The organism is Salmonella sp. A29-2, from assembly GCF_020150755.1.
Lineage (GTDB): Bacteria > Pseudomonadota > Gammaproteobacteria > Enterobacterales > Enterobacteriaceae > Salmonella > Salmonella enterica.
Genome location: NZ_CP083731.1, coordinates 3,514,556 through 3,572,226, shown reverse-complemented (window position 1 = coordinate 3,572,226; position 57,671 = coordinate 3,514,556). Strand labels below are relative to the sequence as shown.

At 50.7% G+C, this 57,671-nt stretch carries 50 protein-coding genes, 1 tRNA gene and 5 pseudogenes (2 of these 56 running past the window's edge); 42 read left to right on the top strand and 14 right to left on the bottom strand.

All coding sequences use genetic code 11. The features are described from left to right. Positions 1-425, bottom strand: the 5' portion of a protein-coding gene (gene dpaA, locus K8W53_RS17440; protein ID WP_001225658.1) for a peptidoglycan meso-diaminopimelic acid protein amidase. The gene continues 316 nt to the left of window position 1, outside the view; only the first 425 of its 741 coding nucleotides appear in the window; its start codon is at positions 423-425; its stop codon lies off the left edge, out of view. 249 nt (positions 426-674) lie between these two features. Between dpaA and dinB the strand changes: the two genes are divergently transcribed. The 3 genes from dinB to prfH all read left to right on the top strand — a co-directional run bounded on the left by dinB (position 675) and on the right by prfH (position 3,698). Further along, positions 675-1,730 (top strand): DNA polymerase IV, encoded by a 1,056-nt coding sequence (dinB, locus tag K8W53_RS17435; protein ID WP_023223990.1) that lies wholly within the window; start codon positions 675-677, stop codon positions 1,728-1,730. A 217-nt stretch (positions 1,731-1,947) separates the two neighbouring features. Beyond that, positions 1,948-3,087, top strand: coding sequence for an RNA ligase RtcB family protein (locus tag K8W53_RS17430; RefSeq protein ID WP_023223991.1), 1,140 nt, complete (start codon positions 1,948-1,950; stop codon positions 3,085-3,087). After that, positions 3,084-3,698 carry a peptide chain release factor H gene (prfH, locus tag K8W53_RS17425; protein ID WP_023205551.1) on the top strand — a complete coding sequence of 205 codons (615 nt, stop codon included), beginning with the start codon at positions 3,084-3,086 and terminating at the stop codon, positions 3,696-3,698. The genes K8W53_RS17430 and prfH overlap by 4 nt, the downstream gene beginning before the upstream one ends. A 154-nt stretch (positions 3,699-3,852) precedes the next feature. Here the strand turns inward: prfH and pepD are convergent, their stop codons facing one another. After that, complete coding sequence (gene pepD, locus K8W53_RS17420) at positions 3,853-5,310, bottom strand: cytosol nonspecific dipeptidase (RefSeq protein ID WP_001292977.1); 1,458 nt, start codon at positions 5,308-5,310, stop codon at positions 3,853-3,855. Between the two features lie 248 nt (positions 5,311-5,558). Here pepD and gpt point away from each other — a divergent pair, with 248 nt between their 5' ends. The 3 genes from gpt (at position 5,559) to crl (ending at position 7,809) form a co-directional block, all read left to right on the top strand. Beyond that, complete coding sequence (gene gpt / locus K8W53_RS17415) at positions 5,559-6,017, top strand: xanthine phosphoribosyltransferase (RefSeq protein ID WP_001292018.1); 459 nt, start codon at positions 5,559-5,561, stop codon at positions 6,015-6,017. A gap of 88 nt (positions 6,018-6,105) precedes the next feature. Further along, a complete protein-coding gene (gene frsA, locus K8W53_RS17410; RefSeq protein WP_000189586.1) occupies positions 6,106-7,350 on the top strand; it encodes an esterase FrsA in 1,245 nt (414 codons plus the stop codon). 57 nt (positions 7,351-7,407) lie between these two features. After that, positions 7,408-7,809, top strand: a complete 402-nt coding sequence (gene crl, locus K8W53_RS17405) for a sigma factor-binding protein Crl (protein ID WP_000174693.1) — start codon at positions 7,408-7,410, stop codon at positions 7,807-7,809. Positions 7,810-7,859: 50 nt separating this feature from the next. Here crl and phoE read toward each other — a convergent pair whose 3' ends face one another. Next, a complete protein-coding gene (phoE, locus tag K8W53_RS17400; RefSeq protein WP_001043667.1) occupies positions 7,860-8,912 on the bottom strand; it encodes a phosphoporin PhoE in 1,053 nt (350 codons plus the stop codon). 282 nt (positions 8,913-9,194) lie between these two features. Here phoE and proB point away from each other — a divergent pair, with 282 nt between their 5' ends. The 4 genes and pseudogenes from proB to K8W53_RS17380 all read left to right on the top strand — a co-directional run. Beyond that, positions 9,195-10,298: a glutamate 5-kinase gene (gene proB / locus K8W53_RS17395; RefSeq protein WP_001285275.1), complete on the top strand. Its 1,104-nt coding sequence runs from the start codon at positions 9,195-9,197 to the stop codon at positions 10,296-10,298. 11 nt (positions 10,299-10,309) lie between these two features. Further along, positions 10,310-11,560, top strand: coding sequence for a glutamate-5-semialdehyde dehydrogenase (proA, locus tag K8W53_RS17390; RefSeq protein ID WP_023195644.1), 1,251 nt, complete (start codon positions 10,310-10,312; stop codon positions 11,558-11,560). Positions 11,561-11,675: 115 nt separating this feature from the next. Beyond that, positions 11,676-11,751, top strand: a tRNA-Thr gene (locus K8W53_RS17385). Positions 11,752-11,914: 163 nt separating this feature from the next. Continuing rightward, positions 11,915-12,169, top strand: a pseudogene (locus K8W53_RS17380) (Arm DNA-binding domain-containing protein); the annotation flags it as partial. A gap of 17 nt (positions 12,170-12,186) precedes the next feature. Here the strand turns inward: K8W53_RS17380 and K8W53_RS17375 are convergent. Next, a pseudogene (locus tag K8W53_RS17375) lies at positions 12,187-12,873 on the bottom strand (IS3 family transposase); the annotation flags it as partial. Between the two features lie 91 nt (positions 12,874-12,964). Between K8W53_RS17375 and K8W53_RS17370 the strand changes: the two are divergent. From K8W53_RS17370 to K8W53_RS17330, 9 genes and pseudogenes are all read left to right on the top strand, one after another. Next, positions 12,965-13,330, top strand: a pseudogene (locus K8W53_RS17370) (diol dehydratase reactivase ATPase-like domain-containing protein); the annotation flags it as partial. After that, the gene (locus K8W53_RS24020; RefSeq protein ID WP_077221214.1) at positions 13,278-13,406 is read left to right on the top strand and encodes a diol dehydratase reactivase ATPase-like domain-containing protein; all 129 of its coding nucleotides are present in this window, start codon (positions 13,278-13,280) and stop codon (positions 13,404-13,406) included. The pseudogene K8W53_RS17370 and the gene K8W53_RS24020, both read left to right, overlap by 53 nt. Before the next feature lie 109 nt (positions 13,407-13,515). After that, on the top strand, positions 13,516-13,839 hold the full coding sequence (locus K8W53_RS17360) for a DUF1889 family protein (protein ID WP_001573898.1): 324 nt from the start codon (positions 13,516-13,518) through the stop codon (positions 13,837-13,839). 341 nt (positions 13,840-14,180) lie between these two features. After that, positions 14,181-15,419: an MFS transporter gene (locus tag K8W53_RS17355; RefSeq protein WP_077905585.1), complete on the top strand. Its 1,239-nt coding sequence runs from the start codon at positions 14,181-14,183 to the stop codon at positions 15,417-15,419. A 131-nt stretch (positions 15,420-15,550) separates the two neighbouring features. Beyond that, positions 15,551-16,972, top strand: a complete 1,422-nt coding sequence (gene leuC / locus K8W53_RS17350) for a 3-isopropylmalate dehydratase large subunit (protein WP_023223994.1) — start codon at positions 15,551-15,553, stop codon at positions 16,970-16,972. Between the two features lies 1 nt (position 16,973). Then, positions 16,974-17,600: a 3-isopropylmalate dehydratase small subunit gene (gene leuD / locus K8W53_RS17345; RefSeq protein WP_000379343.1), complete on the top strand. Its 627-nt coding sequence runs from the start codon at positions 16,974-16,976 to the stop codon at positions 17,598-17,600. A 14-nt stretch (positions 17,601-17,614) separates the two neighbouring features. Further along, on the top strand, positions 17,615-18,493 hold the full coding sequence (locus tag K8W53_RS17340) for a fumarylacetoacetate hydrolase family protein (protein WP_042948200.1): 879 nt from the start codon (positions 17,615-17,617) through the stop codon (positions 18,491-18,493). Beyond that, positions 18,493-19,407, top strand: a complete 915-nt coding sequence (locus K8W53_RS17335) for an alpha/beta fold hydrolase (RefSeq protein WP_000105592.1) — start codon at positions 18,493-18,495, stop codon at positions 19,405-19,407. Before K8W53_RS17340 ends, K8W53_RS17335 begins: the two co-directional genes overlap by 1 nt. A gap of 33 nt (positions 19,408-19,440) precedes the next feature. Beyond that, complete coding sequence (locus tag K8W53_RS17330; protein ID WP_000859023.1) at positions 19,441-20,406, top strand: LysR family transcriptional regulator; 966 nt, start codon at positions 19,441-19,443, stop codon at positions 20,404-20,406. Here K8W53_RS17330 and K8W53_RS17325 read toward each other — a convergent pair. Next, positions 20,351-20,623: a hypothetical protein gene (locus K8W53_RS17325; RefSeq protein ID WP_001675688.1), complete on the bottom strand. Its 273-nt coding sequence runs from the start codon at positions 20,621-20,623 to the stop codon at positions 20,351-20,353. The two genes, K8W53_RS17330 and K8W53_RS17325, sit on opposite strands and share 56 nt — an antisense overlap. Before the next feature lie 690 nt (positions 20,624-21,313). Here K8W53_RS17325 and K8W53_RS17320 point away from each other — a divergent pair. After that, a complete protein-coding gene (locus K8W53_RS17320; RefSeq protein WP_001647977.1) occupies positions 21,314-21,712 on the top strand; it encodes a hypothetical protein in 399 nt (132 codons plus the stop codon). Positions 21,713-21,759: 47 nt separating this feature from the next. Here K8W53_RS17320 and stbE read toward each other — a convergent pair whose 3' ends face one another. The 5 genes from stbE to K8W53_RS17295 all read right to left on the bottom strand — a co-directional run bounded on the left by stbE (position 21,760) and on the right by K8W53_RS17295 (position 27,718). Then, positions 21,760-22,518: a fimbrial biogenesis chaperone StbE gene (gene stbE / locus K8W53_RS17315; protein WP_023224715.1), complete on the bottom strand. Its 759-nt coding sequence runs from the start codon at positions 22,516-22,518 to the stop codon at positions 21,760-21,762. After that, positions 22,484-23,809 (bottom strand): fimbrial usher protein StbD, encoded by a 1,326-nt coding sequence (gene stbD, locus K8W53_RS17310; RefSeq protein ID WP_000899094.1) that lies wholly within the window; start codon positions 23,807-23,809, stop codon positions 22,484-22,486. The genes stbE and stbD overlap by 35 nt, the downstream gene beginning before the upstream one ends. A gap of 4 nt (positions 23,810-23,813) precedes the next feature. Next, the gene (locus K8W53_RS17305; RefSeq protein ID WP_058654704.1) at positions 23,814-26,375 is read right to left on the bottom strand and encodes a fimbrial outer membrane usher protein; all 2,562 of its coding nucleotides are present in this window, start codon (positions 26,373-26,375) and stop codon (positions 23,814-23,816) included. Beyond that, entirely contained in the window at positions 26,359-27,120 is a 762-nt protein-coding gene (gene stbB, locus K8W53_RS17300; RefSeq protein ID WP_000781495.1) for a fimbrial biogenesis chaperone StbB, read from the bottom strand. The genes K8W53_RS17305 and stbB overlap by 17 nt, the downstream gene beginning before the upstream one ends. Positions 27,121-27,181: 61 nt before the next feature. Next, positions 27,182-27,718 carry a fimbrial protein gene (locus K8W53_RS17295; protein WP_000062033.1) on the bottom strand — a complete coding sequence of 179 codons (537 nt, stop codon included), beginning with the start codon at positions 27,716-27,718 and terminating at the stop codon, positions 27,182-27,184. Positions 27,719-28,381: 663 nt separating this feature from the next. On the opposite strand from K8W53_RS17295, the gene K8W53_RS17290 reads away from it, so the two are divergent. The 9 genes and pseudogenes from K8W53_RS17290 to K8W53_RS17250 all read left to right on the top strand — a co-directional run bounded on the left by K8W53_RS17290 (position 28,382) and on the right by K8W53_RS17250 (position 35,132). Next, positions 28,382-29,116: a winged helix-turn-helix domain-containing protein gene (locus K8W53_RS17290; protein ID WP_001005866.1), complete on the top strand. Its 735-nt coding sequence runs from the start codon at positions 28,382-28,384 to the stop codon at positions 29,114-29,116. Continuing rightward, positions 29,089-29,389: pseudogene (locus K8W53_RS17285) on the top strand (hypothetical protein). The gene K8W53_RS17290 and the pseudogene K8W53_RS17285 overlap by 28 nt, the downstream one beginning before the upstream one ends. A gap of 501 nt (positions 29,390-29,890) precedes the next feature. Continuing rightward, on the top strand, positions 29,891-31,465 hold the full coding sequence (locus tag K8W53_RS17280) for an EAL domain-containing protein (RefSeq protein ID WP_072106082.1): 1,575 nt from the start codon (positions 29,891-29,893) through the stop codon (positions 31,463-31,465). 99 nt (positions 31,466-31,564) lie between these two features. Next, entirely contained in the window at positions 31,565-32,308 is a 744-nt protein-coding gene (locus tag K8W53_RS17275) for a transcriptional regulator (protein WP_000081365.1), read from the top strand. Then, on the top strand, positions 32,281-32,769 hold the full coding sequence (locus tag K8W53_RS17270) for a hypothetical protein (RefSeq protein ID WP_000545426.1): 489 nt from the start codon (positions 32,281-32,283) through the stop codon (positions 32,767-32,769). Before K8W53_RS17275 ends, K8W53_RS17270 begins: the two co-directional genes overlap by 28 nt. Before the next feature lie 401 nt (positions 32,770-33,170). Beyond that, positions 33,171-33,695 (top strand): Ail/Lom family outer membrane beta-barrel protein, encoded by a 525-nt coding sequence (locus tag K8W53_RS17265; RefSeq protein WP_000830237.1) that lies wholly within the window; start codon positions 33,171-33,173, stop codon positions 33,693-33,695. Between the two features lie 143 nt (positions 33,696-33,838). Further along, a complete protein-coding gene (locus K8W53_RS17260) occupies positions 33,839-34,480 on the top strand; it encodes a helix-turn-helix transcriptional regulator (RefSeq protein WP_052939569.1) in 642 nt (213 codons plus the stop codon). 10 nt (positions 34,481-34,490) lie between these two features. Continuing rightward, positions 34,491-34,715 carry a membrane protein gene (locus tag K8W53_RS17255; protein WP_000737124.1) on the top strand — a complete coding sequence of 75 codons (225 nt, stop codon included), beginning with the start codon at positions 34,491-34,493 and terminating at the stop codon, positions 34,713-34,715. A gap of 57 nt (positions 34,716-34,772) precedes the next feature. Beyond that, on the top strand, positions 34,773-35,132 hold the full coding sequence (locus K8W53_RS17250) for a DUF4156 domain-containing protein (protein WP_000722978.1): 360 nt from the start codon (positions 34,773-34,775) through the stop codon (positions 35,130-35,132). A gap of 69 nt (positions 35,133-35,201) precedes the next feature. Here K8W53_RS17250 and mdsC read toward each other — a convergent pair whose 3' ends face one another. From mdsC to mdsA, 3 genes are read right to left on the bottom strand one after another with little or no spacing between them, the layout of a single operon-like run. Then, positions 35,202-36,659, bottom strand: coding sequence for a multidrug efflux transporter outer membrane subunit MdsC (gene mdsC, locus K8W53_RS17245; protein WP_023224709.1), 1,458 nt, complete (start codon positions 36,657-36,659; stop codon positions 35,202-35,204). Positions 36,660-36,675: 16 nt separating this feature from the next. After that, positions 36,676-39,843: a multidrug efflux RND transporter permease subunit MdsB gene (gene mdsB / locus K8W53_RS17240; protein WP_023224708.1), complete on the bottom strand. Its 3,168-nt coding sequence runs from the start codon at positions 39,841-39,843 to the stop codon at positions 36,676-36,678. Further along, entirely contained in the window at positions 39,840-41,066 is a 1,227-nt protein-coding gene (gene mdsA / locus K8W53_RS17235) for a multidrug efflux RND transporter periplasmic adaptor subunit MdsA (protein ID WP_001254850.1), read from the bottom strand. The genes mdsB and mdsA overlap by 4 nt, the downstream gene beginning before the upstream one ends. Positions 41,067-41,342: 276 nt before the next feature. Here mdsA and golT point away from each other — a divergent pair, with 276 nt between their 5' ends. The 13 genes and pseudogenes from golT (at position 41,343) to foxA (ending at position 57,552) form a co-directional block, all read left to right on the top strand. After that, positions 41,343-43,631, top strand: coding sequence for a gold/copper-translocating P-type ATPase GolT (gene golT / locus K8W53_RS17230; protein ID WP_023224707.1), 2,289 nt, complete (start codon positions 41,343-41,345; stop codon positions 43,629-43,631). 11 nt (positions 43,632-43,642) lie between these two features. Further along, positions 43,643-44,107, top strand: a complete 465-nt coding sequence (gene golS, locus K8W53_RS17225) for an Au(I) sensor transcriptional regulator GolS (protein WP_001020584.1) — start codon at positions 43,643-43,645, stop codon at positions 44,105-44,107. A gap of 77 nt (positions 44,108-44,184) precedes the next feature. Further along, positions 44,185-44,379: a gold resistance metallochaperone GolB gene (gene golB, locus K8W53_RS17220; protein ID WP_001159470.1), complete on the top strand. Its 195-nt coding sequence runs from the start codon at positions 44,185-44,187 to the stop codon at positions 44,377-44,379. A 290-nt stretch (positions 44,380-44,669) separates the two neighbouring features. Further along, complete coding sequence (locus K8W53_RS17215) at positions 44,670-45,923, top strand: MFS transporter (RefSeq protein WP_000288503.1); 1,254 nt, start codon at positions 44,670-44,672, stop codon at positions 45,921-45,923. 188 nt (positions 45,924-46,111) lie between these two features. After that, on the top strand, positions 46,112-48,070 hold the full coding sequence (locus K8W53_RS17210) for a site-specific DNA-methyltransferase (RefSeq protein WP_058654705.1): 1,959 nt from the start codon (positions 46,112-46,114) through the stop codon (positions 48,068-48,070). Between the two features lie 9 nt (positions 48,071-48,079). Further along, positions 48,080-51,052 carry a type III restriction-modification system endonuclease gene (locus tag K8W53_RS17205; protein ID WP_077907258.1) on the top strand — a complete coding sequence of 991 codons (2,973 nt, stop codon included), beginning with the start codon at positions 48,080-48,082 and terminating at the stop codon, positions 51,050-51,052. Between the two features lie 276 nt (positions 51,053-51,328). Then, on the top strand, positions 51,329-51,430 hold the full coding sequence (gene ssaA, locus K8W53_RS17200) for a small effector SsaA (protein ID WP_000934834.1): 102 nt from the start codon (positions 51,329-51,331) through the stop codon (positions 51,428-51,430). 116 nt (positions 51,431-51,546) lie between these two features. Further along, a complete protein-coding gene (locus tag K8W53_RS17195) occupies positions 51,547-52,950 on the top strand; it encodes a cytochrome ubiquinol oxidase subunit I (protein WP_000393711.1) in 1,404 nt (467 codons plus the stop codon). After that, on the top strand, positions 52,947-53,957 hold the full coding sequence (cydB, locus tag K8W53_RS17190; protein WP_023224703.1) for a cytochrome d ubiquinol oxidase subunit II: 1,011 nt from the start codon (positions 52,947-52,949) through the stop codon (positions 53,955-53,957). Before K8W53_RS17195 ends, cydB begins: the two co-directional genes overlap by 4 nt. Further along, positions 53,957-54,028: pseudogene (locus K8W53_RS24015) on the top strand (DUF2474 family protein); the annotation flags it as partial. The gene cydB and the pseudogene K8W53_RS24015, both read left to right, overlap by 1 nt. Then, entirely contained in the window at positions 54,007-54,198 is a 192-nt protein-coding gene (locus K8W53_RS23880) for a hypothetical protein (RefSeq protein WP_229023495.1), read from the top strand. The pseudogene K8W53_RS24015 and the gene K8W53_RS23880, both read left to right, overlap by 22 nt. A 95-nt stretch (positions 54,199-54,293) precedes the next feature. After that, a complete protein-coding gene (gene foxR, locus K8W53_RS17180) occupies positions 54,294-55,298 on the top strand; it encodes a ferrioxamine uptake transcriptional regulator FoxR (RefSeq protein WP_023205546.1) in 1,005 nt (334 codons plus the stop codon). A gap of 145 nt (positions 55,299-55,443) precedes the next feature. Next, complete coding sequence (foxA, locus tag K8W53_RS17175) at positions 55,444-57,552, top strand: ferrioxamine B receptor FoxA (protein ID WP_102603964.1); 2,109 nt, start codon at positions 55,444-55,446, stop codon at positions 57,550-57,552. Positions 57,553-57,590: 38 nt separating this feature from the next. Here foxA and K8W53_RS17170 read toward each other — a convergent pair whose 3' ends face one another. Next, positions 57,591-57,671, bottom strand: the end of a protein-coding gene (locus K8W53_RS17170; RefSeq protein ID WP_000433131.1) for a LysE family transporter. 552 nt of this gene lie beyond the right edge of the window; 81 of the gene's 633 nt are visible here — the last part of the coding sequence; its start codon lies off the right edge, out of view; its stop codon occupies positions 57,591-57,593.

Genomic DNA, 57,671 nt, shown 5'->3' with positions numbered 1-57,671 from the left:
CCGACGGAAACACAGGCGCCGTGAATCATCAGATATTTACCATCATAGCCATGCGCGCGATCGTAGGCATTTGGAAAACCAATGTTGATGGCCTTATAAAAACGGCTGTCTGGCTTGAGTTGATTACGCTGAACGCTGTAAAACCCTTCCGGACTTTTAAAATCGCCCTGACGGCGTTTCGGGCCTAACCCGCCGGAATAGTTGCAAATTTTGTAGCTATCAAGCAACTGGTATTGCTCACCCATTTTGACGTAGAGATCAAGGGTGCGCTCTTCTTTAAAAATCTGAATATAGACCGGTGAGCCCATTAACTGCTGCTTATACTCTTTACTGACCGGCGTGACGGGGCTGCTGCTGCTCAGCAAACCGGCAAACGAGACGCACGGCATCAGAAGCATCGCAAGAAAAAATGCGATTTTACGCATACTGCTTGTTCCTTGATAAAACGGTTACACACGCCAGAACGGCAAAAGAGTCCCCAAATCGGAGTAATCTGGATTTGGAGCGCTCACATTAGCACCACGGCAGTTTTTCGCAAGTCCCCGTGTGTACGTTTACAATTTTCCCGCCGCTTTCGTCGTCATACCTTCGAATATGTCGCATTTTTAACGCGAATGTCTCTTTGCGCGCAATAAAACATACTGTACACTTAAACAGTATTGTGGGGGCGAGCGATGCGCAAAATCATACATGTTGATATGGACTGTTTTTTTGCCGCGGTAGAGATGCGTGATAATCCGGCGTTACGCGATATTCCCATTGCCATTGGCGGGAGTCGTGAGCGAAGAGGCGTTATCAGTACCGCCAACTATCCTGCGCGCCAGTTTGGCGTACGTAGCGCGATGCCGACCGCCATGGCGCTAAAGCTGTGCCCCCACCTCACCCTATTGCCTGGCCGCTTTGTCGCCTATAAAGAGGCTTCGCGGCATGTACGTGACATCTTTTCCCGCTACACTTCACTGATTGAACCGCTCTCGCTGGATGAAGCCTGGCTGGATGTGACTGACAGCCCGCACTGTTATGGATCGGCGACGCTGATCGCCAGGGAGATTCGTCAGACTATTTTCAATGAACTGCAACTCACCGCCTCCGCCGGCGTTGCGCCAGTGAAATTTCTGGCGAAGATCGCCTCCGATCTCAATAAACCGAACGGACAATATGTTATTACGCCAGCCGATGTACCCGGCTTTCTTAAAACGTTGCCGTTAGCCAAAATTCCAGGCGTGGGGAAAGTTTCCGCCGCCAAACTGGAAAATATGGGGTTAAGAACCTGCGGGGATATTCAACAGTGCGATCTGGCGATGCTTCTCAAACGCTTCGGTAAATTTGGCCGGGTATTATGGGAGCGTAGTCAGGGTATTGACGAGCGTGATGTTAACAGCGAAAGGCTGCGTAAATCGGTAGGCGTTGAGCGTACTCTGGCGGAGGATATTCATGAGTGGTCGGACTGCGAGGCCATTATTGAACATTTATATCCGGAACTGGAGCGTCGTCTGGCTATAGTGAAGCCCGATTTACTGATTGCCCGACAGGGCGTTAAATTAAAATTTAATGATTTTCAGCAAACCACTCAGGAACATGTCTGGCCGCAATTAAATAAAGAAGACTTAATTACCACCGCCCTTAAAACCTGGGACGAGCGTCGCGGCGAGCGCGGCGTACGGCTGGTGGGGTTACACGTAACGCTGCTCGACCCTCAGTTGGAACGACAGTTGGTGTTAGGGTTATAAGTCAGGCCATTAATTTTTATCACTATTACGATTGCGCCATCTAAATTTCAGTATTACTATACCCACGTTTTCTCATTCTCAATAACTGCAAAGGAGGTTCATCATGACACTTTATTCTCTGAACGCACTTTGCAGACCTTTCCAGGATTAATTTTCTTTTATTGCCCTGGATTAGTCTGCCATTTCCTGATTTTTTAATTCATATATGGAATGGTATATGGGCAATTATATTCGTCCTTTATCAGATGTGGTATTTTCTATCGCATCAGATAACCTGTGGATCGAAGATTCCGCGATCCAACAATTATATACGACGGCTAAGTTAACCGGTATGAAACGCGTTATCGGGATGCCAGATCTGCATCCGGGGCGCGGCTACCCTATTGGCGCAGCCTTTTTCTCGCGTGGACGCTTTTATCCGGCGCTGGTCGGCAACGATATCGGCTGCGGCATGGCGTTATGGCAAACGGATATTTTAGGGCGTAAATATAACGCCGATAAACTGGAGAAGCGGCTGGCGTCGCTGCCTGACGTGGCGGACGCGCAGTGGCTGGAGGAGAATGTCCCCGCCGCAATGCAGCATCATTCGTGGCGCTCTGCGCTGGGTTCCATTGGCGGCGGCAATCATTTTGCCGAGCTGCAGCAGGTCGATCGCATCGTCGATGCTGATTTGTTCGCTTTGTCAGGGTTGCAAAAAGCGCAGTTATTACTGCTGGTACACAGTGGTTCACGCGGTCTGGGGCAAGCTATCCTGCGTCGTCATGTGGAGGCGTTTTCGCATAACGGTTTGCCGGAAGATAGCGACGATGCGCGCCGCTACCTTGCAGAACATGACGATGCGCTGGCATTTGCCCGCAGTAATCGCGCGCTGATTGCCCGCCGGATACTGCAACAGCTCAAGGCTGAGGGCGAACCGCGGCTGGATGTGGCGCATAACTTCGTTGAACCCTGTACTGTCGCGGGTGAGGCGGGGTGGCTGCATCGTAAAGGCGCTACGCCAGATGGGCAGGGACTGGTGATTATCCCCGGCTCGCGCGGCGATTATAGCTGGCTGGTGAAACCCGTCGTCAGCGAGGAGAGCCTCTTCTCCCTGGCGCATGGCGCGGGACGCAAATGGATGCGTACTGAGTGTAAAGACCGGTTATCGGCAAAATTTACCCCGCGACAGCTCTGCCGTACCGGGATGGGTAGCCGGGTGATTTGCCGCGATCGCCAGCTCATTTATGAGGAAGCGCCGCAGGCGTATAAATCCATCGATAGCGTGGTGGATTGTCTGGCAGACGCCGGACTGATTACGCCGGTTGCCTGCCTGCGTCCGGTGCTGACGCTGAAAACCTCAGGGGAGAAAAGCGCATGATCTTACTGCAACTTTCTTCTGCGCAGGGACCGGACGAGTGTTGTCTGGCGGTAAAAAAAGCGCTGGATTGTCTGACGAAAGAAGCCGCCAGAGAAAAGGTATTGCTGACACGGCTTGAAACGGAGCCGGGACGATTACCAGACACGCTGCGTTCCGCGCTGGTCTCGCTGGACGGCGAAAAAGCTATGGCTTTCAGTGAACGTTGGTGTGGCACGTTACTGTGGATTTGTACCAGCCCGTATCGCCCGCACCATGGGCGAAAAAACTGGTACGTCGGCATTGGGCGCTTTTCCGCCGACGAACAGATGCAGTCTGATGAGATTCGTTTCGAGACTTTGCGCTCTTCCGGCCCGGGTGGGCAGCACGTTAATAAAACCGACTCGGCAGTGCGGGCCACGCACCTGGCGAGCGGGATTAGCGTGAAGGTTCAGTCGGAGCGCAGTCAACATGCGAATAAGCGTCTGGCCCGGCTGCTGATTGCCTGGCGGCTGGAACAGCAACGGCAAAATGAGTGTGCGGCGTTGAAGTCTGAAAGGCGTCTGTTCCATCATCAGATTGAGCGCGGCAATCCGCTACGGATATTTAAAGGAATGGCGTTTACGCCACAATAATTCGGTGCTACCAGCGCTGTTATAGGGCTGTCTGGCTATTCGCGTGTAGCCGCAGCGCTATTCAGCGCATCCAGGAGAGCTTATCTGGCAATGGATACCCGATATTCCATATTGATAGCCCGTCCAGAAATGGGACGGGCATTTTAGCGCTTTCTTACTTCGCAGGAATCGCTTTCAGCAATTCGGTCAGCAGAGTCCAGTAGTGGCCGACGCTTTCGATATGTACCTGCTCATCCGGAGAGTGAGGTCCGGTAATGGTAGGCCCAATAGAAACCATGTCCATATCCGGATAGGGTTTCTTAAACAGACCGCATTCCAGGCCGGCGTGGATAATCTGGATGTTCGGTGTCTTGTTGAACAGACGCTGATAGGTTTCCCGCACCAGGTGCATGACCGGCGAGTTCGCATCGGGCTGCCAGCCCGGATAGCTGCCTTTTGCTTCGGTTTTCGCGCCAGCCAGCTTGCCCAGCGAATCCAGCATACTCACCACATAATCTTTACCGCTGTCGATAAGAGAGCGAATCAGGCAGTGAATTTCGACATTCGCATCAGACATTGTGACCACGCCAACGTTCAGCGATGTTTCCACTACGCCTTTCGCCACGTCTGAATTGCGGATCACGCCGTTCGGCGTTGCGTTCAGCAGGCGCACAAAGGTATCGCGTGACGGCGCGGTCAATGCAGCTTTATCACTGGCAACCTCATTGAGTTGCAGCGTCAGGTTTTTCTCTTTTTCCGCCAGTTCGTTTTTCAGAATATCCTGGTAAGCGTTCACTAATGTTTTCAGAGCGCCTACGTTGTCTGCGGCAACGGCGAGGGTAGCGAACGCTTCGCGCGGAATCGCGTTACGCAGCGTGCCGCCGTTGAAATCGATCAGACGCAGATCCAGTTCTTCTGCGTGCCCGGCCAGAAAACGCGCCAGCAATTTGTTGGCATTGCCAAGGCCTAGGTGAATTTCACCACCGGAGTGGCCGCCTTTCAGGCCTTTCAGGGTTAGCTTAAAGCATGCAAATCCTGCGGGTACAGCTTCACGGGTCAACGGCAGATTAGAGGTAAAATCGATGCCGCCTGCGCAGCCCATATAGATCTCACCTTCTTCTTCAGAGTCGGTGTTGATCAGGATGTCGGCCTGCAACCAGCCGGACTGGAGGCCGAACGCGCCATCCATGCCCGCTTCTTCGGTCATGGTCAGCAGCACTTCCAGCGGGCCGTGGACGACATTATCGTCAGCCAGTACCGCTAACGCAGAAGCCATTCCAATACCATTGTCGGCGCCGAGCGTAGTACCGCGCGCTTTAACCCATTCGCCATCAATGTAAGGCTGGATAGGATCTGTAGTGAAGTCGTGAACGGTGTCGCTATTTTTTTGCGGCACCATATCCAGATGCGCCTGTAAAACGACCGGCTTGCGATTTTCCATACCTGCAGTGGCGGGCTTACGGATCAGAATATTACCGACCTGGTCGCGATCCACGTAAAGGCCTTTCTCCTTGGCCCAACTCACAATATGTTCCGCGAGTTGCTCTTCGTGATAGGACGGGTGAGGAATAGAACAGATTTTGGCAAAAATATCCCACAAAGGTTGTGGTGATAACTGAGACAGTTCAGACACGATAAGTCTCCTTGGCGGTGGTCTGAAAAACGTTCTTACAGGCCACAGGGTTAGCGGAATTGATAACTCTTACGAGATGCGACTGAGAATACCACTTTCTCCGCCTGCGGGTAGTATAAAGCATACAAAAAGAGGCGTGGATTCCGCTAAACACTGGTTTTTAGCGCGTCAGGTCTCTATAATCTCGCGCAACTATTTCCCCCTCGAACACTTTTTAAGCCGTAGATAAACAGGCTGGGACACTTCACATGAGCGAAAAATACGTCGTCACCTGGGACATGTTGCAGATTCACGCACGCAAACTGGCGAGCCGCCTCATGCCTTCAGAACAATGGAAAGGCATTATTGCCGTAAGTCGTGGCGGCCTTGTACCGGGCGCACTACTGGCGCGTGAATTGGGCATTCGTCATGTCGATACCGTATGCATCTCCAGCTACGATCACGATAACCAGCGCGAACTGAAAGTGCTGAAACGTGCAGAAGGCGACGGCGAAGGCTTTATCGTCATCGACGATCTGGTCGATACCGGCGGCACCGCCGTCGCGATTCGCGAAATGTACCCTAAAGCGCATTTCGTCACGATTTTCGCTAAACCGGCGGGCCGTCCGCTGGTTGATGATTATGTTATTGATATTCCTCAGAACACCTGGATTGAGCAGCCCTGGGATATGGGTGTGGTATTTGTACCGCCGATTTCAGGTCGTTAATCAGCAGTTTTTCAGAGCGCCCGGCAATGCCGGGCGCTGTTTTATTGGTTACAATAAGCCTCTATGAGTATCCAAGGAGGCTGCACGAATGACACAGGCTAACCTCAGCGAAACCCTGTTCAAACCCCGCTTTAAACATACTGAAACGTCTACCCTTGTCCGTCGGTTCAATCGTGGGTCGCAGCCGCCCATGCAATCCGCGCTGGACGGTAAGAACGTTCCGCACTGGTATCGCATGATAAACCGCCTGATGTGGATTTGGCGCGGCGTTGACCCACGAGAAATCCTTGATGTGCAGGCGCGCATTGTGATGAGCGACGCAGAGCGAACGGATGATGATTTATACGATACGGTCATCGGTTACCGCGGCGGCAACTGGATTTATGAGTGGGCAAAGCAGGCGATGGACTGGCAGCAGAAAGCCTGTCAGGAACAGGACGCCATGCGCAGCGGACGCTACTGGCTTCATGCCTCAACGCTCTATAACATTGCCGCCTACCCGCATTTGAAGGGCGATGAGCTGGCGGAGCAGGCGCAGGCGCTGGCGAATCGCGCCTATGAAGAGGCCGCGCAGCGGTTGCCCGGCTCGTTACGTGAAATGGAATTTGCCGTTCCTGGCGGTTCGCCTGTCACCGCGTTTTTACATATGCCGAAAGGGGATGGTCCGTTTCCGACGGTGCTCATGTGCGGCGGCCTGGACGCCATGCAAACCGACTATTACACCCTGTATGAACGCTATTTCGCGCCGCGCGGTATCGCGATGTTAACGCTTGATATGCCTTCGGTTGGATTTTCATCAAAGTGGAAATTAACCCAGGATTCCAGCTTGCTCCACCAGCATGTGTTAAAAGCGCTTCCTAATGTCCCCTGGGTGGATCATACCCGTGTTGCGGCGTTTGGTTTCCGTTTTGGCGCCAACGTTGCGGTGCGTCTGGCCTATCTGGAAGCGCCGCGTTTGAAAGCGGTGGCTTGCCTGGGGCCGGTGGTCCATGCGCTACTTAGCGATCCGCAACGACAGAGCACGGTGCCGGAGATGTATCTGGATGTTCTGGCCAGCCGTCTGGGTATGCATGATGCTTCGGATGAGGCGCTACGTGTGGAGCTCAATCGCTATTCGTTGAAAGTACAGGGGCTACTGGGCAGACGTTGTCCTACGCCAATGCTTTCCGGCTTCTGGAAAAACGATCCCTTCAGCCCGGAAGAAGAGTCTCGCTTAATTACAACATCATCTTCAGACGGTAAGCTGATAGAGATCCCTTTTAACCCGGTGTACCGCAATTTTGACCACGCGCTGCAAGAAATTACCGACTGGATTAATCATAGATTGTGTTAATAGATTGATAAATTCTATTGATTTGGTAAAACAGTTGCTTCATTAAAGGAGATCGCAATGACGTTACCGAGTGGACACCCGAAAAGTAGATTGATCAAGAAATTTACCGCGCTTGGCCCCTATATCCGGGAAGGGCAGTGTGAAGACAATCGTTTTTTTTTCGATTGCCTGGCAGTTTGCGTCAACGTGAAGCCCGCGCCAGAGAAGCGTGAATTTTGGGGCTGGTGGATGGAGCTGGAAGCACAAGAGAAACGCTTCACTTATCGTTATCAGTTTGGTTTGTTTGATAAAGAGGGCAACTGGACCGCAGTGCCGATTAACGAAACCGAAGTGGTGGAGCGACTGGAATACACGCTACGCGAGTTTCATGAAAAGCTACGCGACCTGCTGATTTCTATGGAGCTGGCGCTGGAGCCGTCTGACGATTTCAACGACGAGCCGGTAAAACTGTCGGCATAACCCTGCTGTCATGCCTGATGGCGTAGCGCCATCAGGCACAATGCGACTTATCAGAACTGGTAGGTCAACCCTATTGCCACAATATCATCGTCATTAATGCCTAACGTGTTATCGCTATCAAGCTGATTGATTTTGTAATCTACAAACGCGGACATATTTTTGTTGAAATAATAGGTTGCACCAACGTCAATGTAATTCACCAAATCCTCACTGCCGACGCCCTCAATATCTTTGCCTTTTGACAGCACATAGCCTAATGACGGACGCAGACCAAAATCAAACTGATACTGGATAACTGCCTCGAAGTTTTGGGTTTTATTGGCAAATCCGCCGGAAACTGGCGTCATGTTGCGGGTTTCTGAATAGAAGGTCGCAATATAAATATCATTCGCGTCATACTTTACACCCGTAGCCCATGCTTCGGCTTTATCGCCCGTACCGCGGCGCTGCAGATTTTGCTCCCTGGTGCGATCGGAGAGAGTATAAGCGCCGCTGACGGCAAAATCGCTGCCGCCGAAATCATAGCTCACGGATGTGCCGAAGCCGTCGCCGTTTTGCTTTTTCACATCGCGATCTTCGTTTTTCCCCTGATACTGTAAGGTAAGATCCAGTCCATCAACGATGCCGAAGAAATCGGTATTGCGGTAAGTCGCCAGCCCGCTGGCGCGTTTAGTCATAAAATTATCGGTCTGAGCGGAAGAGTCGCCGCCGAATTCGGGAAACATATCCGTCCAGGCTTCAACATCGTACAGCGCGCCCAGGTTACGTCCATAGTCAAAAGAACCGATATCTTTTAATTTCAGGCCAGCAAAGGCCAGGCGGGTTTTTTGCTGGGACGAATCACTTTCGGCTTTATTACCGGCAAACTCAGCTTCCCAGCGCCCGTAGCCGGTCAATTGATCGTTAATTTGCGTTTCGCCTTTAAAACCAAAACGAACGTAGCTTTGATCGCCATCTTTGCTGTCATAATCGCTCATATAGTGCATGGCTTTAACTTTTCCATACACATCAAGCTTATTACCGTTTTTATTGTAAACCTCGGCGGCGTGAACAGATGCTGATGCGATGATACTCACCACTATTGCCAGAGTGCTCTTATTCATTTCCATTCCTGTTTTAATTACGCGCTATGATTTGTCGGGAGACCCGGTAAAAAACAGGAAGGTTTTTAACGTTCGGTAATGAAAGATTTATGACAAAGTGAGAATTTTTTTAAAAAAATATGTTTAATTGTTGCGGTAATAAAATGGTCAAATTCCGCCGCTACGCTTGCTGATCCTGCGCAACAAAATTTCACGCTACGCGTACAGGTTGTTGGCAACCGGAGCCAGTCCTGCTAAAACGTTCATTTGGTCTTTATTTCTTATTTTGAACGGCAGAGAATCATGAGTGACAGCCAGACGCTGGTCGTAAAACTCGGCACCAGCGTGCTAACAGGCGGATCGCGCCGCCTGAACCGTGCCCATATCGTAGAACTTGTCCGCCAGTGCGCGCAGCTACACGCCGCGGGACATCGTATTGTTATTGTTACCTCTGGCGCGATTGCCGCCGGACGTGAACATCTCGGCTACCCGGAACTGCCGGCAACGATCGCCTCTAAACAGCTTCTGGCTGCGGTAGGGCAAAGCCGTCTGATTCAACTGTGGGAGCAGTTGTTTTCAATTTACGGTATCCATATCGGGCAGATGCTGTTGACGCGTGCGGATATGGAAGACAGAGAGCGCTTTCTGAACGCCCGCGATACGCTGCGTGCATTACTGGATAACCATATTGTGCCGGTTATCAATGAAAATGATGCCGTTGCGACAGCGGAAATTAAAGTGGGCGATAACGATAACCTCTCCGCGCTGGCGGCGATCCTGGCAGGCGCGGATAAACTGCTGCTGCTGACCGATCAGCAAGGATTATTTACCGCCGATCCGCGTAGCAATCCGCAGGCGGAGCTTATCAAAGATGTGTATGGCGTTGACGATGCGCTGCGCTCTATCGCGGGAGACAGCGTTTCCGGGCTGGGAACCGGTGGTATGAGCACTAAGCTTCAGGCGGCAGACGTAGCCTGTCGCGCGGGTATTGATACGATTATTGCCTCAGGCAGTAAACCGGGCGTGATCGGCGATGTGATGGAGGGGATTTCCGTCGGCACCCGTTTTCATGCGCAAGCCTCGCCGCTGGAGAACCGCAAACGTTGGATCTTCGGCGCGCCGCCGGCAGGTGAAATTACGGTTGATGAAGGCGCGACCGCGGCAATGCTGGAACGTGGCAGTTCACTTCTGCCAAAAGGCATCAAAAGCGTGACGGGTAATTTCTCGCGGGGGGAGGTCATCAGAATTTGTAACCTGCAAGGGCGTGATATCGCTCATGGCGTCAGCCGTTATAACAGTGATGCTCTGCGGCGGATAGCCGGTCACCACTCTCAACAAATCGATGCGATTCTGGGCTATGAATATGGCCCGGTCGCTGTTCATCGTGATGACATGATTACTCGATAAGGAACAGGCATATGCTGGAACAAATGGGCATTGCTGCTAAAGCGGCGTCGTATAAGCTGGCGCTGCTCTCCAGCGGCGAAAAAAATCGCGTGCTGGAAAAAATAGCCGATGAACTGGAAGCGCAAATGGAAAGTATCCTCAGCGCGAACGTACAAGATGTTGAGCAGGCGCGAGCCAATGGCCTGAGCGAAGCGATGCTGGACCGCCTGGCGCTGACCCCTGCGCGTCTGAAAGCGATTGCTGACGATGTGCGCCAGGTCTGTAATCTCGCCGACCCGGTCGGGCAGGTGATCGACGGCGGTCTGCTGGACAGCGGGCTACGTCTGGAGCGCCGCCGCGTGCCGTTGGGCGTGGTTGGCGTTATCTATGAGGCGCGTCCGAATGTTACCGTTGATGTGGCTTCTTTGTGTCTGAAAACCGGTAATGCGGTGATTCTACGCGGTGGGAAAGAGACGCATCGCACGAATGCCGCAACCGTTCGTGTCATTCAGAAGGCGCTGAAAGCTTGCGGTTTACCGGAGGCGGCGGTTCAGGCGATTGATAATCCGGACCGTTCGCTGGTCAATGAAATGCTGCGTATGGATAAGTACATCGATATGCTGATCCCGCGCGGCGGCGCAGGCTTGCATAAACTGTGCCGCGAGCAATCCACCATTCCGGTGATTACCGGCGGGATTGGCGTGTGCCATATTTTTGTTGATAGCAGCGCAGACATCGCCCCGGCGCTGAAGATTATTGTCAACGCCAAAACCCAGCGCCCGAGCACCTGTAACACGGTGGAAACCTTGCTGGTGCATCAGGACATCGCAGAACGCTTTTTGCCTGTGCTGAGCAAGCAGATGGCGGAGAGCGGCGTGACGTTGCATGGGGATGAAACCGTCATGCAGGTACTGCATGGCCCTGCCAAACTGGTGCCGCTGAAACCGGAAGAGCTGGATAACGAGTTTCTGTCTCTGGATCTGAACGTTGTGGTGGTCGAAAATATGGATGGCGCTATCGCCCACATTCGCGAACATGGTACTCAGCACTCCGATGCGATTTTGACGTGTGATATGCATAATGCTGCGCGTTTCGTGAACGAAGTGGATTCCGCTGCGGTTTATGTCAACGCCTCTACCCGTTTTACCGACGGCGGGCAGTTTGGGCTTGGCGCAGAAGTGGCGGTCAGCACGCAGAAATTACATGCCCGCGGTCCGATGGGGCTTGAAGCGCTTACCACCTATAAGTGGATCGGCTTTGGCGATGGTACGATTCGTGCGTAATTAATGACGAGCGGTGCAAAAATAGCCGGTTGAGTAGCAAGGCTATTGACGCACCGCCCGGTTAGTTTTAACCTTCTACCCCGTGATTCACCCGCGTGAACACACCCTTCTCAGGGCCGATATAGCTCAGTTGGTAGAGCAGCGCATTCGTAATGCGAAGGTCGTAGGTTCGACTCCTATTATCGGCACCATCTCAAGTTCCTCAAACGTCCGTATTCATCCATAAATACACTGATTTATAAAGATTTTATTGCTTTTTTGTCCATCACCGTCCGTAACCATCCAGTAGAATCCGACACTGAATGTGTATAGGATTGTGTATATGTTCCTGTTCGGTCTTGGATTCCTGTACACATGCCTTTAAACGATATGCAGATTCGCCGCGCTAAGCCTGAAACTAAAGCCTATACACTCGGAGATGGGCAAGGGTTGTCATTGCTAATTGAACCTAATGGAAGCAAGAGCTGGCGGTTCCGTTATCGTTTTGCCGGTAAGCCAAAAATGATCTCGCTGGGTGTGTATCCGACGATCACACTTGCAGATGCCAGTTCTCGTCGTGATGATGCCCGAAAACTTGTGGCAGAAGGAAAGAGCTGTGATCCTACCCGCGTAATATGGGCACAACCCTAAGCGAGGTTCTGGTTTTCAAATTGTTCCGGACTGAGACCGCCACAGGCACTGTGACGACGCCACCGATTGTAATCACACTCACTATAATTAAACACTGCTGTCCGCATTATTTCCCGGCTGACAAAGTCCTCTCCGTGGATACATTCCCCCCTCAGCGTATGGAAGAAGCTTTCCGCACAGGCATTGTCGTAACAACAACCTCTGGCGCTCATACTTCCCCGCAGATTATGGCGCTTCAGTAAGCTCTGGTAATCCGTTGAACAGTACTGACCGCCTCTGTCTGTATGCACGATGACATTTTCCGGACATTTACGCCGCCACAGCGCCATCTGTAACGCATCGCAGGCAAGCTGTGCTGTCATCCGCGAAGACATCGACCAGCCAATGACTGACCGCGACCACAGATCGATAACCACGGCCAGATAAAGCCAGCCTTCACCAGTGCGAAGATACGTGATGTCACCCACCCACTTCTGATTCGGGCCGCTGGCGTAAAAGTCCTGCTTCAGCAGATTCTCTGAGACTGGCAGACCATGTTTGCGGTAACTGACCGGACGGAACCGGCGTGAGGCTTTCGCCCGCAGCCCCTGCCGACGCAGGCTGGCCGCCACGGTTTTCACGTTGAACTGGTAACCCTGAGCACGAAGCTCATCCGTCAGGCGTGTGCTGCTTACGTGGCTTTTTAGTGGTTGATGCAGGTTTTGTCATGTGAGTCACCTCTTACTTGTGAGTTTACTCACTTAGTCGCGTGTCCACTATTGCTGGGTAAGATCAATGGCCTCGCTGACCAGTCATGACATGAACGCCGTGCATATCCAGGATCTTCTTGCGGTGGATACGTTTATTCCCCGCGCGGTACAGGGTGGCATTGCCGGGGAATGTTCAATGGAAAACGCCGTTGGCATTGCGGCGATGGTGAAATCCGATCGCTTACAGATGCAGGCTATCGCCAGCGAGCTAAGCGCCCGGTTAAATACCCCAGTTGAAGTCGGTGGTGTGGAAGCCAACATGGCTGTGGCTGGCGCGTTAACGACGCATGGATGCGCCGTGCCGCTGGCGATCCTCGATTTAGGCGCAGGATCCACCGATGCCGCCATTATCAATAACGATGGCGCAGTACGGCGTTGTCGCCGGGCAGGGTAATATCCGTGGTACTGAAGGCCCGCGCAATGCGGTAGCGACCGGGCTGGTTTTAGCCGGAGAAGCCAAAAAATAGCGCAGAAAACAGCCGCGCAAGCGTTTAGCTGCGGGGTAAGTCAAAGAAAGGCGATGTTCTCTTTGATATCCCGGCGGAGTTGGGTACATAGTATCAAGGTGTCTCTCACGTGGTTAATTTTAAGGATAAGAGCATGCCAACAGCAATTGAAAAAGCCTTGGATTTTATTGGTGGTATGAACACTTCGGCGTCAGTACCCCATTCAATGGATGAAAGTACCGCTAAGGGAATTTTAAAGTATTTGCATGACTTAGGTGTGCCAGCGAGTCCGGAAGTTGTGATGGCAAGGGGTGAGCAGGAGGGATGGAATCCTGAGTTCACGAAAAAAGTGGCCGGATGGGCAGAAAAAGTCGCCTCCGGTAACCGCATCCTTATCAAAAACCCAGAGTATTTTTCGACCTATATGCAGGAGCAGCTCAAAGAACTCGTGTGAGCTGACTATCGAATAAAACGCTAACGGACGTTTCCATCTAAGGATGGCGGCGTCCAGAAGGGGTTGCCAGTGACAGTTTTGGACTGCCGATTCATTTCTTTTCGTCAAATTAATGTCTATATATTTATTGAATAAATATATAGTTCATAACTTACTACGTTGCCATTACCGCGTCATTCTTAGATGATCTACATTTCATAAAACACTTGATTCCATTTTGTCTCTATTAAGAAAAATAAAATGTGAACGCTGTCAATTCTGTAAACGTAAAAGATAAATATTGTATACACGGATGTTTGTTGGCAAACAGGCAGATGGCAATCAGGATCTTTTACGGAACATTGTGTATGAAAAATAATATTGAAGAGACAATAGGTAAGTACTTGCCTATTTTAATGATATTACCTCTGGCGGGTTTGGCAGAGTTAGCTTCTTTATATTCAATCCAGGCTTTATTACCAAAGTTAAGTGAGGTTTATAATATCCCATTGAATCAGGTAGGGATGATTTTGTCTGCTGAGGTGGGGTTTCTGGCATTAGCCATGTTATTTAGCGGCACGTTATCTGACCGTTTTGGGCGAAAGCCAATCATTTTTTATTCGTTGCTGGCAGGAGGTATTTTAACTCTATTGTGCGCAACTGCATCATCATGGCCGATGCTGGTGGTATACCGCGCTTTGCTCGGCATTGCAGTAAGTGGTATTACGGCGGCCGTTACAGTCTATATCAGTGAAGAAGTCTCTCCTGCTTTGGCAGGGATTGTTACTGGATATTTTATTTTTGGCAATTCGCTAGGGAGTATGTCTGGTCGTGTGTTTGCAACTTTGATGATGGAGCATGTATCTATAGATACGATTTTCTTTATCTTCGGTGGTGTTCTGATTGCTATGGCACTCGCGGTGAAGTTGTTTCTCCCGACATCCCGACAGTTTGTTCCTACACCTTCACTACAGCTTGGTGCAGTGTTGAAAGGCGGGTTGGAACATTTTAAGAATATCCGAGTATCATTATGTTTTGTCATTGGATTTATTCTTTTCGGCTCTTTTACGTCCATCTTTAATTTTCTGGCGTTTTACCTGCATCGACCGCCTTATGAGCTGAGCTACACCTGGATAGGTTTGATTCCAGTTAGCTTCTCATTAACTTTTTTTCTTGCGCCATATGCTGCCCGTGTCGCGTTGAATATTGGGTCGATGAATGCGCTCAGTATGCTGATCATCTGTATGATGGTCGGTGCATTTCTCACGCTAATCGCCCCTTCTCTGTGGGTTTTCATTTCAGGTATCGTTTTACTGTCAGTCGCATTTTTCTCTGCTCATTCCACCGTATTAGCCTGGGTCAGTTCACGGAGTCCAAACGCAAAAGGACAGGCGACATCGTTTTATCTGCTTTGCTACTACTCTGGCGGTGCAGTAATGGGGTATTTAAACGGGTATCTTTTCTCCTGGCAGGGATGGAATGCTATTGCGGCATCATGTCTGATGATGCTGGGGATAGGATTATTTATCTGCCGGTTTATTTTCGCAAAATATGAGAAACAACCGCAAATCAAAACACAGTCAGTTCAGGAGAGTTTCTGATTATAGACACGAAGTGTGTTTTTATACTTTCCATAATGGAATCATCATTTTTTCATTAATGTGTCACTATAGCTAAAAGCTTAAATTGTGAATATTTGGCTACCCGGATATTCGTTGCTCCAGGAATATATATGTCTGCTAAAACGCTGTATGAAAAATTAGTTGAGTCACATACCATTCGTGAACTTGATAACGAAGGACATGTTTTACTTTATATTGATCGTTCAATACTGAATGAATATACCAGCCCGCAGGCATTTAGCGGGTTAAGAGAACGCGGTCGCACCGTTCGGCACCCCGACACGTTTTTATTGAATATTGACCATGTTAATCCCACGCGGTCGCAACGGGATATCTTAATGACCGATCCGGGAGGACAGCTACAGGTTGATTACTTTCGGGAAAATGCCGCTGACTTTGGCATCACATTATTTGATGTGCTGGATCCGCGTCAGGGGATTGAACACGTGGTTGCTCATGAACAAGGGCTAGTGATGCCTGGCATGGTGATCGCCGCCGGGGATAGTCACACGACAACCTACGGTGCATTTGGCGCGCTGGGCTTTGGTATCGGGACGTCGGAAATTGAACATCTGCTGGCCACGCAGACGCTGGTTTACCGCAAGCTCAAAACCATGCGCGTAAGTGTTCAGGGAGAGCTACCTTTCGCCTGTTCCGCAAAAGATATTGTTCTTGAATTGCTTGAACGTATTGGCGCTGATGGCGCGACGGGATATGCCATTGAATTTGTGGGTGAGGCCATCAGCGCGTTGAGCGTTGAAGGACGAATGACGCTCTGCAACATGGCGGTAGAAGCGGGGGCGCGTGGTGCCATTATTGCGCCGGATAAAAAGGTTTTTGACTATATCTACGGTAAACCGCAAATGCCTGTAGGTGAACTCTGGCAGCAGGCATTGCTGGAATGGTCACAGTTGAGCAGCGATGCTGATGCGGTATTTGATAAGACGGTGGCGATCAACTGCCATGATCTTGAGCCTAAAGTCACCTGGGGAATCAGTCCGGATCAAACAGGTTCCATCACCGGACGTGTCCCTTTCCCGGAACAGGAAACCAATCCGCTTAAACGCCTGGCGCTTGAGAAGGCCCTTCATTACATGGGATTAACGGCTGGCATGTTGCTGAAAGATATTCGTATCTCTCACGCTTTTATTGGTTCATGCACAAATGGTCGCATTGAGGATTTGCGTGCCGTTGCGAAGGTGCTTGAAGGGCGCAAAATCGCCAGCCATGTTCGCGGGATCATTGTGCCTGGTTCAACAATGGTAAGACGCCAGGCGGAAGAAGAAGGACTGGCGAAAATCTTTATTGCTGCCGGTTTTGAATGGCGGCAGTCGGGTTGCTCAATGTGCCTTGCGATGAATGAAGATGTGTTGTCGCCCGGCGATCGCTGTGCATCAGGTACGAACCGTAATTTCCCTGGACGACAGGGCGCTGGAGCAAGAACGCATTTGATGAGCCCGGCGATGGTTGCGGCGGCGGCGGTAGAGGGGCATCTGGTCGATGTTCGGCCATTACTTCAGGCAGGGGAATAAGATGGATACGTTTAAGCAAATCAGCGGGCGAATTGCGCCGATGCTGGAACCGAATATCGACACTGATGTGATTATGCCAAAACAGTTCCTGAAAGGGATCGATCGCCAGGGGCTGGATAAAGGGGTGTTTTTCGATCGTCGCTTTATGGCTGGCGGCCAACCAAATCCTGATTTTATTCTGAACATGCCGGGCTGGCAGAGCGCGACATTCCTGCTGGTTGGCCCCAATTTTGGCTGTGGATCGAGTCGTGAACACGCCGTATGGGGATTAAAACAACTGGGAGTACGGGGGCTGATAGGTAGCACATTTGCAGGTATTTTCGATGATAACTGCCAACGCAACGGGATCCTCACGGTCTCATTAGATGAACCTGCTTTGGCGCGCCTGGCGCAGCTTGCCGCGAGTGCTGATACCAATTCTATCACTGTTTCACTCGATCGCTGCGAAATTACGACGGCAGAGGAAACGATCTCCTTTGTGATCAGTGAACTCAAACGGGCGATGCTGGCCGCAGGCGAAGATGCGATAGCCTGGACATTGCAATACTTGCCGGAGATTGAAAATTTTGAGGTTGCGCATTATTCACGGCGGCCGTGGTTAAAACGCCCTGCATCCCCGCGCGGTTAAGGAAGAAGACAGCAATGAAACTGGTTCAATATCTTGTGAACGGTGGCAAACGCTACGGCATTATGCAGGAAACCGGAATAATTGATCTCTCGCAGCGGCTTGGCGACAAATATCCCACTTTGAAATCTCTACTGTGCGCTAATGCGCTGACGGATGCGGCGTTATGGTGTGATGAGCCGGCGGATTATTACTACCAGGAAGTCACTTTTCTGCCGGTGATTGACGATCCGCAGAAGATCATCTGTGTCGGAATGAATTACGCCGATAAGCGTATTGAGTTTAATGAAACCAACCCGGCCCCAACCCTTTTTGTCCGCTTTGCGGATTCTCAGACCGGGCATAATGGCCTGCTGCTGAAGCCTGAAAATACCAATGAGTTTGACTACGAAGGTGAATTAGCCGTAGTGATTGGGCGGCGATGCTCCCGGGTCAGCGCTGAGGATGCTTTAGATTATGTCGCCGGATACAGCTGCTATATGGATGGTTCAGTGAGGGACTGGCAGCATAGCTGGTTTACGGCTGGAAAAAACTGGCCTTCGACAGGATCATTCGGTCCGTGTCTGGTGACCACAGACGACATTCCCGATCCCCAGATGCTACGTTTACTGACACGACTAAACGGGCGGGAGGTGCAGAACGAATCTACGGCAAATATGATCCATCCTATCGCTTCACTCATTGCTTATATAAGCACCTTTACTCCGCTTTCCCCTGGCGACACGATCCTCACAGGGTCGCCTGGTGGAGTGGGCAAAAAACGCGTTCCACCGCTGTTTTTACACGATGGTGATGTTATTGAAGTTGAGATTGAACATATTGGAACCCTGCGCAATGTCGTCCGGGATAGCCGTTATTTAACATCATCTGTTAGCTGGCATGACGGGAGAAAGTGATGAGTACACTGATTGAATGCGGCGCCTCTCCGTTTATTCCGGGGTTTGCGCTCAAGGATGTTCGTCTGGAAAATGGTCTGACGGTAAGAGTGGCTATCGGAGGCAGCGGTTCACCTTTGGTACTGCTACATGGGCATCCGCAGAATCATACAACATGGCGGAAAGTCGCACCGACATTGGCGCAAAATCATACAGTCATTTTGCCGGATTTGCGTGGCTATGGCGACAGCGATAAACCAACGAGCGATCCGGCGCACCGTACCTATTCAAAGCGCACCATGGCGCAGGATATCGTCATGTTAATGGACGCGCTCGGCTTTTCCCGTTTTGCCTTTGTAGGGCATGATCGTGGCGGACGCGTAGGACACAGGCTCGCGCTGGATTATCCGGATCGTGTGACCTGTTGTACTTTTATCGACATTGCTCCAACCGCGACGATGTACGCCTTGACCGATAAATCCTTTGCTACGCGTTACTTTTGGTGGTTTTTCCTGATTCAACCTTTCCCGTTACCCGAAACGATGATTGCGCACGATCCGGCATTTTTTCTGCGTAAGCATATTTCTGGCCAGCTAAAAATAGAGGGCGCGACCTCGCAGGAAGCATTCAATGAATACCTGCGCTGTTACCAGAACCCTGAGATGATCCACGCGATCTGTGAGGACTACCGGGCTGCTGCGACGATTGATTTGGACGATGATGCCGCAGATACGTCGGCGCGTATCCGGTGTCCGTTACAGTTGCTGTGGGGAGGGCTGGGAACGGTAGGGCAACTATATGATGTGGTTGGTACCTGGAAAGAAAAGGCGCTAAACGTTCAAGGGGAAGCATTGCCTTGCGGACACTCTCCGCAGGAAGAGTGTCCTGAGTACTTTATCCAGAAACTTCAGTCCTTTTTACATTCAGTGTTATAACTCGGTCATCCTTTGCAACTTCGCACTGATGCTATGAAAACGACACCTGTAGGAAAAAAACATCGCCAGCCCCTTGAGGGCTGGCCTTCTGTTGAAGATCTTTTCGTTTTTGTCACCGTTGCTCGCAACGGTGGATTTGCCCGGGCAGCGCTGGAGCTGGGGTTATCTCCCTCCTATATCAGCAAACGTATCGCTATCCTTGAAAAATGTCTCAACGCCCGGCTTTTTTTTCGAAATAACAGAGTGATGCGTCTCACACCGGAAGGCGAAAATGCGCTGGGTGGGGCTATGCAGGTCGTCAGTGAAATGGATGGTTTTGTCAGTCGTTTGGATAATCAACGTGGTGTGTTGGCTGGTAATATCACCATCAACTGCTCATTTGGTTTTGGGCATAAATATGTCGCAGAGGCGCTGTCGTCATTTATGATCGCCTATCCTGATATTACGGTAAAACTCACGCTAACGGATCGTGAAGTGGATCTGGTGGAAGAGGGGATCGATATTGAAATTCGCGTTGGGGATGATATCAACGAATTGTATATCGCACGGCAGTTAGCCACTAATCGACGGATCCTGTGTGCTTCCCCTGAATACCTCGAACGCCACGGCAAGCCAGAGTCTGTTAGTGCGCTTGTGCAGCACGATTGCCTAATGATTCAGGAAAAAAACTCGGCATTTGGCAATTGGATATTAACGGACGGTAAGCAGCAGACACATTGCCGACTAAACGGTTTTCATTCTTCCAACAGCGGCAGTGTGGTGCTTATTTGGGCCTTGAAAGGCCATGGCATTACATTGCGGTCGGAATGGGATGTTGCGCAGTATATTGAACGAGGTGAGCTGGTTCGCGTGTTGCCTCAGTGGTATCAGGAAGCGAATATCTGGGCTGTATATACCCGGCGTTCATCAAGTTCTGATCGTATCAAAATCTGCATCGATTTCCTCACGGAGCATCTTGCACAATGCTTGCCAGGCGGTAAAGCACCGGGCGTACTGTGATCAGTCGGCGCCAACTGTCGTGGCGCCAGATGCTCTGACTTACGTTTACTGTTAGGTGTTCTTTTTGCCAGCACCCAGTAGCTTTTAGGGCGTTGCGTTGGTGGCGCGGTTTTGTTTCCGCTATCGTGGCAAAGTTATCTTTTATCCCACCACGAGGCCCAACCTCCACATAGATACCTCCATTATTACCGGATTTCTCACCTGGTTTTAACGTCATATTTTATCTCCTGATTTTTGGGTGACGATTATCGGAGGTTGAGAATTCTATTGGTATCGGCTGGATGGCATTGTAAGTATCACACACTCACTCCATAACAATCAGATTGATTGAGCGACTACTTTAGCTCAATAGATATGTGTTCATCTTAAGCGTATTATCGCAGGTTGGTAATTAAAATTCTTTAAAAAACAATACCATCTATCAATTCAATATGCTGATTTTTCGAGGTTTTCTCAAATTTAGTTATGCTTATGTAATGCTACCTAACTGACTAAAAGTAATGCTCTTTTCACACAAAAGCCTTAACAGAGGAAACGCAATATTACGTGACTTAATGCCTCTGCTCATTCTCATTAGTTATACCAATGTAATGTTTTCTCACAGCAAAAGAGAAGTAGCTACCTGTGCAGCATTATAGGCGGAAAATCCATTGGGGGTATCACCAAAGATGAAATAGAAAATTAATATTATTAATTAAATGAATATGAAACAGGTATTGTTCCTGTTATCGTTACAACCTTTTCTGTCATAACAATCTTCTCATTTTCTTTCTCGCGTACTTGTTTAGCATGGTATAGATGTCTATGAGGACGTCAGTCCGCAAAGCATTCGTTCTGCATGGTATGCCTTTCGCTATTCTCAGGGGTGTGAAATGAAAGTTTTCTTTGACGGAGTCTATATAAAAATATGAAATTGATAATAATTCTCCTTCTCGCGCTATTCCCGTTATGTTCATCTGCCAGCAATCATTATGCCCTTGTTTTTGAAAATAACACGATACTGCTTGTTTTAAATCTTAAATGTTCCCCCTGTGATTTAAACTGCGCAAATATTCAATATCAGCTTTTCAATAAAGAGACGGAGTCTGTTATTTCAGGGGTTGCTAAGCCTGTGACAACGGGCATCGAAAATAATTTTCGCGGTTATATGATGCGTAATAATAATACGTCCTACACATTAATTGAATCAGATAATGAAAACGTATGGGATATGTCTGTTGAGGAGAAGGGAACTCAACAGAACAAAGATGCCGTGCAAAAAGTAAAATATCAGCTTAATGCTATTTTTGACAATGGTACATGCTGAATTCTGGCCTGTCTCAGGGATACGATCGTATCCCTGAATATTTCCCATCAAAACTCAGCAATAAAATTACTCTCACTAATATATTTTTCCAGTATGGCGGTATATTGTCGCCAGTTCCCGGAGTCGTTGATTACTGCATAATTTATCGATGCTCCCGGCGTTGGCGAGCGTGTTAGCGGCACATCAAGTGCTGTTTTCGGCGCAACCATGATATCGCCGATACTTTTCTTGTTATCCATCGTTAACGTTAAACTCATATACCACGAGGTGGGGTTAACTATCCGTATAGTATTCTCTTTAGCAATAAAGCGTAATTTTTTCTCCTCCGCTTCCGTTGGCGCTTTTAATCCGGTCGGGCGAATTAAAATTTTTAGCCGCAAACGAAGCGGTAATACCAGTTTTCGCGGGTGGTTTTTAATGTCCTGGGTGACTGGCGGTATCTGATAAATGTTTAGCCAGAAGAGACTCTCCCGGTCCGTTGCAAGCTGCTGGCGGGAACTCAGGAGCAGGCGAAGCGTTCTCAGTTCCCCTGGCTGCATTTTAAATACCGGCGGCAGCGCCACCAGCGGCGTTTTGCTGTTATCCGGAGAGGCGTCAATGTTTCCTGCGTCGGTCCATACCTGTAACAGCATCGGCGTTGTATTATCGTTGGATAATGTCAACGATTGAGCGATATCATCTGAAGCAAAAATAATTCGGGTTCTGTCAATATTAACGGCGGCTTGTGCCGGGCCATACCATCCCGTCAACCCAAGTAGCGTTAATATGACTTTACTGAAAACTAACCACTGCCTGTAATTGCGCATTCACGCTTCCTGCCGTTACTGTTTGTCCGCCGATCGCCTCAAGCGAGGCAGTAAAATCACCGCTGTAGGTTTCTACTGAACCGGATGATACCCGTGTAGTTAAATCTTTATAGCCATACCAGCCTCGGGCGTTGCCAGTGCCTGTCTTGATCCGATCGGGTAACAGGTTAATCGGCGTACCGGCATCGTTATAGATGCGGATACCCACTCCGGAGGCTACGCCAGGTTCGCCATAATGGGTGTCCAGTAGCCACGACAGACCGCCTGCGGATGTGGTTAGCCCCAGGCGACGCGCCGCCGCCACGGCGGTGGGTTGATTAACGACAAACCCCATTGCGACATTAGCGGCGCTGGTGGACGGGAGGGCACTGGACACGGCACCGGACTCACATTCCAGGCTGACGTGGAAAGGCGCCTGGCTATTGCCTCCGGCGGCTAATATGCCGACGGCGACAGGGGGAATTTTCACGATCGCAGGATAATCTGTGATTTTACATAACGCGCCGCGAACATAGGTGACGCTATTATATGTACTCCATGCCCCGGGCCAATAGCCGGGCCAGCCATAATAATCGCTGGCATGATCCAGTCCCGCTTGGATCCGCTCGGTAATCAAGCCTGGGCCTTTAAAGGCGATATAACCCCGAGGCTGCGTCCAGGTATCTCGGTCCATTGGATTCTGGTAGGCAAAATATTTTCTTGAGTCAATTTTAAACATCTCATATAACACGTTGCTAAACGCGCTGGCAGGAATATAAATATATTTGTCATCCTGAAACCAACTATCTGCGGTAAGTTGGCGTTCTTTCCAGAAACGGCTGTAATATTCGCCGGTACTGAGGTTTGTCATACGGACAGCAACATTACGCTCCACATCATAATAGGCGCCTTCTACTTCGGGAGTAAAAAATGCCCCCGCAAAAGCGCTATCGCCATTTGTCGAATACATCTCATAGAGCTTCCCGGCATCGGCGGTATCGCAGCGGTAAAGTACCTGTTTACTGGAATAGGGCGTGCCGGTGGCGGCCGTCAGGAAGTTACCGATCCCACTGGCCAATAATGTGCCGGAGGGTTGAAATGTTTCACTATTACTGATGCTAATCACCGTTGGCAAACCGATATTACCGGTATTCGTGTCAGTTGCGCCGATCCAGTTTTGCGCCGTGTAGCCCGCTTTTATCGCCGCGTCAGAGAGCGCGCTCTTATCGGTGACTTTGATACATGACGACCATGTTCCGGCGCTGACGAACAGGCTGGTGATAAACAATAGCGTTCGGAAACTAAAAAGCATTGTGCTATTCCTTCTCGCAGATTTTGTTCAGATAGAGAAACGGTTCTTTGGTGTGAAGATCGAGTTGGTAGGCAACCCGGCAACGCTGGTTTGCTTCTTTTCCCCAGCGCACCAGTAGAGAACCCGACGGATGGGCGATACGGGCATAAATCTGCCCACTCTGGCCGACCATGCCGATGTTTGTGCCTTCACCGTTGAAAACATCAGCGCCCATTGGCGGTATGCCGCCATCCGGCATCTTCACGGAGATCAGCACTGCTTTGCCGCTGATAGTGGCGAAATTGACACGCGCGATGGCGCCGGCATAGGGCACAATCTGCTGACTTCCTCCCGTCAGTTCGGCATCGCTGCGCATCTTACGGGTATCGAGCGTAACGTTATTGACGCGGTAAGGAGATAACGAAGGCAGAATGGCGTAACCAAAGCGATCAACCACAGCGCCCTGGCCATTTTGTACGATCGCGCCCTGCGCGCCATCGGCATGAATAAGCGCAAAGGTATCGCTGGTATAGGGGCCAGCCGTCAGACCTCCAGAGTGAAGTACTAGGGTGCCGGACGCGCCCAGCCCTTCCTGACGATAGTTATCACCCTGGTCATAGTTGGCGCGAAGTGCGCCAAACCGGGTGTTCTGTTGTAGATTACCGCCAAACGTCGTTGGCGCGCTGCTATCGCTATTACTATTGCGATAACGCTCGTAGCCGCCATAAACCGACCATGACAGGTCGCTGTTTTCACCGCTACTGCCGGTCATGGATACGGTTGAGGAATGGCTTTGACTGGACTGGTTATAATTCATGGCGACAGACGTTCTGTTTTCGCCCCAATCCAGCGGTATAGAGACATTAAACGACATTGTGGTTTCGGTATATTTTTGTCGGCTACTCACGTCCAGTGGTTCGTTAACGCCGTGATAAAAGCGATCGTAATCCCAGGTGGTGCGCTGTCGTGCGATATTCACCCCGTAGCTTATATTCCGCCACTGGTTGCTATACCCCATTTGTAGCTGTGTTATACGCGATTGGTTATTGTAGTAGTCTGCGGTGCTGGCGCTGAGGTTAAGCGTACCAAGCCGTCCTAACGGCTGGCTTACCGTCGCGGACAGGCGATTGCGCTGATGCAGCGTGTCGGAGTAGTAATCAATCCCCGTTTTTGCTTCCCGGCGTACGCCGAGCACGTCCTGAAGATCGCGAAAGCCGTTGGTTGAATAACGATAAGCCGCCAGTACCAGGTTAGTGCCGGTGGTAAACGTTTTGCTGTAACTGAGTTCCGCGCGCCAGCCTTGCTGGCGATCGTTATGCTCTGCGCGCGCATTCGACCAGGTGGCGTTAAGGCCGAACGCGCCCATACCGGTGGCCCAGACGCCGCCCGCCAGCCATGCCTGGTAACGCTGCGCAATTCGTGAACCGAGGTTGAGGGTAATGGTGTTATTAACGCCGTGCTGGAACGTTCCCTCAAAGAAACGATTTTCAATATCGTAGTACTGACGAACCCTGCCGAAGGCCAGCGAATAGTGCCAGTTACCGGGACGTACCGAATCCGGCACGGAAGAATAAGGCACGGTGAAACGTGAGGTTTTACCGCTGACCTCGATAACCTCTACCTCCAGATCGCCTTGATAACGGGTGTTGTACAGATCGTCAATATAAAATGGGCCCGGCGGAACGTTGGTTTCATAAATCACTTTCCCCAGTTGTTTTACTACCACGTGCGCGCTACTGGCCGCTACGCCCCGAACTTCCGGCGCATAACCGCGTTTGCCCTGCGGGCGCATCCGCTCGTCGGTGACAAGTTTAGCACCGTTAAAAGACAGACTGCCGAATAAGCTGGAGTCCGTATAGCTATCGCCCAGCGACAGAATACTGTTAATAGACGCGACAGGTCTTTGCACCCAGGTTCGAACGCTATTATAGCGCCAGGCGCTTCCGCTCTGGTTGCTATTGGCATAGCGCAGATTACTTTGATGACGGACCTGCCAAAGTCCGAGGTTAACGCCCATGTTTAAACCGCTCCATAAGTATTGGTAGCGATAATGGCTGTCGGTATTTTCGGTGTGGGTCCAGTTTGTGTTATGGCGTAAAAACAGCGCCAGCGCGCCGCTATCCCACTCTGAAGGGGAGATATAACCGCGCGGTTTGTGCGTAAGTTCGGTCATTGGAATCGTCAGCAACAGGCGAAGCGTGGCGCTATCAAATTGCCAGCCGGCATGAGGCCCCCACTCCCTGAGCGGGCGACACTTGGTCGCAGCGTCGGTCGCGGGGAGTGATTTTATCTGTGCTGCTTTCATCACCGATAAGGGCAGGCAGGGTTCAGTCTGTTGACCCTCTTTTACAGCATTAAATCGAATATTAGTGCTCGAGGTTACCAGCGTGCCATTAACGTAAACGTCGGCAAGATAGTCTCCGGAAGGCGTTTGCTGTTCATTAAAACGGGCAATATTTTGTCCGTAAGTGGCCCCCTGAAGTAGCGCAGGATCAAAATAATACTCTTCACCCTGCGCGGAGCCTGAGCAAACTATGGCGATCAATAGCGCAAGGCTTTTGCGGTTCAAATTAATGGTGGGGGACATCGTAGCTCTCGCTTATCCTTGCGCCCAGGTCGTTAACCAAAGTAACGGTGACTGTACCGGAGAAGGATTTGAGTGACCGTTTGCCCGGCAGCCACCAGGTTTGACTGGAGAAAGGGGCAATCATGTCAGCATCCAGGTTATACGAAGCGCCGTTCACTTTTACATTCAGGTTACTTAAAGAGGCAAACCAGGGCTGCGGATTAACAATAACAATACCGCTTTTTCCGGAACCCTTATTTACCGTTTTAATCTGTAATTTTTTCGCCAGACTATCAGGTTTACCTAGCCCGTCAGGACGATAGAAAAGTTTTATTCTTGAGCGCAGCATCACCAACATTTTATTTTGCCCGCTGTCGCTGCCAATATTCGTTGGTGGTACCTGTAATACGTTAAACCAGAATACTGACTCACGATCCTGCGGCAATTTTTTCGTGTTGTTATAAATTACGCGTACCACCTGGCCTGCTTTGGGTTGAATACGAAATACCGGCGGCGTGGCAATGAACGGCATCGCGCTGCTATTTTCCGGGCTGGTATTCATATCGCCATCGTCAAACCAGGTTTGTACGATATAAGGTATTGCATCATTATTTTTTAACTGCACATCTACGGAGGAGGCTGTTGATGGGTAAATTATTCGGCTACCCAAAATAGTAACGCTCGCCCACGATGCTGTGGCGGGTAGGGCCAGCAATAGAAAAACTATTAAGTAATATAATGCGGAATGTCGGGTATCCATTTTCATCTCAACAACTCCCTGACGATTGAAAATGGTCTGGCGTTTCAACGCCAGACCGTAGCGACAATTATTTATACGAAACGGCGTATTGAAGGGTGGCAGCGACTGTCCCAGCCTCTGCTTTCCCGGTAGAGTAATACCGCGCGGTATAAGTCGCGCTCGCTTCAGAAGCATTTGGTTCCAGCTGTAGGTCGCCGTCGCCAGTAAAGCCGCCGGTCAGATTGATTGGCTCCCCTGAAGTGTCGAGTAATTGGACTTCAACATTTTTCGCGCTGCCAGTATTACCCAGGTTACCGTTACTGGTGACCTGATTACCGACAAAGACAGTGGAAATTTTTGTTGTTTTGTCCTTAGAGCCGGTACACCCGGACAGCCCAATATCAAACGTTATTGGCCCCGCAGTTTTCCCTTGTTCTGATAAATCTTTAGTACTTACTGTTGGCAATAACACGACGGGTTTAGCCTGATTACCATTAATCACGACAGAGCATGTTTCATCAGAGACTTCCCCTTGAAAGGTGATGGTGTTATCAGAAACAGCCATCGCGCTGCTGGAGACAAGAAGCGAGCCTGTGATCATTGCTAAATACTTTTTCATAGACATATGATAATGTTCCTGTATTAATCTTTACTTTTTCAGGACGAGTGCAATTCGCCCGAATGTTTCGTGCTTATGGAGGAGTGGTAAAAATAACGATCATTAACTCTATTTTTGGATGTGAGCTATACCCTCCTGACTATTGATAATGCGATATAAAACAAACAGACTTATTTCTCTTATCATGAAATAGAGCGATAAGCGCTTTCGTCCATGCATCTCATTAGTACAACTGATAGTGTTATCATTTAATTGAGTGTAATCCGATAACAATTCTCTCCGCGTCTGAATAGATAGACTATGTTGCAATACAAACCTGCACATTTTTGCTATGTAAAATCCGCATCAGTTAAACCTCCCGATGGATAATACGATGGTGAGATTAAGGTAAATTTTCTGAAATGTGCTTCTGAAACAGTATAATTAGTCTTACTTTTTTCTTACTTTTGGCCTTTCAGAAGTTTCCTGAGTTTGCGTTAAGGTAAAGAAAAGTGTTCAGATTTACCTATAACTGTTTGATTTGTAATGTGCAGGTAATACTTGTGTCAATTATTGTTTACTATAAGTGAGACTTATAAGTTAAACTCAGGTTAATTAGGGGGCTGAATTCTTTTTTGAGCATGATAATATGTCGTCTGAATGATGGATGCAGTTACCTTTAGGATTGTCATGAATGAAAGCATATTTTTACTTGATAAGCGTGTTGTATTTGATAGTACGAAGATGACCTTATCGCATGGTAATGAGATAATCAGAATATCAGAAGCTGAGACCCATCTGCTTCTTGCTTTTTGGCATGGTCTTTACAAAAAAGAAGATATTATTCATTTTGTTTGGGAAAATCGTGGAGGCTGCGTCTCAGAATCAAGTTACTATAAACTCATTAATCAAATGAGAAATGATTTTAGTAGCATCGGTCTACAGTCATCTGACATCGTAACTCGCCCTCGGGTGGGGGTGTCGCTGTCTGTTGCCATTGAACCTATAAAAAAAATCACCTCCCTAAAGGTGAGTGATGAAAACGTTAAAGGCACCCCGACTCGGGAGAATATATTTTACAAAATTAAACGTCACAGCGTATTTGTGGTATTAACAGGAGCCATTCTTCTGGCATTGCTCTATGGTGTATTTACTATCTATAAAGCGCCTGTTCGTAACAGCCCTGATAGTTTTTTTACATATCTTGGCGAATATAACGATTATGCAATCTATAAAACAAAAGAGGATAAGGTCACATTAAGTGAAGTAGTTTTTGCTTTTAACTCTCTAAAAATTAAAATTTACCGGCAAAATGGACGCCATCTTTATTATATCAGGGAGCCTAATATGAATATTTTTCTGCAATGCTTAAATCCTGTTGAAATGGCGGTGCCAAAATGTATTACAGTAAAAGAACGTTACTGATTATATTTGTAATATTTATCGCCATTGTCGCAATCGGATCGGTAATAGCGCTTGAGTGGGTAAATCGTGACTCTTATAGAACCAATAATCTTATATGCACGACAAAATCAGAAGCGTATATTGAACCACGAAAATTGTACATGGATGGTGGACTTGTGCTGGATCTTAAATCCGGCAGGATTACCCTACACTACGATGTTACTACCGATACGAAAGAGAAACGGCTTTTTTTTCGTGATATCTGCATCAGCAAACTGCGCAGAACGGGTATGAAAACATTTACTTTTAAAGTCAATTCAGTTAAGACTTTTGAGTCTGATACTGCTGGCGATTTGTTTTCCTGGTTGAGACTGTTACAGCCTGGTACGATTAATGAGTTAAAGATGGTCAAAATTGGGAAAAATACCTACATGTTTTCGCTTAATCGACATTTGTATAATGTGTGTACCACCAGTAGTAACGTTGAGTTGTAGCTAATAATCCCTGTATTGATGGGAATTCGTTCCGTGATGGTTATGCCTCATCAGGCAGCGAACCTGGTATCAGGCTAACATATTGAATTTAGATATCTGCTATCGCTTATTTTAACGATAGTATCCTGCCCCTGTTGGGTATTGATATTTTCTTGTCTATTTTCGGCACAGGGAGTGCCATCTTGCTATCATTAAGAACGTATAACCTATCTCTCAATATTGCTTTTCTATATTAATGTTACTTTAGTTAACTTATAAAAGCGTACCGTGGCAAAAGGAAGGCCGGTAAGAGGGCAATGATTTGAAAGTAAGAAAGTTATTTCTGATGTTGTTTATTGCCGTTCCACTGATCGTAATGATATTGGTGGGGTTACTCGCGGGTATCTTCCAGCTAAAACGAGATATCGCCGTCAGCGCCAATACGCTGCTGCGGTTTAGCGCGGATATATCTGCCGCCTCCTGGCAAGTCGCCGGAAAAGCCGCCAGACTGGCTGAGAGTTCCTGCACTGACACGCTGAAAGAACTGTCCAGAACGCGGGCCTTCACTCCTTATGTCCGTGACATTGGGTTTCTGGAAAATGGTGATATCACTTGCTCCTTTGTCACAGGAACCGAACGCTATCATTTTTCCCGGCTGGCAGGGCTTTCTTTACCTGCTTCTTATCCGGAACGGTGGTTGCGATCTATCGGTAGTATGGCCGAAGGACCCGATCGCCTTGTTGTGGTGTATGTGAAAAAAGTAGCAGCGAATAAAGCGGCTTTCGTCATCGTGGATTCGCAGTATGTCCAGGAGCTCATGGAGATATTGGCTGCAGAGAGAGCATCAGCCTTTAGCCTGACATTCGGCACAGGGGAGGCGATTACCAGCGCTGCGACGTTGCGCGGTAAGGCGTTTTTAACGCAGCGCTTCACCTCAACCGATCACACTATCCAGCTGATGGTGCGAACCCCCTTCTCAACGTTATCGGCATACTGGTTACAAAACCTTTTTATTTTTGTTCCGCTGTCATTGTGTCTTTCTGTAGGGATGATGTTGTTCTACAGGCGCTGGTATTTAAAACGTTTATCTCTGGCCCGGGAGATTGCCAGGGGGATAACGCATAATGAGTTTACGGTACATTATCAGCCTGTTTTTAATGTTAAACACGGTAGTTGCGGCGGCGTGGAGGCGCTAATGCGCTGGCCGCAACCGGATGGCCGTTTTATAACCCCGGATATTTTTATTACCGCCGCAGAAAATGAAGGCATGATTATTCCTCTCTCTCGTCATCTGTTCGAACTGATTGCTCATGACGCGATAAACTGGACTGTACCGGATGATTTCTATATCAGCGTAAATATATCGCCTGCGCATCTTATGGATGACGGTTTTATACAAGATATAGAGGCGCTCAGGACTCGTTTGGGAACGATAACGCTTATGTTGGAGCTCACCGAGCGTAGCCTGATTGTAGAACCTTCACAGGTCGCAGAAAAACTTTCAACGCTCCGTGAAAAAGGCGTGTTAATAGCGATTGATGATTTTGGGACCGGCTATTGCTCACTCTCCTATCTCCAGCAATTACCTGTAGACTCTCTTAAAATAGACAGAACGTTTATCGATACCATTGATACCAGCAGCGATGATGTTCCTGTCCTGGATACTATCATTACGCTGAGTCAGCGACTGGGGCTCAATGTGGTTGCCGAAGGGGTCAGTACCCAGCACCAATTGCGTTACATCTTAAGCCACGGGGTAGGATTCGTTCAGGGATTTCTTTATGCCAGGCCGATGGAGGCTAATGACTTTATGAGCTGGCTTGGCAAGTCAGCCCAGAGGCAAAATGGTCTGCTCAAGGGGGAAAACGAATCTGCGAGTGGCCTGGTGGCTGAATAATACAGGAGCTCGCTACGGAAAAAAATTCAATAGCGCGATATATCCTGGTAATATGTTTATGCCGTGAAGAAACGTGATAGCACTGGGGCGGATATTTTTATGAGTCAGAACAATTATCTGATTGACAAAAGAGTTATTCTTGATTGTGAACGAATGACGCTTTCCTGCGCCGGAGAGTCGATAACGATATCTGAATCGGAACGCAGTTTGCTTATCGCTTTTCATGAAGGCCTTTTTAAAAAAGATGATTTAATTAACTATGTCTGGGGTCGCAAAGGTGTCGTGGTCTCTGATGCCAGTTATTATAAACTGATTAACCAGCTACGAGGATCATTTGATAAAATTGGTCTTAAGGGGGCATCTGTTGTGACTCGCCCTCGCGTGGGTGTTTTACTCTCAGTTTCCATTGAACCGTTGAGTGATGAGGCGCAAAATACGCCGTTGCCTGCTGTTGCTGAAACAGAATTATCGACGGTTGAAGTGCGACGCGATGACACTATTATCCCCCCAATACCGGGCGCTGTGAATAAAAAAGATTGGCTCTACTTTTGCCTGGCCGCGCTTCTGATGTTTTTTATGATGTATAAAGTTAAGGGTGAAAATATTGATTACTTTACCCTCCAGGGTTCGTATGATGGATACACTTTTTATAGTGTCGGGCATGATAAAACCCATCTGACGGATATCGTTGAAGCGTACTCTGAGATGAGTAATGAAATACATAAACAAAACGGAAAAATCATTTATTACATTCGCGTTCCTAATACAAATATTTTTGTCCAGTGTCTTAACCAACTTGATATAGCGGAGCCGAAATGCATTTCCATAAAAGAACGTTATTAAGCGTGGCGACGCTTGGTATGTTGGCTGTTTCAGTCGTACTGATGGTAGTTTGGGTACGAAACAGTAGCCATAGTTCTATTAATACTAATGAATTTTTATGTACGACAAGAACAGTAACGACGATACAGCCTAAAGATATCCATGCCGATGGCAGTCTTGTTCTTGATTTTAAGATGAAGAGAATTACGCTTCAATATGAAATAAAAACAAAAGATAACGGTGTAAAAATATTATACCGGGACGTGTATATGAAAAATTTACATCGAACAGCGCCTGGTGTTTATACGTTCGAAGTATCCCAGGTAAAAGTCTTTGCCACGGACACGGCTGGCGATCTGTTATCATATTTACGGGTTCTGCATCCGGAAGCGGCTAATGAGATTCGAATATCTAAAGTGGGTGAGAAAACCTTTTTTTATTCTCTTAATCGGCAGCTTTATAACGTTTGTACCGCGCAGTAGATCTGAATGTTGTCTGAATGTGTCAGAAAGCGAGTTGCGAAATTGCCCTCCGCAAGGGTAAAGGTTAACTCGAACACCAGTTAAAGAGCATTAAAAACAATGAGTTATGAATTTTTTACTCTTCATGGAGGTAACTGATACTCGCTGATAACCTCTCGCAGTCCGCCTGACGGATGCGATGCCAGGATCGGGTCTGAAGCAACTATGAATCCGCCATTAATAAAAAAGTAAGAACTCTGTAAGACTGATTTCATATCCATTATCGAATATATCAGGTTATATTACCTCCGCAGCTGGCATGACTGGTAATAAGCGCATTAGGTGTTCTTAATCTAAATGCTATTTGTGTGCCATAAGTTCCGGTACCGCCTTAATTATATATCAAAAATGGAGTGGTTTTAATGAAAAGACGGTCTTCGTTCCTTGTTTTTTTAGGTTTATTATTAGCGTCACCTTTAGCTTTGGCTAACGATCAGCACACCGTATCGTTTGGTTATGCACAAACTCATCTCAGTTCATTGAAAAATAGCGATAGCAAAGATCTGCGAGGCTTTAATTTTAAATATCGTTACGAGTTCAATGAGACCTGGGGGATGTTAGGCTCATTCACCGCGACGCGCAATGAAATGGAGAACTACACCTGGAAAGAGGGGAAATTGCATAAAAATGGTTCCGATTCTGTAGACTACGGTTCTTTGATGTTTGGACCAACATATCGTTTTAATGACTATGTGAGCCTGTACGGCAATGCGGGTATAGCGACGATGAAATTTAATAAACACTCAAAAGAAGACTCCTTTGCCTACGGCGCTGGCGTAATATTTAATCCAGTTAAGAGTATATCTATCGATGCATCATGGGAAGCCAGTCGTTTCTTCGCTGTGGATACCAATACATTTGGTGTCAGCGTAGGTTATCGCTTCTGACATTAAAAGTATAAGCGTTACGTTTATGGCAAGGAATTAAAAATAATATGGCGCTGCTACAGAATAGGGATGGTTATGAGCGCTCAGGTAATCTTAAGAGGAAGATAAAACACTCACCGTAGCGTTATTCTATTGATGAAATTATGATAAATTCACTATCGGAACAACTTCCGTTAAAAACGATAGGTATAGTTTTAACGGATGATTATTATACTTATTTAGGCATCGCTTCACTCTTTGAGGATGGGAAGTGCTTTATGTTCCCACTCAATGGAGAATATAATTCGTGTCAGATATCAGCTAGCGAAGATATCATAATTATTATTGATGGACGAGTTTTGATTCAGGGGGTCTGGAAAGGTTTTAAGGCGCTCATGCAGCATTATCCACATGCTCGTCGAATCTGGCTCACGCGCAGAGATATTGGAAAACTTTATCCACATGGCTGCGATAGAGATCCTGATATCGATCCCGATTTGGCAAAGCCTGTTTTTATTGAGCATTTGATTAAATACGCTTGTGCAAACGAAGTAGCGGTCGGTGAACTTGCGCCGTTGACAAAAAAGGAGGAGGAGTTGTTATGGCACTTTTTATATAAAAAGTCGATGAGTCAGATCGCCAGTAGCTATGGCATGAGTCGTAAGACTTTGTACATTCATAGATTGCGTATCTGTCGTAAATATGGCTTCAAACGCTTTTTCCATTTGCTATTTATTTACCAAAGAAGTCGCCATATCTTCGCATCTAAAATTTGCCGTGTAGACAAAAACGCCGATCAGGCTTGAAGCAAACAAGATGAAAAAGTTAACGATGAGAGAGTGTGAAAGCATCAATCCTACTTTGCTGCTTGCCATTAAGATACTTATCTCGGCGCTTGACGAAAAAACAAAAATAAGACTCAGAGAGCATATTGAAAAAACTGAACAAGAAATAGCCTCAAGCATACATGATAGCATCATGACAGAGACTTTTCTTCAGCAAATGAAAGACATTCGTTACATCTTAAATATAGTTCCTTGACGGCGTTCAGAAGCAAGAACGCGTTATTATTTAATGATTAATAGACCAGGTATTAGTATGAAAAAGATCTTAGTATGTTTCGTCGGCTTGGCTTTAACCGCATGTAGCGCTAATTCGTTGAATTATGGCGCTGAACAGGTACGGGTGATGACCAGCGAGCCAGGTAAGGAATGCAGCTACTTAGGGGATATCACGGGCAGCCAGGGGAATTTCTTTACCGGTGGCTGGACTTCCAACAGTAACCTGGAAACGGGTGCCCGTAACGATCTGAAAAACAAAGCTTATAAAATGGGCGGAAATACGGTAGTCCTGTTAACCCAGCGTGCAGGCCAGACAGGAAGTTCATGGCACGGTTCGGGCTCAAGCAAACAAACGAATGTCACGTTAAGCGGGAACGTTTATCGTTGCCCTCGTTAACCTTATTTTGCAGGTAATATATGCCTGTTTAGCGCGCGCGCCGCACTGGCGACGCGCGCGCTATTTGGGCTAACCTTGCTTTTTCTCACTGTATTCCCGCCAACCGCCGCCTAATGCTTTATACAGGTTAATGATATTTAACTGTTGCATGAGACGTGTGCGTACCAGGCGCTGTTGCGCGCCATAAAGCATACGATGGGTATCAAGCAGCGTAAGGTAGTCATCGACGCCTTCCTGAAAACGGAGTCCGGCCAGCTCATAGGCGATTTGACTGGCTTCAACCGCGCGTTGTTCTGATTGCACCTGGTCACTCAGCGTACGCTGTCCCGCCAGACCATCCGCCACGTCGCGAAAGGCTTGCTGAATAACGTTTTCATACCTGGCGATTTCAATCTGTTTTTGGACATGCGCCCTATCCAGGTCAGCGCGTAATGCGCCGCCGTGAAAGAGAGGCAAGGTGATTTGCGGTAGAAAACGCCAGCTTCCCGATCCCGGTTCAAAGAGTCCGCTAAGAGACGCGCTGGCCGTTCCCGCCGTACCTGTCAGGCTGATTGTCGGGAAGAAGGCGGCGCGCGCTGCGCCTATTCGGGCGTTTGCGCCACGCAGCCTGTACTCGGCGGCGCGAATATCCGGGCGGCGTACCAGCAGATCTGACGGTAATCCGCCTGGCAATGTGGTCGGGATCGCGCCTTCCGTAAGCGTGACCGCCTCGTTTAGTCGACGCGACAGTTCAGGTGTTAGCGGCTGGCCCAACAGCAATTCCAGCGCGTTACGATCCCGCGCCAACTGTCGCGTATACGCCGCGCGATTGATTTCGGCAGAACGCAGCGCGATCTCCGCCATACGCAGATCGAGCTGTGTGGCGTTGCCTGTCCGGGCAAGCTGGGTTGTCAATGTGTATGAACTTTTTTGCGCGGCCATCGTATCTTCGGTTAAGCGCAGCAGCTCCCGGTCAGCCCGTAGCGTCAGCCAGGCGCTGGCGACTTCGGAAACCAGGCTCATTCGCGCCGCAATGTACGTCTCATCAAGCGCCATATAGGCGGCCAATGCCTGGTCGCTAAGGCTTCGCACTCGCCCCCAGAGATCCAGTTCCCAGGCCGTCGTCGCCCCAGCCATCTCGTAGCGTCGGTTAATCTCAGGCTCGTCCGTGACGCTGAGATCGGCGGGAGTGCGACCGGCGTCCATGGCGGTGGCGATGCCGAGCGTCGGCAGCATCTCCGCGCGCTGAATACGGTATAACGCCCGGGCGGCTTCAACATTGAGCCCTGCCTTGCGTAAATCCCGATTATTGCGTAACGCGATCGCGATCAGTTCCTGTAGAAGCGGATCGTGGAAGAAATCACGCCAGCCAATGTCAGCGGCATCCGGCGCGCCAGAAACGGTTGACGTTGCGTAGGGATAGACCATCGCAGTCGGCGATGCGGGGCGTTCGTGCTTCGGCGCCATCGTACAGCCAGCAAGCGTGGTGACGAAAGCAAGCGTCGCCAGCGTGGCGGTCTGCCGATAGCCTGTAAAAGTGATCTTCATTATGCCATTCCCATCATTATGCTTGCTGATCATGCGAATCAATGCGGTTCTCACGCTTTAATGCCATCCTGCGAACCACCACGTAAAATACAGGCGTCAATAACAGGCCGAAGAGCGTGACGCCCAACATGCCGGCAAACACGGCGATACCCATCGCATGTCGCATTTCCGCGCCGGCACCCGTCGCGAGTACCAGCGGTACTACACCTGCGATAAAGGCGAATGAGGTCATCAGGATAGGACGCAGACGCAGGCGGGACGCTTCCAGTACGGCGGTCAGCGGGTCTGCGCCGTCGTGTTCTTTGGCGCGGGCAAACTCGACAATCAAAATGGCGTTCTTGGCCGCCAGGCCGACCAGCACCACGAAACCAATCTGCGTAAAGATATTGTTATCTCCGCCAGATACCCACACGCCGACAATGGCTGAGAGTAATGACATAGGCGCAATAAGCAGGACGGCGAAGGGCAGCGACCAACTGTTGTACTGCGCCGCCAGGATCAGGAAGGCCAGCAGCACCGCCAGCGCAAAGATAGCAAGCGCAGCGTTGCCGGCCTGTTTTTCCTGATAAACCAGATCGGTCCATTCGAAGACCATCCCTTCCGGCAACGTTTCACGCACGATCTTTTCAATCGCGTCCGTCGCCTGTCCGGAGGAGAAACCCGGAGCCGGTCCACCGCTAATATCTACCGAGGGGAAGCCGTTGTAATGGATGATTCTGTCTGGCCCCGACTGGCGCATAATCGTGACGAAAGCGCTAAGCGGGATCATCTCGCCCTTCGCATTGCGGACTTTAAGCAGGCCGATATCCTCTTGTTGCATACGGAATGGCGCATCGGCCTGCGCCATCACCCGCCAGGTACGGCCAAATCGGTTGAAATCGTTGACGTAAAGCGAGCCGAGGTTAATTTGCAACGTTTCAAAGATGTCGGTGAGCGATACCCCCATTGATTTCGCCTTCACCCGGTCGATATCCACCTGTAATTGCGGGGCGTTCGTCTGGAAACTGGCCAGCATATTGGCCAGTTCGGGCGTCTGCATCGCCTTAGACATAATCTCGCTTTGCACCTTTGTCATCGCTTCAAATCCCAGTTCCGCACGATCTTCAATCTGCAATTTAAAGCCGCCCGTCGCGCCAAGCCCTGGAACCGGCGGCGGCGGGAAGATGCCAATAAACCCGTCGGGAATGTGGCTAAATTTGTGCATTAGCTTTCCGGCGATAGCGTTAGCGGAAAGCGAAGGATCTTCACGCTCGTCAAAGGGTTTCAGCATGGCGAACATCAGCGCCGAATTTGGCACATTTACCGGGCCGTTAACCGACAGACCGGGGAAGACGACGACGCTTTCAACGCCGGGTTCCGCCAGCGCGATAGCGGACATCTGTTTTACGACCGCCTCTGTGCGATCCAACGATGCGCCGCTTGGGAGCTGGGCGATGCCGACGAGATAGTATTTATCCTGCGCAGGCACAAACCCGTTCGGCACCTGATGGAAGCCAAGCCAGGTCAGCCCCACAAAGCCAGCATAGAGCACCATCACAATGACGCTGCCGCGCACGGCCCGACGGACGGCGCTAACATAGCGGTTCGACGCGCTGTCGAAGAAACGGTTAAAGCGATGGAAAAAACCGCCAGTGACCGTGCCCATCAACCGCGTTAGCCAGTCAGCCTTCGCAGTATCGTGGTGCGGTCTTAGCAAAATGGCGGCCAGCGCAGGGGAGAGCGTCAGCGAGTTAATGGCCGAAAGGATGGTCGAAATAGCGATGGTCAACGCGAACTGACGATAAAACTCACCCTGCAGGCCCGCCAGGAATGCGGAAGGGATAAAGACCGCCGTTAGCACCGAGGTAATAGAAAGAATGGGACCAGTGACTTCATCCATCGCCTTCTTTGCCGCTTCTCCGGGACTTTTGCCCTGCGAGATATGCCGTTCCACGTTTTCGACCACAACGATGGCGTCATCGACAACGATACCTATCGACAGGACCAAACCAAACAGCGAAAGCGTATTCAGCGAAAAGCCAAACAGGTGCATCAAGGCAAAGGTGCCGACCAGCGAAACGGGAACCGCCACCAGAGGAATAATGGACGCCCGCCAGGTTTGCAGGAACAGCACCACGACAAGGACGACCAGCACGAGGGCTTCCAGCAACGTAATCGCCACCGATTGTAGCGATGCGCGCACGAAGACCGTAGGATCATAGGCAATCCGGTATTCGATATCCTGCGGGAAGTTTTGCTGCAACTCATCCATTTTGCCGCGAATCGCGTTAGATACGTCAATTGCATTGGCGCCCGGACTTTGAATAATCTGTAACGCTGGCGCCGCTTCGCCATTCAGTAAACTGCGCAGCGTATAGGCATCTGCGCCCAGCGTGACGCGGGCGATATCACGCAGACGCGTCACCTCGCCGTCAGCGCCGATTTTTACCACAATCTCGCCGAACTGTTCTTCGCTGGTCAGGCGGCCCAGCGTGTTTACCGTCATCTGAAAAGCGGCGGAGGCCTCCGGCTGTTGCCCGACGGAACCGGCGGCGACCTGTACGTTTTGTTCCCGCAACGCCGTAACGATATCACTGGCGGTAAGACCGCGGTTGGCGATTTTCGCCGGGTCCAGCCAGACGCGCATGGCGTACTCGCCCGCGCCCCAGACGAGAACATCGCCGACGCCGGGTAAACGGGCCAGCTCGTCGCGAACCTGCCGGATGGCGAAGTTAGACAGGTAAAGCGAGTCATAGCGTTTTTGCGGCGAGACAAGATGGACCACCATCAACATATCGGGTGACGTTTTCTCCGTTACAACGCCAATTCGCTGGACTTCTTCGGGCAGGCGAGGCAGCGCGCGGGATACCCGGTTTTGCACCTGAATTTGCGCCATATCAGGATCGGTTCCCTGTTCGAAGGCGATAGAGATAACCATGCGACCATCAATGGCCATCTGGGTATTCATATACAACATGCCGTCAACGCCGTTGATCACCTGTTCCAGCGGCGCGGCTACCGTATCGGCAATCACTTGCGGGTTAGCGCCGGGGTAGCTGGCGCTAACCTGTACCGTGGGCGGCGTAACGGCCGGATATTCACTCAGCGGCAGTTTTAAAAAGGCGATAGCGCCAGCCAGCAGCATTAACAGCGACAGGACGATGGCGAAGATGGGCCGTGCGATGAAAAAGTGGGTGAATTTCATTGGCGCACCGCCTTCGACGCGCTGTCGCCGTCCGCTTTAGTCAATGTCGCGGTCTGTTTCTCGGGCATATTCTGCCGCATCGGCACCAGACGCGGCGCAACGGTCATGCCAGGACGCACCAGCCCCTTGAGGATGATTTTTTCTCCCGGCTGTACTCCCTGTGTAACGACGCGGAGTCCATCGACCATTTGTCCCAGCTCAACCGGACGATACTCCACCTGATTCTCCTTGCCGACGATCAGCACATAGTTTTTGCCCTGATCGGCGCTCACCGCCAGATCGTCAATCAGCACGGTTTCCCGCGGCTCGCCGATGGGCAAACTGATTCGGGCAAACAGGCCGGGAGAAAGCATTCCGTCGGGGTCAGGAATCACGGCGCGCGCCCGGATAGTGCCGGTGCTGCGGTTCATCTGATTGCCCATAAAGTCGAGTACGCCCTGGTAAGGCAGCCCGTTATCGGTGGTTAACCCCATGTTGACTACCGGTGGATTTTTGTCGGAGCGGGTATGTCGTAACGCCTTCAGCCAGGTGGCTTCGTCAATATCGAAATACACATACATGGGATTGTGAGACACGATAGTCGTCAGAAGCGTGGCGTTACCCGCTACGCCGCCGCTGACCAGATTGCCCCGGGTCACCAGTATGCGGTCAACGCGTCCGGCAATGGGCGCGGTAATACGGGTCCAGGAGAGTTCAAGGCGCGCTGCGGCGACGGCGGCTTTGGCCGATTGCATCTGCGCCTGTCGCGCATTACGCGTGGCGGTGACATCGTCAGCGTTTTTACGTGATACGGCGCCGCTGGCGACCAGTCGTTGAATGCGATCGAAATCCGCCTGCGCCTGGCGGGCCAGTACTTCAGCCTGACGTAATTGCGCGACGGCGGTGTCGAGGGCGACCTCGAACGGGCGCGGATCGATCTGGAACAGCAGTTGTCCGCGGCTTACCAGACGTCCTTCCGGAACGCTGACGGCGTCAAGGGTTCCTCCCACGCGCGAACGCAGCTCCACGGTCTCCGGCGCGGCCAGAAAACCGGTGAATTCCGCCGTAGGCGCGAGTGTGCGGCTAAGGGCTTTAGCAACCGGTACCGACGGTGGAGGCGGTGCGCTGGCCGGTGGTCCGACGGCGTTGTCTTTATCCCATAGTGCTTCGCCGGCCATGTAAATCACGCCCCCGATGGCGGCGATGACGCCGGCTATCAACATAATTTTGAATGTTCTACGCATGTCGTTTCCCTCTTTACCGCAGCGTGTCGGCCATTCCGCAACGCTGCCGCAGAATTTTTGGCAAAGGCTAGGCGTTACAACGAAGGAAAGGTCAAGCGTTCCTGGCGGGTTTTTTCGGGGCGTGGGTCGGCATCGTGGCGTAAATGTCTCGCATCATCCTCTTTTATGAGCCATCTCACATTCTCGCCGAACCGTGCAGCCTGAATACGCTTGACCTTCCCACAATGGCAAGCTTTAGGCTTTCTGATACCGAATAGTCAGGATGGGGAACTCGTCATGAGTCAGTCAGAAAATCGTCACGACACGATAAGCTTGCTTATTGAAGGTATGACCTGCGCGTCGTGCGTCGCTCGCGTTGAAAAAGGTATTAAGGCTGTGCCTGGCGTAACGGACGCTACGGTGAATCTGGCGACGGAGCGCGCCACCGTTCGCGGGACGGCGTCGGCGGAGGCGGTGATCGCGGCGATTGAAAAAACGGGGTATGAGGCGCGACCGGTAGAGACGGCGGGGCAGGGAGAAGACGACTCTGAAGAGAAAAAAGAGGCCGAGCGCGTCAGGCTGAAGCGCGATCTGATTCTCGCCAGCGTGCTGGCGCTCCCCGTTTTTGTGCTTGAAATGGGTTCGCACCTTATTCCTGGTATGCACGAGTGGGTGATAAAAACGATTGGCCTGCAACAAAGCTGGTACTGGCAATTTGCACTGACCCTGTTGGTGCTGACGCTCCCCGGTCGCCGTTTTTACCTTAAAGGGTTCCCGGCGCTGGCGCGTCTGGCGCCGGACATGAACTCGCTGGTCGCCGTAGGAACCGCAGCGGCGTTCGGCTACTCGCTGGTGGCGACCTTTACGCCCGACCTGTTGCCTGAAGGGACGGTAAACGTCTATTACGAGGCCGCCGCAGTGATTGTCGCGCTTATTCTGCTGGGGCGCTTTCTGGAGGCAAGGGCGAAGGGGCGGACTTCCGAAGCGATTAAACGTCTGGTGGGGCTACAGGCGCGGGTCGCGCATGTGTTACGCGAGGGCCGCATCGTGGATATCCCTGTCGACGAGGTTGTGCTGGGAGACTGTGTGGAGGTTCGGCCAGGCGAGCGGATACCGGTTGACGGCGAAGTGACCGAAGGCCGCAGCTTCGTTGACGAGTCGATGATTACCGGCGAACCGATACCGGTAGAGAAATCCGCAGGAAGCGCGGTGGTGGGCGGTACCGTAAACCAAAAAGGCGCGCTCACGCTGCGGGCGACCGCCGTCGGCGGACAGACCATGCTGGCGCAAATCATTCGTCTGGTGGAACAGGCGCAGGGTTCAAAACTGCCGATTCAGGCCGTCGTGGATAAAGTGACGCTGTGGTTTGTCCCGATGGTAATGCTTATTGCTGCGCTGACCTTTGTGGTATGGCTGGCGTTTGGGCCGTCGCCAGCGCTGACTTTCGCTCTGATCAATGGCGTTGCGGTGCTGATTATCGCCTGTCCTTGCGCGATGGGCCTGGCGACGCCGACCTCCATTATGGTGGGAACCGGTCGTGGGGCGGAAATGGGCGTGCTGTTCCGTAAGGGGGAGGCGTTACAGCTACTCAAAGACGCTAAGGTGGTGGCCGTAGACAAAACCGGGACGCTTACCGAAGGCCGCCCGGTACTGACCGATCTCGACGTGGCCAGCGGCTTTGAGCGCCGTGAGGTGCTGGCGAAAGTCGCGGCGGTAGAATCGCGTTCAGAGCATCCGATTGCCCGTGCGATTGTCGTGTCGGCAGAAGAGGAAGGGATCGCGCTACCAGGCATGAACGGCTTCGAATCGGTGACCGGGATGGGCGTATACGCTACCGTTGACGGTACGCGTGTTGACGTGGGGGCCGATCGCTATATGCGCGAAATTGGCGTGGATATTAGCGGCTTCGCCACCACCGCCGAACGGTTAGGGCAGGAAGGGAAATCGCCGCTCTATGCGGCTATTGACGGTCAACTGGCGGCGATTATCGCCGTGGCCGATCCGATCAAACCCAGCACACCCGCCGCAATTAACGCTTTACATCAGCTCGGGATTAAGGTCGCCATGATCACTGGCGATAATGCCCGCACGGCACAGGCTATCGCCAGACAGTTAGGAATTGATGACGTGGTTGCCGAGGTATTGCCAGAAGGGAAAGTCGAGGCGATACGGCGCCTGAAAGCGGCGTATGGGCAGGTGGCGTTTGTCGGCGATGGCATCAACGATGCGCCAGCGCTGGCGGAGTCCGACGTGGGGCTGGCGATTGGCACCGGCACCGATGTGGCGGTGGAATCCGCCGACGTCGTACTAATGTCCGGCAACCTGCAAGGCGTGCCGAATGCTATCGCGCTGTCTAAAGCGACCATCCGCAATATCCACCAGAATCTGTTCTGGGCCTTTGCTTACAATACGGCGCTGATTCCTGTCGCGGCAGGCGCGCTATTTCCGGTCTGGGGCATATTATTGTCACCGGTATTCGCCGCAGGGGCGATGGCGATGTCGAGCGTGTTCGTGCTGGGCAACGCTTTGCGGCTGCGCCGTTTCCGGGCGCCGATGGCAACCCCATCCGACACATCCACGACCTGAGGAGGAGCGTCATGAACATCGGTAAAGCAGCTAAAGCATCGAAAGTTTCGGCCAAAATGATTCGCTACTATGAACAGATTGGTCTGATTCCCGCGGCAAGTCGGACGGATTCCGGCTATCGGGCCTATACCCAGGCTGATGTTAATCAATTGCATTTTATACGCCGCGCGCGCGACCTCGGATTTTCAGTTGCTGAAATCAGCGACTTACTGAATCTTTGGAATAACCAGTCGCGGCAAAGCGCTGACGTCAAACGCCTGGCGCAGACGCACATTGATGAACTGGACAGACGTATCCAGAACATGCAGCACATGGCGCAAACCCTCAAAGCGCTGATTCACTGCTGCGCCGGCGACGCGCTGCCAGATTGCCCCATTCTGCATACGCTTGGACAACCTGACGATAGCGAGCCGGAGGCGCGTACCGGAGCGGTGTTGCGCCGTCCTCGTCGTCATGGACTGACAAAGCGTCTGTAAGTCCTGAGATTACGCTTGACCTTCCAACACTGGCAAGGCCCAGACTGGCAACAGTTACCACACAAAAGGAGTTCACCATGCAGTTCCATATTGATGACATGACCTGCGGCGGCTGCGCCAGTACGGTAAAAAAGACGATTCTGACTCTCGATGCTAATGCGACGGTGAGAACTGACCCGGCGACGCGTCTGGTTGACGTTGAAACGTCGCTATCCGCGGAGCAGATTGCCGCCGCCCTGCAAAAGGCCGGTTTCCCGCCGCGCGAAAGGTAATCGTCAATGGCGATCGGTCTGGCGACAGGCCGGTCGCGATACGCTAGCCATGCTTCGCTTTTCTTTGCGTGAGATAATCCCCATAAAAAATGTGACAAATCATGTGCCAGTAAGTTTTGTTAATAATATGTAATGATTTGTCTATTTTTGCTAACATTTTACCTGCTATATACAAAAAGATAACAAATAAGTAGCGCAACGCTACCTTGTTACGTCGCTTTGACGACGGGAGCGCTCCAGCGTTTCGCCGCTTCAAAGCTTGATGTTATTTTTGATGCAGGACACTACCTATGTACACCCCCCTGAACTGGACGACGACACAACGACATGTGGCGTTTGCCAGCTTTACCAGTTGGATGCTGGATGCGTTTGATTTCTTTATCCTTGTCTTTGTACTTAGCGATCTCGCCGAATGGTTTCACGCTTCCGTATCGGACGTTTCCATTGCGATTATGCTGACCCTGGCGGTACGTCCCATTGGCGCGCTGCTATTTGGCCGAATGGCGGAAAAGTACGGACGTCGACCGATACTGATGCTCAATATTCTGTTCTTTACGGTGTTTGAACTGCTTTCCGCCTGGTCGCCCACCTTCATGGCATTTCTGATTTTTAGGGTCATGTACGGCGTGGCGATGGGCGGGATATGGGGCGTCGCGTCATCACTGGCGATGGAAACCATTCCCGATCGTTCGCGTGGCCTGATGTCGGGCATTTTTCAGGCGGGCTATCCCTGCGGCTATCTGTTCGCCTCGGTTATTTTTGGCCTCTTCTACAGTATGGTAGGCTGGCGCGGCATGTTCCTGATTGGCGCCCTGCCTGTTGTCTTGCTGCCTTATATCTGGTTTAAAGTGCCGGAATCCCCCGTCTGGCTGGCGGCCAGAGCGCGTAAAGAGAATACCGCGCTGCTTCCTGTTCTGCGCAAACAGTGGAAGTTGTGTCTGTATCTGGTGCTGGTCATGGCGTTCTTTAACTTTTTCAGTCACGGCACGCAGGATCTCTATCCTACCTTCCTGAAGATGCAGCATGGTTTTGATCCGCATCTGATCAGTATCATTGCGATTTTTTATAACATTGCCGCCATGCTCGGCGGTATTTTCTACGGTACGCTATCGGAACGTATTGGGCGTAAAAAAGCGATCATGATCGCCGCCTTTCTTGCGCTTCCGGTACTCCCGCTATGGGCATTTTCCAGCGGATCATTCACGATTGGCCTGGGCGCGTTCCTGATGCAGTTTATGGTGCAGGGCGCCTGGGGAGTCGTGCCGACCTGGCTAAACGAGCTGGTTCCGGCGAATGCGCGCGCCGTGCTGCCAGGGTTTGTTTACCAACTCGGTAATTTACTGGCGTCGGTTAATGCGACGTTACAGGCCCGCATCGCGGAAACGCATGGTGGAAATTACGGGTTGGCAATGGCGATCGTGGCTGGCGCGGTGGCTATTTTAATCTGTGTATTTGTGGCATTTGGTCGCGAGACCCGGGGAGTCGTCATCTCCGGTACAGATAGCGACGCCCTCCCGGAGTCGGCCATCAGTCATCGCACGTAAACACTACGCTCCTGGCGCATACTGTCGCCGGGAGCACGCCTTCCTCCCGTCGTTTTCACGCCCTTTCAACGAACAACAAAGGTTAATGATGGCATCTGCCGTTCGTGACCATTACAATCATCGCTTACTTTTTTCTTTATAAGAAATTGATTGCTTCACCTTAAAATTATCAACGGAGCGAAGATATCATGTTGAAAGATAACCAAAAACACAACGAGTCTGTTGCCCCGAATAGCGCCTTTCTGTCTGAGTTACAACGTGCATTACCGGAATTTTTTACCGCCGATCGCTATAACGAGCAGGGCGAACTGATCGCGAAAGGCGGATTTGATCTCGCCAGATTTGAGCGCGCGCTGAAAGCGCGTAATATTGATGAGCTGACTAGCGGTTATCAGATTGATTTTATTGGCAAAGATTACGCAAAAAAACAGGCGGGTGAAAAATCCGTTACCGTTATCGTTCCTGACGCGGAACACAATACTCTGGCAGAAAATAAAAACAGCCATAATCTTTTTCTGACCGGAGATAATCTGGATGTTTTACGCCATCTGCAAAATAATTACGCCGATACCGTCGATATGATCTATATCGATCCCCCTTATAACACCGGATCGGACGGGTTTGTCTATCCCGATCATTTTGAATATAGCGATCGGGCGTTGCAGGATATGTTTGGTCTTAATGATACCGAACTGGCACGTTTAAAATCCATTCAGGGTAAATCGACGCACTCCGCGTGGTTATCTTTCATGTATCCGCGTCTTTTCCTGGCCAGGAAGCTCCTGAAAGATACCGGATTTATTTTTATCTCTATCGACGATAATGAGTACGCCAATCTTAAATTAATGATGGATGAGATTTTTGGCGAAGGCGGATTTGTCACCAATGTGATGTGGAAGCGCAAAAAAGAGATTTCTAACGATTCTGATAACGTTTCCATCCAGGGGGAATACATTCTTGTTTACGCCAAAACCGGTCAGGGCGCTTTACGTTTAGAACCGCTTTCTAAAGAGTATATTCAGAAATCCTATAAAGAACCGACCGAACAGTTTCCAGAAGGGAAATGGCGGCCGGTGCCGTTAACGGTGTCAAAAGGGCTGAGCGGCGGCGGCTATACCTATAAAATTACCACGCCGAACGGTACGGTACACGAAAGACTATGGGCTTATCCTGAAGCCAGTTACCAAAAACTGGTGGCCGATAATCTGGTCTATTTTGGCAAAGATAACGGCGGTATTCCCCAGCGAGTCATGTACGCGCACCACAGTAAAGGGCAGCCAACGACCAATTACTGGGATAACGTAGCGTCGAATAAAGAGGGGAAAAAGGAGATTTTGGATCTCTTCGGCGACAACGTTTTTGATACGCCGAAACCGACCGCATTATTGAAGAAAATCATCAAGCTCGCTATCGATAAAGACGGCGTCGTTCTGGACTTTTTTGCCGGTTCCGGTACTACGGCCCATGCGGTGATGGCGCTGAATGAAGAAGATGGGGGACAGCGCACGTTTATTCTGTGTACTATCGATCAGGCATTAAGCAATAACACTATCGCGAAAAAAGCAGGTTATAACACTATTGATGAAATCAGCCGTGAGCGAATTACACGCGTTGCGGCGAAGATCCGCGCCAACAATCCCGCGACCAATAGCGACCTCGGTTTTAAACATTATCGTTTTGCCACTCCGACACAGCAGACGCTGGACGATCTGGATAGCTTCGATATTGCTACCGGCCATTTTATCAATACCAGCGGTCAACTGGCCGCTTTCACCGAGTCAGGATTTACCGACATGATCAATCCTTTTTCCGCCAGAGGATTGGGCGTGCCGGGCGGCGCAAGCGGCGAAGAGACCTTATTAACGACATGGCTGGTCGCCGATGGTTATAAAATGGATATTGACGTACAGACCATTGATTTTTCCGGCTATTGCGCCAGGTATGTTGATAATACGCGCCTGTATCTGATTGATGAACGATGGGGAACAGAGCAGACCCGCGATCTTCTCAACCACATTGGTACGCATCAGCTTCCGGTTCAGACTATTGTCATTTACGGCTACTCTTTCGACCTTGAATCCATTCGTGAACTGGAAATCGGCTTAAAACAGCTTGATCAAAAAGTGAACCTGGTGAAGCGTTATTAAGAGGGGATGATGATGAATATTTTACTGGAAGAACTTCCCCATCAGGAACAGGCGTTAGCGGCGATTCTGGCGAGTTTCACCGGTATCGATCACGCGCAGGCCGATCATAATCACTATGCTAATCCGCTGATTAAGGAACGTTACGACGATAAGGCCAATATTGACGTTAAAATGGAGACCGGGACGGGCAAAACCTATGTCTATACCCGGTTGATGTATGAACTGCATCAGAACTACGGCCTCTTCAAATTTGTGCTGGTGGTGCCGACGCCAGCCATTAAAGAAGGCGCGCGGAACTTTATCACCAGCGATTACGCCAGACAGCATTTTTCACAGTTCTACGAAAATACGCGGATGGAACTTTGCACCATTAACGCCGGTGATTTTAAAGTAAAGTCGGGGCGTAAAAATTTTCCGGCCCAGCTATTAAGTTTTACTGATGCCAGCCGTCGTGATAGCCATACGATTCAGGTTTTGCTGATCAATGCGCAAATGCTCAATTCCGCCAGTATGACGCGAGACGATTACGATCAAACGCTCCTGGGTGGACTGACGTCGCCTGTTAAAGGGCTGCAAATGACGCGACCGGTGGTCATTATTGATGAACCGCATCGTTTTGCGCGAGATAACAAATTTTATCGAGCGATTCAGGCTATTCAGCCGCAAATGATCGTCCGCTTTGGCGCTACCTTCCCGGATATTGTCGAAGGTAAGGGTAAAAATAAATGTGTACGTAAAGATTACTATCGCCGGCAACCGCAGTTTGATCTCAACGCGGTGGACAGTTTTAACGATGGTTTGGTGAAAGGTATTGATATTTATTACCCAAATCTCCCCGAAGAACAGGCCAACAATCGTTATATCGTTGACAGCGTCACGGCAAAGAAATTAATCCTCCGACGGGGGAGCAAAATTGCCGAGGTTGGCGTGGGCGAAAATCTCGCCGATGTTGATGCAGGATTTGAAGGCAGTATCGAATATGCCGGCAGTAAAATGTTGTCGAACGATCTGGAGCTGGAGGCAGGGATGGCGCTGGTGCCAGGAACCTTTGGCGCGAGCTACCAGGAACTGATTATTCAGGAAGCCATTGATAAGCATTTTGACACCGAGCAGGCAAATTTCTTACGCAGCAATGAGCCAGAAAATAATGCCCCGCGTATTAAGACCTTAAGCCTTTTCTTTATTGACAGTATTAAAAGCTATCGTGATGACGAAGGCTGGTTGAAAGTCACTTTTGAGCGTTTGCTGAAAAAGAAACTGACGCAACTGATTGACGATTATCAGCGCAAGACCCTGCCGCGAGAAGTGGAGTATCTGTCGTTTCTGCAGGCCACGCTCGCCAGCCTGCACTCGGATAACCAAAACGTCCACGCTGGTTACTTTGGCGAAGACCGCGGAAGCGGCGATGAGGCGATCCAGGCTGAAGTAGATGATATTCTGAAAAATAAAGAGAAGTTGCTCAGTTTTTCAGACCATCACGGCAACTGGGAAACGCGCCGCTTTCTGTTTTCAAAATGGACGCTTCGCGAAGGCTGGGATAACCCGAATGTTTTTGTCATTGCTAAATTACGTTCTTCCGGTAGCGAGTCGAGCAAAATTCAGGAAGTGGGGCGCGGCCTGCGGCTACCGGTAGATGAAAACGGCCATCGCGTTCATCAGGAAGAGTGGCCGTCCCGACTGTCGTTTCTGATTGGTTATGATGAAAAAGCGTTTGCCAGTATGCTGGTTGATGAGATTAATCGCGACAGCAAAGTTCAGCTTAACGAGCAGAAACTGGATGAGGCGATGATCACACTCATCGTCACCGAGCGGCAAAAAGTCGATCCTGCGTTTACGGAGCTTCGTTTGCTGGAAGATCTGGATGATAAAAAACTGATCAACCGGAGTAATGAGTTTAAACCCAGCGTCACGCTTAACGGGGAAACCAAAAGTGGTTTTGCGTGGCTACTGGAGTTCTACCCTGAGCTGACGCAGGCGCGGGTGCGAGCGGATCGCATCCGTGACAATAAGCCCGCCTCCCGACTGCGAGTCAGGTTACGCAAAGAGAATTGGGAACAACTTAGCAGTATCTGGGAGCAGTTTTCCCGCCGTTATATGCTGCAATTCGAGCGTAGCGGCGCTTCTCTGGAACAGATTGCCGCCGAGGTGCTGCGCGATCCGGCGCTGTATATACGCCAGAAGCCAAGCCAGGTGCAACAACGGCTGGTATCGAATGAAGATAATGGCCGTTTTGAAGTGGCGCAGCGGGAAGGCGAATTAGCCGCCAGCGAATTTATGGCGGGCATGAAATATGGCCATTTTCTTAAGCAACTGGCGTTACGCACCAGTCTGCCGGTTAACGTCCTGCATCCGGTGTTAATGGCGATGCTGCGTGATGTTTTGCACGGAGATTCACGCTATTTAAGCGAGATCTCGTTGGACAATATGACCCGCGCATTACAGACGCGGATTAATGCGCATTTTGCGCAGCGCCACGATTATCTGCCTCTCGACTTCCAGGCTTCAACGTCGGTATTTGATTCCACGGCACGGCAGTTCAGAGAGGAGATTAGCGCTGAAATTGTGGGGAAAAATGTGGATGAGAATGCGATAGACGATCCTCGTTCTCTCTATCAAATACCGCCGTTGCGTTATGACAGCGTCGATCCAGAATTGCCGCTATTAAAATACGATTATCCGCAACAGGTTTCTGTGTTTGGCAAACTGCCTAAGCGGGCCATTCAGATCCCCAAATATACGGGAGGCTCTACTACGCCGGATTTTGTGTACCGTATTGAGCGTCAGGACGCCGACAGCGTTTATTTACTGGTTGAAACTAAAGCAGAAAATATGCGCGTAGGCGATCAGGTTATTCTTGATGCGCAACGTAAATTCTTCGATATGCTGCGTCGGCAAAATATCAATGTCGAGTTTGCGGAAGCGACCAGCGCGCCGGCGGTATTTTCTACGATCAATGGCTTGATTGAGGGGAAGGCAAACTAACGGGTTTGAATGGACCTTAACGGTTATCTTTTTGATAGACCATATAAAATGGCCGCCGCGCAGCGAGCGTTGCGGTCATTCTCCCTGTGCTAATCCCCCGTCCCGTAAACCGCGTTGACTTGAAGGTTATCGTTTTACGTCTATTCTTAACTTTCAGCTAAGCGTATTTTGCTGAAATTGCAAATAGTCTTGAAGACGCTGTTTTTTTGTTTTGCCGTTATTTTTATAACGGCCAGGTAGATATTGCCAAGTGAATGTAACTAAGGGAGACATGTTATGCTAAATAGATACTACCGTTTCGCTGTCGAAAAAGACGACCCCTCCGAAGCGCCAGAGTCGGGCGATAAGCCTGACAGCCAGCCGCAAAAAAAATCGTAATTTATCTGGATATTCCCCGACGTTTTTACGTTTGGGGAAAATAACCGTTTCGTTTCAACCTGGTTGCGAACAGTGAATATTTTACACGAAGTGACTATATATAAACGGGAGGGAACATGGAGTTTGATGCCTTCTTTTTAGCGAGACTCCAGTTTGCCTTTACCGTCTCTTTTCATATTATTTTCCCCGCGATTACGATTGGCTTAGCTAGTTACCTGGTGGTACTGGAAGGTTTATGGCTAAAAACGCGTAATCCTGTCTGGCGCTCGCTCTATCAGTTCTGGCTCAAAATTTTTGCCGTCAACTTCGGGATGGGCGTGGTCTCCGGTCTGGTCATGGCTTACCAGTTCGGAACGAACTGGAGCGGTTTCTCCCAGTTCGCCGGCAGTATCACCGGGCCTTTATTAACCTATGAAGTGCTCACCGCATTCTTCCTGGAAGCGGGATTCTTAGGCGTGATGCTTTTTGGCTGGAACAAAGTCGGGCCGGGCCTGCATTTCTTGTCTACCTGTATGGTGGCGTTGGGCACGTTAATGTCGACGTTCTGGATTCTGGCGTCTAACAGCTGGATGCATACCCCGCAGGGATTTGAAATTCACAACGGTCAGGTGGTCCCGGTGGACTGGTTCGCGGTGATTTTCAACCCGTCGTTCCCGTATCGCCTGTTGCATATGTCCGTTGCGGCGTTTTTAAGTAGCGCGATGTTTGTCGGCGCGTCCGCTGCCTGGCATTTACTGAAAGGTAACGATACGCCGGCTATCCGCCGTATGTTCTCGATGGCGTTATGGATGGCGGTCGTGGTGGCGCCCGTTCAGGCATTGATTGGCGATATGCACGGCCTTAACACCCTGAAGCATCAGCCGGTCAAAATTGCCGCGATTGAGGGGCACTGGGAAAATACGCCCGGCGAGCCAACGCCGCTTACGCTGGTAGGCTGGCCGGATATGGAGGCGGAACGGACCCGCTATGCGCTTGAGATCCCGGCGTTGGGCAGTCTGATCCTGACGCATAGCCTGGACAAACAGGTGCCTGCGCTAAAAGATTATCCCAAAGAGGATCGCCCCAACTCTACCGTGGTGTTCTGGTCTTTCCGTCTGATGGTGGGCATGGGCGTACTGATGATCTTCCTGGGGCTGGCCAGCCTGTGGCTACGCTACCGACGCCGACTGTATCATTCGCGGCCCTTTATGCACTTTGCGCTGTGGATGGGGCCGTCCGGGCTTATCGCCATCCTTGCCGGATGGGTGACGACTGAAGTAGGACGTCAGCCGTGGGTGGTCTATGGCCTGCTGCGAACGCGTGATGCGGTTTCCGCGCACAGCACCTTGCAGATGAGCATCAGTTTGCTGGCCTTCTTTGTGGTCTATTCCCTGGTCTTTGGGGTTGGCTATATTTATATGATTCGCCTTATCCAGAAAGGGCCGCAGCCGGCGGAGACACCGACCGCTGAAACCGATGGCAGACCCGCGCGTCCTATCTCTGCCGTGGGAGAATCGCTTGAGCAGGAGAAACGCGAATGACCATCGATCTTCCGGTTATCTGGTTTGCTATTATCGTGTTCGCCACGCTGATGTATATCGTGATGGATGGTTTCGATCTGGGCGTCGGTATCCTGTTTCCGTTTATTCGTGATAAACACGATCGCGATGTTATGGTGAACTCAGTCGCGCCAGTATGGGACGGGAACGAAACCTGGCTGGTGCTGGGCGGGGCCGGGCTTTTTGGCGCGTTCCCGTTGGCCTATGCCGTCATCACCGACGCGCTGACTATCCCGCTGGTGGTTATGCTGCTTGGTCTTATCTTTCGCGGCGTCGCTTTTGAATTCCGTTTTAAAGCCACCGAGTCGCATCGCGCGTTCTGGGATAAATCCTTTATCGTCGGGTCAATCCTGGCGACCTTTGCCCAGGGGGTTGTGGTGGGCGCGGTGGTGAGCGGTTTTCAGGTGGAAGGGCGAACCTTTAGCGGTTCGCAGCTTGACTGGCTGACGCCGTTTAACCTGTTCTGCGGCGTCGGTCTGGTCGTCACCTACGCGCTGCTGGGCGCTACCTGGCTGATTATGAAAAGCGAAGATCCGCTGCATAGCCGGATGTGCGCGCTGTCGCGCCCGTTGTTGATCGTCTTGTTGCTGGTGATGGGAGGCGTCAGCGTGTGGACGCCGCTCACCCACGACGACATCGCCGAGCGCTGGTTCACGCTGCCCAATTTATACTACTTCCTGCCGGTGCCTGTGCTGGTGTTGGCTTTTAGCGTCTGGCTATGGCGCAGCGTGAAAAAAACAGAATCCCATGCGCGTCCATTTATTCTCACGCTAGGGCTGATTTTTCTGGGGTTCAGCGGGTTAGGCATCAGTATTTGGCCGAATATTATTCCACCGGATATTTCGCTGTATGCCGCCGCCGCGCCGCCGCAAAGTCAAAGCTTCATGCTGGTTGGGGCGCTGATAATCATCCCGATTATTCTGGCTTATACCTTCTGGAGCTACTACGTCTTCCGTGGAAAAGTGCGACATGGTGAGGGATATCACTGATGGTTAAAGTGAAAAAATGGTCGCGGCGAGTCGTATGGATGGTCGCGATATGGTGCGCCAGCGTGCTTCTGCTGGCGGGCGTCGGAATGTTGTTCAGACTGCTCATGACCTCCGCAGGATTTCGCTCCTGACTGATACCCCCGGACGCGCTTTCGTCGCTGGCGAAAGCGCGTTTTTATCGACAGATCGGCGTTTATCGATCACCTTTGCTCGTCTTATCTCTCCCCTCAATAGCGGTTGATAATTATTCTCATCTTTATTGTCGTTCCCGGGCCGCAGTGATATGGTTACACAGTGGCTAACGCTCTGGTATAACGCAGATAAACGGTATTGATAATGTCTCCGATCTCCTGTCACTCTTCCGCCGCCCCGGCGATGAAAAAGATCTTTTCCGTCAGCGACTTCATCGCGTTTGGCGAGCGTTATGGCATTGATTACCGCTTCCCTGCGTTACCGCAGTATACGCAGAGTAGTCCCGTACTTCATGGCGATATCGAAGAGATAGCGCTTCCTGGCGGGATTTGCATTACACGCTCGGATGTTCACGTGTTACAACCTTATGAAACCACCTCTCGCCATAGCAGTCCGCTGTATATGCTGGTGGTGCTGGAAGGTAACGTTGCGCTGGCTGTCAATGAGCAGACCTTTTTGTTGAGCGCGGGGATGGCGTTTTGCTCGCAACTGAGTGAGCAGCAGACGATACGCGCCCATCACGGCGCAGACAGTAAATTGCGCACCTTGTCGCTGGGAATGTACCCGGACGGCGGATGGCGGGAGCGTTTTCCTGTCTCGCTGGCAGACGAGTGGGAAAATAGCGCGGCCTCGGCGAGGGTCTGGCAGGTGCCGGAGTTTCTGCTTTCGGGGCTACGTTATGCGCAGCAGCCCGGACCTCATACGGCGTCACGCCAGTTAATGCTGGAAGGCATCATGCTGCAATTGCTGGGCTATGCGCTAAATCTATGTCAGCCCGCAACGCAAAAACGCGGGCTTCCCGTCACCGGTGAATACCAGCGGCTGGAGCTCATTCGGCGTTTACTGGAGCAGACGCCGGAAAAAGCCTACACGCTGAACGAACTGGCGCGTCGGGCGGCAATGAGTCCAAGTAGCCTGCGGTGCAAGTTTCGCCATGCCTATGGGTGTACCGTGTTTGATTATCTGCGCGATTGCCGCCTGGCGCGCGCGCGTCGTTATCTGATGGAGGGATACAGCGTGCAGCAGGCCGCCTGGATGTCAGGCTATCAACATGCCACAAACTTTGCGACGGCATTTCGTCGGCGTTATGGCTGCTCGCCCGGCGAGCTGCGTGACGCGTCTCTGACGGCGTCCCGACACTGTGCGTAACGCGCTCCGCCAGAGCGGTAATATCCGCCGCTAACCCGGTTTTCTGCCGCTTTGGGTGATTTTTTATCATTGCGCATAGGCAATCTGGCGTTACGCATAGTGGTCCGTTATCTCTAAAAGGTAATAATTCTTATTTACAATAAAGATGCCTTTGGAGATGTTCATGTTTGCGACAACGCGTATGGCGCTATTGATAGGCGGAGCTATCGGCGGCGCGACTTTTCCTCTTTTTGCCCAGGAAACCACAAAAAATGATACCGTCATTGTCTCCTCGCCCGTTCAGAGTGGCGCGACCAAGCTGGCGACGCCAGATATTGAAACGCCGCAGTCGGTATCCATTATTACCCGCCAGCAGTTTGAAGAGCAGGGCGCAACCAGCGTGCGTCAGGCGGTCAGCTACACCCCAGGCGTATACAGTAATCAGATAGGCGCCTCTAACCGCTTTGATTACATCGTATTGCGTGGTTTTTCGGACGGTAGTCTGGATAACGTCTATCTCGACGGGTTAAAAATGATGGGCGACACCAATTCGCACAGTTCGTTGGTGGTTGACCCCTGGTTTCTGGAAGATATCGAGGTGGTACGCGGCCCGGCGTCCGTTCTGTATGGACGTTCATCGCCAGGCGGCATTGTCGCGCTGACGTCGCGAAAACCGGCGTTTGATGCCGGGGGAGAGGTGAAGCTGTTTGCCGGCAATCACAACCAGCGCGGGGCGGCTTTTGATGTGACCGGCCCACTGGATGACAATGAACGTGTGGCGGCGCGTCTTAGCGGCATGACACGTTACGCCGATTCGCAGTTTACCCCCTTGAAAGAGGAACGTTATGCGCTGATGCCGAGCCTGACCTGGCGAATTACCGATCGGACGCGTCTTGATCTTATGGCCTATCTGCACCGTGATCCGGAAGGCGGTAGCCACTCCGGACTGCCTTATCAAGGCACGGTTGTACCTTATAACGGCGGAAAAATTTCTAACACTTTCTTTGAAGGTGAAGATGACTACGACAAATACGATCGCCGTGAAAATATGGTGGGTTATAACATTGAGCATCTGTTCGATAACGGCTGGTCGGTACGGCAAAAACTGCGCTATTTGCATACCAAAGTGACGTTGAATCAGGTCTATGCCGCAGGTTGGTTGAATGAAACGGCGCTGAATCGCGGCTATTCCGGCTCCGGGGAGAAAATGTCGGCTATCGCGCTGGATAATCAGCTCGACGGCAGCGTGGATACCGGGGCGATTAATCATCGTCTGCTGGTGGGGATCGATTATCAGGATCGCAGTAATCATACTACTGGCTATTATGGCGCGTTTCCGCCGATTGACGCTTTCAACCCCGTTTATGGCGCTCAGCCGGATTACATTACGTTGTATAGCCGTGAAAAACATAAGCTGCGGCAGACCGGATACTATTTACAGGATCAGATGTCATGGGATCGCTGGCGCTTTACGTTGGGCGGTCGTTACGATCGGGTCAGCGTGTCTAACATCGACAAACTTCATGATTCACGCAGCGATCTCGATAAAAACAACGTCAGTACCCGTGCCGCGTTGCTTTATCTGTTCGACAATGGCGTCGCCCCCTATCTTAGTTATTCTACCGCGTTTACGCCGACCAGCTTCGCCGACGAAAACGGCAATGTGCTGGAACCGATGAAAGGCAAGCAGTGGGAGGCGGGGGTAAAATACGAACCGCTGGGGGGGAATAGCCAGTTTAGCGCCGCCGTGTATCGTATTAACCAGACCAATATCGCGACCAAAGAAGAACCTACCGATCCGTACCGCTCGATTGGTGAAATTGAGTCTAAAGGGGTGGAACTGGAGGCCATTAGCCATTTGTCGGATAGCGTCCGTTTGCAGGCGGCGTATACCTATACTGATATCCGTTATAAGAAAAGTAGCCCGCAAGAGCAGGGTAAGCGCGCGGTTTATGCTCCACGGAACCAGGCCAGCGCCTGGCTAAGCTACGATGTGAAAAGCGGTCTGTTAGAGGGGCTGACTTTGGGCTCCGGCATCCGGTACGTCAACGGCGTGACCAGCGATCGCCTGAATACCCACACCTTGCCGTCCTATACACTGGTCGACATGGTGGTTGGGTATGATTTATCCAGCATTGGGTTAAATGGCTTGAGCGCCCAGCTCAACGTAAATAACCTGACGGACAAACGCTATGTCGCTGCCTGTAATTCGCTCTCTTATTGTTATTTTGGCGCCGAGCGTAGCATTGTAGGCAGCGTGTCATGGGCGTTTTGATAACGCTTATCGTCCGGTAGCAAAGGCTACCGGGCAAACTAGCGGTGCGTCACGCCTTCATAGAGAAGTCTGAGCGCAAACATCCCGATAATGGCGCCGATAACACGGCTGGCAATGCG

Excerpts from the sequence above, each read along its gene's own strand:
- dinB (WP_023223990.1), top strand. The coding sequence starts at position 675 with ATGCGCAAAATCATACATGTTGATATGGACTGTTTTTTTGCCGCGGTA.
- K8W53_RS17430 (WP_023223991.1), top strand. The coding sequence starts at position 1,948 with ATGGGCAATTATATTCGTCCTTTATCAGATGTGGTATTTTCTATCGCA.
- prfH (WP_023205551.1), top strand. The coding sequence starts at position 3,084 with ATGATCTTACTGCAACTTTCTTCTGCGCAGGGACCGGACGAGTGTTGT.
- gpt (WP_001292018.1), top strand. The coding sequence starts at position 5,559 with ATGAGCGAAAAATACGTCGTCACCTGGGACATGTTGCAGATTCACGCA.
- frsA (WP_000189586.1), top strand. The coding sequence starts at position 6,106 with ATGACACAGGCTAACCTCAGCGAAACCCTGTTCAAACCCCGCTTTAAA.
- crl (WP_000174693.1), top strand. The coding sequence starts at position 7,408 with ATGACGTTACCGAGTGGACACCCGAAAAGTAGATTGATCAAGAAATTT.
- phoE (WP_001043667.1), bottom strand. The coding sequence starts at position 8,912 with ATGAATAAGAGCACTCTGGCAATAGTGGTGAGTATCATCGCATCAGCA.
- proB (WP_001285275.1), top strand. The coding sequence starts at position 9,195 with ATGAGTGACAGCCAGACGCTGGTCGTAAAACTCGGCACCAGCGTGCTA.
- proA (WP_023195644.1), top strand. The coding sequence starts at position 10,310 with ATGCTGGAACAAATGGGCATTGCTGCTAAAGCGGCGTCGTATAAGCTG.
- K8W53_RS24020 (WP_077221214.1), top strand. The coding sequence starts at position 13,278 with ATGCCGCCATTATCAATAACGATGGCGCAGTACGGCGTTGTCGCCGGG.
- leuC (WP_023223994.1), top strand. The coding sequence starts at position 15,551 with ATGTCTGCTAAAACGCTGTATGAAAAATTAGTTGAGTCACATACCATT.
- leuD (WP_000379343.1), top strand. The coding sequence starts at position 16,974 with ATGGATACGTTTAAGCAAATCAGCGGGCGAATTGCGCCGATGCTGGAA.
- K8W53_RS17340 (WP_042948200.1), top strand. The coding sequence starts at position 17,615 with ATGAAACTGGTTCAATATCTTGTGAACGGTGGCAAACGCTACGGCATT.
- K8W53_RS17335 (WP_000105592.1), top strand. The coding sequence starts at position 18,493 with ATGAGTACACTGATTGAATGCGGCGCCTCTCCGTTTATTCCGGGGTTT.
- K8W53_RS17330 (WP_000859023.1), top strand. The coding sequence starts at position 19,441 with ATGAAAACGACACCTGTAGGAAAAAAACATCGCCAGCCCCTTGAGGGC.
- K8W53_RS17325 (WP_001675688.1), bottom strand. The coding sequence starts at position 20,623 with ATGACGTTAAAACCAGGTGAGAAATCCGGTAATAATGGAGGTATCTAT.
- K8W53_RS17320 (WP_001647977.1), top strand. The coding sequence starts at position 21,314 with ATGAAATTGATAATAATTCTCCTTCTCGCGCTATTCCCGTTATGTTCA.
- stbE (WP_023224715.1), bottom strand. The coding sequence starts at position 22,518 with ATGCGCAATTACAGGCAGTGGTTAGTTTTCAGTAAAGTCATATTAACG.
- stbD (WP_000899094.1), bottom strand. The coding sequence starts at position 23,809 with ATGCTTTTTAGTTTCCGAACGCTATTGTTTATCACCAGCCTGTTCGTC.
- K8W53_RS17305 (WP_058654704.1), bottom strand. The coding sequence starts at position 26,375 with ATGTCCCCCACCATTAATTTGAACCGCAAAAGCCTTGCGCTATTGATC.
- stbB (WP_000781495.1), bottom strand. The coding sequence starts at position 27,120 with ATGAAAATGGATACCCGACATTCCGCATTATATTACTTAATAGTTTTT.
- K8W53_RS17295 (WP_000062033.1), bottom strand. The coding sequence starts at position 27,718 with ATGTCTATGAAAAAGTATTTAGCAATGATCACAGGCTCGCTTCTTGTC.
- K8W53_RS17290 (WP_001005866.1), top strand. The coding sequence starts at position 28,382 with ATGAATGAAAGCATATTTTTACTTGATAAGCGTGTTGTATTTGATAGT.
- K8W53_RS17275 (WP_000081365.1), top strand. The coding sequence starts at position 31,565 with ATGAGTCAGAACAATTATCTGATTGACAAAAGAGTTATTCTTGATTGT.
- K8W53_RS17270 (WP_000545426.1), top strand. The coding sequence starts at position 32,281 with ATGCATTTCCATAAAAGAACGTTATTAAGCGTGGCGACGCTTGGTATG.
- K8W53_RS17265 (WP_000830237.1), top strand. The coding sequence starts at position 33,171 with ATGAAAAGACGGTCTTCGTTCCTTGTTTTTTTAGGTTTATTATTAGCG.
- K8W53_RS17260 (WP_052939569.1), top strand. The coding sequence starts at position 33,839 with ATGATAAATTCACTATCGGAACAACTTCCGTTAAAAACGATAGGTATA.
- K8W53_RS17255 (WP_000737124.1), top strand. The coding sequence starts at position 34,491 with ATGAAAAAGTTAACGATGAGAGAGTGTGAAAGCATCAATCCTACTTTG.
- K8W53_RS17250 (WP_000722978.1), top strand. The coding sequence starts at position 34,773 with ATGAAAAAGATCTTAGTATGTTTCGTCGGCTTGGCTTTAACCGCATGT.
- mdsC (WP_023224709.1), bottom strand. The coding sequence starts at position 36,659 with ATGAAGATCACTTTTACAGGCTATCGGCAGACCGCCACGCTGGCGACG.
- mdsB (WP_023224708.1), bottom strand. The coding sequence starts at position 39,843 with ATGAAATTCACCCACTTTTTCATCGCACGGCCCATCTTCGCCATCGTC.
- mdsA (WP_001254850.1), bottom strand. The coding sequence starts at position 41,066 with ATGCGTAGAACATTCAAAATTATGTTGATAGCCGGCGTCATCGCCGCC.
- golT (WP_023224707.1), top strand. The coding sequence starts at position 41,343 with ATGAGTCAGTCAGAAAATCGTCACGACACGATAAGCTTGCTTATTGAA.
- golS (WP_001020584.1), top strand. The coding sequence starts at position 43,643 with ATGAACATCGGTAAAGCAGCTAAAGCATCGAAAGTTTCGGCCAAAATG.
- golB (WP_001159470.1), top strand. The coding sequence starts at position 44,185 with ATGCAGTTCCATATTGATGACATGACCTGCGGCGGCTGCGCCAGTACG.
- K8W53_RS17215 (WP_000288503.1), top strand. The coding sequence starts at position 44,670 with ATGTACACCCCCCTGAACTGGACGACGACACAACGACATGTGGCGTTT.
- K8W53_RS17210 (WP_058654705.1), top strand. The coding sequence starts at position 46,112 with ATGTTGAAAGATAACCAAAAACACAACGAGTCTGTTGCCCCGAATAGC.
- K8W53_RS17205 (WP_077907258.1), top strand. The coding sequence starts at position 48,080 with ATGATGAATATTTTACTGGAAGAACTTCCCCATCAGGAACAGGCGTTA.
- ssaA (WP_000934834.1), top strand. The coding sequence starts at position 51,329 with ATGCTAAATAGATACTACCGTTTCGCTGTCGAAAAAGACGACCCCTCC.
- K8W53_RS17195 (WP_000393711.1), top strand. The coding sequence starts at position 51,547 with ATGGAGTTTGATGCCTTCTTTTTAGCGAGACTCCAGTTTGCCTTTACC.
- cydB (WP_023224703.1), top strand. The coding sequence starts at position 52,947 with ATGACCATCGATCTTCCGGTTATCTGGTTTGCTATTATCGTGTTCGCC.
- K8W53_RS23880 (WP_229023495.1), top strand. The coding sequence starts at position 54,007 with ATGGTGCGCCAGCGTGCTTCTGCTGGCGGGCGTCGGAATGTTGTTCAG.
- foxR (WP_023205546.1), top strand. The coding sequence starts at position 54,294 with ATGTCTCCGATCTCCTGTCACTCTTCCGCCGCCCCGGCGATGAAAAAG.
- foxA (WP_102603964.1), top strand. The coding sequence starts at position 55,444 with ATGCCTTTGGAGATGTTCATGTTTGCGACAACGCGTATGGCGCTATTG.